The organism is Ruminiclostridium cellobioparum DSM 1351 = ATCC 15832, from assembly GCF_000621505.1.
In the GTDB taxonomy this organism is placed as follows: domain Bacteria; phylum Bacillota; class Clostridia; order Acetivibrionales; family DSM-1351; genus Ruminiclostridium; species Ruminiclostridium cellobioparum.
The window spans coordinates 239,671-284,160 of the sequence record NZ_KK211289.1 but is presented as its reverse complement, the minus strand read 5'-3'; the positions used below and the strand labels follow the sequence as shown (position 1 = coordinate 284,160).

Below are 44,490 nucleotides of genomic sequence, written 5' to 3'. Positions count from 1 at the left end.
ACAAATCGAGTATTCCATAAGAAACTGGAAGTTGCAGGAATGACCCAAAGTATGTCAAGAGTAGCAAAATGCATTGATAATGGTCCTATGGAAGGTTTCTGGGGTATCCTTAAAAGAGAACGATATTATGGGAAGCGATTTACCAGTAGGGAATCGGTAGTAAAAATGATAGAAGAGTATATTGAGTACTACAACAATAAACGATTACAAAGAAATCTTGGTGTATTAACGCCAATGGAGAAACATGATATGTATTTACATGCAGCATAAAAACTGCCAGCAGGTTATACCTACTGGCAGAAAAGATTTTTATTTTTTTAATTGTCTACTTGACGGGGAGCGGTTCATAGCGCGATACTCCCTTGCTTTTTTTAGTGAATGTAAAAGAGAGAGTAAATTATATTGATGGCTTGAATTTTTTAGTTTCTTCTTTGGCAAGATAATATTATTGTTATTTTATTTAGGTATTGCCAGAGATTCTTTCAGTATACATTTTTTAGCAATATTTTACTCTATCCCAATTCTTGTATTGCTGAGTCCATTTCATCATTACATTAAGGTATGCTAAACAGAACATTTTCCCCAAAAGCACTATCTGCCGGAAATACGGTCTTCGGCTTTGTCACCTTGCGGAATTGACGGTGAAGGCCTTCAATAATATTCGTTCTATTCCTTTGAATACGGCTTTTCTAAGTGCTGAGAACAAAATTACATTTTTAAATAATTTCTTGTCTGTATCTGTTATTTTATTCTGTTTTAATGTTGTACTTTACAGGGAATACTTCGAGGAATTTTCCCCCGTAAACCTCCGGCTGTGTCCCAGTTTACCACAGATGAAAAAGCCTGACAAGGAGGGGTTCACCATGAACTGTGGGGCTTTGCAGATAAAGTTCTGTTTAGCTTTTCTTCTTATCCTCAATATACCTTTCAAGTACCTTTTTGGCTAAATTACTCTGATTCGATGAGTCAAGACCAAGAACTTCATATCTCCATATAACTTGTTGTTCAAATGGGTCTACTGTTGAAATATCATTATATCTGTAATTAATTTTAAATTCATCAGTGTCTTTAATTACGAGAGTAAGATTTGTCCATAATTCCTGTTTATTCACTACGAATTCATTTTGCAAGTCTTTAAAATCTTTTTTAATTTCATCTCTTAAATCATCAAACTCATCTTCATTAATCTCATAATTTTTAGGAATATCAAAACTATACACTAATTTCTTTTTATTTTCAGTATAATAAAAGAAGTACATAGTATACATAGAATTAGCTAATTGAGCATATAAATAAATCTCACTCCACTTCTCAGGTATTAGCTTATCGAGTTTTGTTGCTATATCAGAATATATTGTCTCTATTCTTTCTGTTTTCATAACTTACCTCCTCATTAATTTAGAACAATTAAATAAATATTATTATCTTGTTTTTGCTCCTTTAATGTTATCTAGTGAAAAACTTTGAGTTATTCCATCAATAGTTTGTTCAATTTCAAATGAATCTGGTCTAAACGAGTCACCACTAAATTTAGGTTTTATTTTCACATAAACTGCAGCTCCTCCATCAATTGCTTTTGCCCATGAGTTCTCTAATATTTTGTATGCACTTACATTAACATTTCCATTCATTGCTACTATATTATCAATTAAAGCTGAACCTCCAAATCTTGTGGCTATTAAATGACCACCCTGATCTTTTGACTGTCTACTAGTCCCACCCGCTTCTAGTTGATGTATCTTGTTTCTTTCTCTATCCTCTTTCTTTACATTTCTTAAGGTACCTTCAGCACTTTTTATCCTTCCTTTCGAATCGGTTTTATACTTATACCCATTAACTTCATATGAAGAATCAGGTTTCAGTTTATATTCATCATCAAAATGGTTACCTTCACTTACTCCTGTACCGGCTGCTTGCATCCCCTGCGCAAAATCTTGAAGATTTGCATTAGCCTGTGGTTCATTCTTCTTTTTCTTGGTTTCTTCCAGCTTACCTCTTAATTCTCCACTTTCTTCCAAAATCCTGCTTGCTTCTGATTTTTTTTCAACTTCTGTTTCTTTTCCACTCGCCATCATAACAACATTTGTGGTCTGACCTTTTTCCACCCACATTTCATGGCTTTCATCGCCCAGCTTGAATTTGACCTTCGGAGTGAGCATTTTCCGAATGGCTCCTGATATTTTGGCGGCTCCCGCTGCCAGTATCTGTGTTCCAAGCTTCTTCAGGTTCATCCTGCCGAGTGTCATGAGGTTATTATGTATGCCGCTCTTGATGGTTCCGAAGAAGTCTCCTCCGCCTCCATCTTTACTGCCGCCTTTGCTGTCTCCCTTACCGCCTCCCTGGGTCTGTTCGCTTTCCTTGCCGCCTGCATTTCCCCCTATTCCCATGGCTGTCATGAGTTTGGCCCCGTTACCCATGCTGGATAAGGTTGTTTTCTCGGATGTGTCCACCATGTTTGTTGCCTGGTCTGTAACCTGGTCTATCATTCCTCCCACGGTTTTCACAGGACCCTCCAGCGGCTTCATTATGCCCTGCACGGGGCCTGAGCCTGCTATTTTGTCCAGTATTTTGTCGGCATAGGGTATGTATTGTCTGATCAGCTCTACTATGGACTTGCCGGCTATTGCCTCTATTCCTTTGAATACTGCCTTTATTAACGCTGACGGCGGATGTGTGATGATAAAGTTCAGTACCATGTCCACAGCCTTGTTGGCTATGGTTTTTATGAGCTGGGCAGGCTGTCCCAGCAGTGTTACTTTTTCTTTGATGCTTCCCGAGATTTCTTTTACTTTGGTTTTTATGCTGCCGAAGAAGTCTCCTACTGCTTCTTTCAGTCTTTCTGCTCCCTCACTCAGTGCTTCTGCAGGATTCCCAACTTTTTCGATTACTGTCACCACGCCTGCATATATTGCACTGAAGACTTCAAACCAGGGTTTTGCCACTATGTTTATGATCCCCAGTATTTTGTTCAGTCCCCCTGCTATTTTGCCATATATGCCTTTGAGGACATTTAAGACTTTTGTAAGGACATGCAGTACTTTTATGAGTCCCTTTTCTTCACGGCCTGCCGCCGGTTCTTTTTCCTCTTCTTCCTTGGGCTCCTGAGGCAAGCCCCTTAGCTGTCCGAACAGGCCTTTTACCAGGAAGCCTCCGATTCCGGCAGGACTCATTATTTGTTTAACATCTGAAAGCTTTATACTTCTGATTGTGTTGACAAAGCTCAATACCGAGCCTACCTGTTTTAACAGCTGCGGCAGTGTTGTTGTGAGCCAGGTTACTATCTGCACTACTACGCTTCCTCCGCCTGTTGCTATTGCCGCCGCTATTTCGGCTGCTATCTGGGCACCTTCGAGTACTACACTGAACACTTTCTTAAAGTCCATGCTCAGGAATTTCTTGATTCCCGACATTACTGCCTTGTACAGCTTCTGTATCCCGGTGAACATGCCGTCCACTGTTTTTGCCATGAAGTCCAGTGCTGCCGTGACTCCCTTTTTCAGTTTGTCTGCGGCTGCATTTACTATTTTTGTGGCCTTGTTTACGGCGTTGTCTATAAAACCGCATATTTTTTTGGATATCCCGGGGAATTTGGCAAATACTTTTTTCACAAGGCCTTTCAGTACATTTCCAAGTCCTTTGATTGCGCCGACTACCAGTCTTCTACCTGCCTCTATCAATCCCATTGCTGCCTGTTTTGCTTTTTCAAATATGGTTTTTACCGCCTGGCGCAGCTTGTCAAATACAAAGCTTACCGCTTTCTTTACGAAGTCTACCGCTTTTTCCGCCTTGTCCTTGGCCCAATCCCAGGCTTTTTCGAAGATGTTCTTTTTGTGCTCCTTTTCGCCTTCCTTTTTCTTTTCTTCGGCTTCCTTTTTGGCCGTCTTGCATTCCTTGTCCGCATCCTTTTCTGCCTGGGACATTGTCTTTTTGACTTCGCCCTCTTTTTCGTCCTTTATCTGTCCTACTTCTTTTTTCTTTTTCTCTGCCTCGGTACTTGCCTCTTTGTCATATTCGGCACTTGCGGTGTTTACCTCGTTCCTCCACTGATTTCTATAGCCTTCCACCTCGGCTTTTGCATTGGCCTGTTCCTTTAGCTGGGTATCACGTGCCTGTGTCTTTTGGCTTTCTATCTGCTCATTGGCATTTTGCTTTGCATTGGATACTCCCGTATCGAATTGAGCCTTGCCCTGCTGGTATTCGTTTTCTTTTCCCTGCATAAAGGTTTTCAGTTCGGAACTCAGTTGTGGATTTGCTATGGAAGCTACGTCAGGAGGTATGGGTGCTGTCCTGTTGATGTCCAGCCCAAGAGGTATGACTCCGCTTATGGGTTTTGCGGCCTTTATTTTTGTTGGATCTTCCTGGGGTGCTATGCCGTTTTCTCCGAATTCCTGATTTGTCTGGCTCAATTCGGCCTGCTTGGCCGACTGCACATTTTGTCCCGCCTCGGCCTTAAAGCCCTCCATCTGATTTGGGTCGGCTTCTCCCGTCATTCCGATTGACGGTGTATTCTTCGAATATTCCCTTGCCTCGGCCATTACATCATCTGCGTCGGCCTCTGGGTCTGAACCCAATTTAATGTCACCAGGCATTCCTTCCTGCGTTTTTCCTCCTGCCTTTTCGCTCTTGAAGGCCGCAGGTTCGTTATGCTTTATTTCCTTTACCCTTGCAGCGGCAGTTTTTAAGCCCTTGTCCTTTTTTGCAGGAAGTCCTGTAGGCGTGGGTATTTCAGGCATAACAGACTGTGTCTTTGCCCGCTGCTTTTCAAAGGCACCGTCTGATACGGCTGTCGCCTGCGAAAATGCATTTACTGCTTCTGTGGGGGGAATGCTCCCCAGTTGATTTAATATTTTTAAGGGATCCTCACCCGAGATTTTAACTGCCGGTGCCTTTGCTGCCTGTTTCTGAGCTTTTTCAGTATTTGCAGCACCTTCAGACTTGCTTGTTTTTTCTGGTTTTTCAGAGCCTGCGGAAGCTGGGTCAGATTCCGCATTTGATATGGTCTCCTGCTTGGCCTGGGCATCTTTATCAGCGGTTGCCGTATTTTTTTCAGCTGCTGCTTTTTTATTTTCTGCCTGCTTACCGCTCTCAGCTGCTTTATCTTCCTTGAGGGAAGCAGGTTTTGCTTCTATATCTGTCTGGGGATTGGTATCACCCTTGTTTTCAGGTTTTGTCGGAAGGGACTCTTTATTTTGCTGCATAGTTTCCTGTTGGGAGGTTTGCTGCTGCGATTTCTTTCGCAAAGAGCCTTCCTTGGCCGGTTCAAGTTGTTTTGAGCTTGTTTCCTTGCTCGTGCTGCCATCTGCAGCAGATTTATTTAAAACAGTGCTGATATTACTTTCTGCGTCCGATTTATTCAAAACAGTTGTTACCGGAGCCGCCTTTTCCTTTGCTTCCTGCTTTTCAGCCTTTTGCTCAGCCGGCTTTGGTGCCTCCGTCTTATTATCCGGGCTGCCGGAATTGCTTTGTTCCCCGGCTTTTTCCACGGTCTTGCTGCCGGTATCCGGTTGCTGCACTTCAGATTGCTGATTCTCCGATTGTTTTATTTCTGACTGCTGCATTTCAGAATCCGGCTGCTTATTCTGTGTGTCAGGAGTTGTTTCTTTATCCTGGCCGGGTTGGTTATTTTTTTGAGGTATCTTCTTTATATCAGAAAGCAGTTTAATAACCGCCTGGTTTCCGATGGTTTTCTGGAGGATATTATAATCCTCTTGAGACAGGGAATTAGGCAGCCTTCTGAGGCGCAGGATTATTTCCATATAGTTGGGCTGCTTGACAGGCGGACTTGGCCTTGTAGATGTGCCACGGAGGTTTTTTTTCTGTGAATCGGGTGTTTTAAGGGGTACTCTTGTGTACATGTGTTCAACTCCTCAAATTTATTCCTATATTGATTAGTAAATTTTGAAGTTGATTTAACACCCGGATCCGAAAAAAATTCTACAATTAAGATTTTTACGGTAGGTGAGAAAAGATGTATTTCCTTATTTCCGGGCTCTAAAAGCTATGTCCGCAGCGCTTTTTGATATTTCCAGTTATTAATTGAAAAGCAGTACTAAATAAATTTTTTAAATTGACGATAATAGATATAGTAGAATTTATTTTCTGTTATTGTAACTTAGAAGGCAGGTGTAAAAAATGAAAATCACAGGTGATGTTTACAATGTTTCCAAGATTTATGACTCCAAGAAACCGGTTGGAAAAATTGAAAAAACCAGTTCTGTGGCTCCCAAGAAGGATGTAATATCCATATCCAGCAATGCTATGGATTATCAGACCGTAACAAAAGCTCTCAAAGAAGTTCCTGATGTCAGGCAGAACAAGGTTGATGAATTTGCCCAGGCATACAGAACGGGAAGCTATGATGTAAGCGGGAGAGAAATAGTAGAAAAGCTTGGAAAATCTATTATCGATCAGAAAGCGTAATTATACAAAAAGCTTTTGCAGAGTTCTTAAACAAAAAGCTAAAGATAAAATTTTTGACCTAATGAAATGCACGAATGTTCGGAGGTGTAAAATCAGATATGGAATCAGAATTAGTCAGACAGTTGATAAATATACTGAGCCAGGAAAATGACATATACGATACACTTTATAAGATTTCCAACAATAAAAAGGAACTTATTATTGGGGGGAAGGTTATTGAGCTGGAGAACATAGTGAAAATAGAGCAATCTCTGGTTATAAAGATCTCAAAACTGGAAGATCAGAGGGAGAATATCGTTGGTGAATTGTGCAGGTTATTGGGTCAAAAACCGGAAGATATTACAATCTCGTTGCTGACTGCGAGACTTGGGGAAGTGGAAGCGGCCCAATTAAAAGTATGTCAGGAAAAAATGCTTAAAAGTATCAATGCGCTCAAAGACAATAATGAACTGAACTCAAAGCTTATTAAAACCTCGCTTGAGTACATTGATTTTTCAATAAATATGATGACAAGTATTGATGCCGTAACCAATAATTATGGCAGCACCGGTCATTCGGGAGATACAAAAAAGAGAAATCTTTTTGATGTAAAACTTTAATTTTCTTCTAATAGGGGGACCATCAGACATGGCAGTGGGTTTTTCAAGTTATGACATAGCACGTTCAGGATTGTATGTCAGTGAAAGAGGTCTTGCAGTTACAGGACACAATCTTTCCAATGTTGATACAGTCGGATATACGAGGCAGCAGGCCATGATTGAAACAAGTCACTATATCACTGACTACGGCAAGAACGGCAAGATGTTTCAATATGGACTTGGTGCGGATATTCAGGAAACAAGACAGATCAGACATACGTTTCTGGATAATATATACAGACAGGAAAACACCTCACTGGGTTACTGGGAAACCAGAAGCAAAACCTTTCAGGACGTGGAGGCCATATTAAATGATCCTATGGGGGACGGCCTTCAGGAAGTTATGAACCAGTTCTGGGATTCCTGGCAGGAGCTTACCAAGACGCCTGAAAGCTTGACTACGAGGGCATTGGTAAGACAGAGAGGCCAGGCGCTCACCTATTATTTCAATCATATAGGAACACAGCTTGACAAACTGCAGGCAGATCTGAACTCGGAAATAAAGGTGCGGGTTGATGAAGTAAATGATATTACAGGTCAACTGGCAAAGCTTAATTATAAAATAGCAACTGAAGAAATAGGCGGGGATGCCGCAAATGATTACAGGGACCAGAGAAATGTGCTGCTGGACAGACTTTCAAAGCTCTGTGACGCAGATGTTCTGGAAATGCAGGACGGACAGGTGGATGTTACACTTGGAGGCTATTACCTGGTATCCAAGGGAACTTCAACAAACTTGTACGTTGAAGCCAATCCAAAGCATGGAGAATATTTTTATCCCATGCTCCAGGGAACTAATACCGAAGTCAATATAAAGGGCGGAATACTCAAGGGCTTGCTCGAGTCCAGAGGTGAGGTGCCAGGCATAAAAGGAAGTTATGAAAACGGAACTCCCAAAGAGAAGGTAGATATAACCTTTGCCATCGATACATCCTATGGCTCGGGTACGGGTGCCGAAGAATACCTTTCCAAGCTAAGGGCTACAATTGACGAATATGTTGCAGGTTTAAAAAATTCCGGTGTTGATTTCAATATACGGTTTGTGTCCATGGGAGCAGGTTCAACTGTTTTCAACGGTACGGTGTATGACAGGGATAATATAGATGCCTTCATAAATGACACTGCGGGATTGGACGCGTTATGCTCAGAGGCAGGTGACACTGACGCAAGTTTCGGCGCATTGATTTCAACACTTGAAGGTTTGAATGACGGCGGCGATTTCAGAGAGGATGCCGCGAAAGCAACATTTGTACTTACAAATGAAAGTGTGGACGGTAATGACGGAACTCCGGCTGAAGCAGCTGACTACATAAACAGACTGAACGCCATTGGAATGAGGACATCGGTGGTGACCGGCAAGGAATATTTCAGTTCCGGCGTGGGAAACACGACATCAGGAAAACCTGAAATGGGCTGGAATACCATAGCAGCCGGTACAAGCGGAACCGTATTTGATATCGGAACAGAAAATTTTAATAATGTAGTGGAATTTGTCAATGCCGATACCAGGAGAGCTGTTAATGCCAACAGCGGAAATATCCCAATTTCAAAGAACATCGTATCCGATGTGAAAATAAAGCTTAACGCAATGCTCAGCGGACTGTGCAAGGAGATAAATTATCTGCAAAAGTCGGGATTTACGCTTGACGGTCAGCCGGGGGTCAATTTTTTTGAACCTATAGACGATCTCTTCCCCATCCAGATGGGTAACATAAAGCTCAGTGATGCATTGCTGAGTGATGACGGTTTGAACAATATCGTCGCATCAGACGACAAGGAGGCAAAGGGCGGAAACAACATAGCCAGACTGATTGCCAACCTCAGAGACCAGGATATAATGACGGATGTTACGGGGGTTGTCAGTATTGACGAATATTACAGGGCGGTCATACTTGATATAGGCAACGGAGGTTCTGAAGCCTTGAAAACTTCTGAGAACCAGACAACCATAGTGCAGTCGGTAGATCAGCAGCGCAGTTCGATTTCAGGGGTTTCCATGGACGAGGAAATGGCAAATATGATGAAATTCAAGTTTGCATATGACGCTTCTTCAAGAGTTCTTAACATTATAGATTCAATGGTGGAAAACGTCATAATGTCCATGGGCAAGGTCGGAAGATAGGCAGCAGTGCATTAATCATTTGAGGAGTATTAATCATTATATTGTATTGTTCCTTAAAGTATAAATAATAAGTATTTTTAAAGAAAACAGGTGAAAAAATGAGACAGAGCTTTTTCGGTTTAAATATTGCATTAAGCGGTCTTTATACCGCTCAGAAAAATTTGAATACTGTGAGCCATAACATATCCAATGCCACAACTCCCGGATATTCCAGGCAGCAGAACGTACAGACTGCCTCCAGGCCGCTCTCGGTTATGGACGGTACCGGTATGGTTGGTACCGGCTCTGAGGTAACAGGAGTAGACAGAGTCAGGGATACATATCTGGACTTCAAGTATTGGAGTGAAAATACCGCCAGCGGGGAGTGGAGCAAGAAACTGGAAAAGCTTTCGGAGCTTGAAGGCACGTTTAATGAACCGTCGGACAGCGGGTTTGTCAAGATAATGAATGATTTCTTTAATGCATATCAGGAACTTTCAAAGGACCCGTCAAGCTCAGCCGTAAGAGCACTGGTCAGGGAAAAGGGCGTAACCCTTGCCAAATATTTCAACAGTACTGCAACCCATTTTGAAAAAATGCAGGAAGATATAAATGATCAGATAAAAATAACGGTTGATCAGGTAAATTCACTGGCTTTTCAGATTCAGCAGCTAAATAAGCAGATATACAGTTTTGAGGTTCAGGGGCAGTCGGCAAATGATTTGAGGGACTCCCGGACGCTTTTGGTAGATCAGCTGTCCAAGCTGGTAAATATACAGGCTACCGAAGTTTCCTACGGTAAACTTCCTAACGGACAGGATGACATTCACTTTCTCATAACAGTGAGCGGAAAACCGCTGGTGGATCATTACAATGTAAGCAAGATGAAGGTTGAACAGAGAACGGACAAGTTGAACGCAGAAGACGTAGGAAACTTGTATGAGATAAAATGGGAAGACGGCAATACACTGAAGGTTACCGGAGGAGAGCTCAGGGGACTGCTGGATGTAAGGGACGGCAAGGACGGAGCACCGTCTGAGGACGGTTCGTCTACCACTCCTATTTATAAAGGTATACCCTATTACCAGAATAAATTAAACGAGTTTGTACGCGTCTTTGCTCTGGCCTTCAATGAGGGGTTGACCAGGGATGAATCAGGAAGCTGGGTCAACGGCGTAGGACATGTTGACGGTTATGGTCTTGATACCGAATTGAAGGATAGTATCCCACCATCCCAGAATGTTAGATTCTTCACCATGTTTGGTGATGGTGACAGACCCATATCCAGTGACAAGTTTGTGGATGGCTTGACATTGCCAACACCGCCGGCAGTACCAACAGCGGCAGAGAATGCCCTGATAGTGGAAAGGTATAACAGGATAACAGCCAAAAACTTTACAGTAGGCAGCGATGTAATGGACAATACCGATAAGATCGCAACTTCCGACACACCTGGCGAAAACGGTAATATTAATGTGTTGAACAAAATAATGGACATAAGATCAAATCAAAGTCTGTTTAAGGAAGGTGCTCCTGAGGACTTTATGAAATCCCTGGTAGCGGGGCTCGGTATTGACACCCAGCAGGCCGAGAGACTTTCTAAAGGACAGCTTGCCATTGTACAGCAGGTGGATAACAGAAGGATGTCGGTTTCCGGAGTTGAACTGAATGAGGAAATGACGAATATGGTAAGGTTCCAGCAGGCATATAATGCTGCTGCAAAGATGATAACAACGATGTCTGAAGTATACGATACGCTTATAAATAGATTGGGAGTAGGCTAAACACTAAAGATTGACCAAGTCAAAGATATATGGAGGCTGCAATGAGAATTACAAATAATATGATGATTGCCAATATGACAAGGAACCTCGGCAATAATCTTACCAGATTGAATAATTACCAGAACCAGCTTGATACAGGTAAGAAGATACAGGTGCCATCGGATGATCCTGTGGTTGCTGCAAGGGCCTTGAAGCTTAGAACAGATGTATCAAAGGTTGAACAGTACCAGAAAAATCTTGGGGATGCAGGCTCCTGGCTTGATGCCACAGATGTGACGCTGGGCAAAATAGGAGATGTTCTCCAAAAGGCCAGGGAACTTTCGGAGCAGGCGGCAAACGGGACGAATACTCCTGAAGAAACACAGAAGATAGGTTTGGAGTTAAAACAGCTGAGAGCCCAGCTGATACATTTGTCCAACTCCACCTATGCAGGAAGATATATCTTCTCAGGTTACAAAACAGATCAAAAATTAATTAATGACAATGAAAGCGATCCTAATTTCGGGAAGTTTATGATAAATGTTGATTCCACCAGGGAAAAAATATTTTATGAAATTGGTGTGGGGGACAGCATAAATATCAATATTGCTGGAGGAGATCTTTTCAACAGCGGTGGAAATGCTTCTAATCCGGGAAGCGGTGTTGCTACATCGGATATAGAAGATATTAATTATCCTCTGGACATTACTGCGGCCAATAATTCCATTACCGTTACTATTAACAATTTCGGAACACCGCAGACTGTAACGGCTGCTATTCCGGTATCCAATCCGCCTGTAGTTGAGTACAATACCCCTGTGCAGCTTGCGCAGGCAATAAAAACAGCTATAAATGCAGCAATAGTTCCGGACCCGGATCCGACCCTTCCGGCCAATCAGGGTATTGAAGTCACCATAGGAAACAATATGATAGAAATAAAAACTCAAATCAAGTCCGATACAGCGGCAGTTACATTTGATCAAACCGGCAGCTTGCTGTCAAGTATAGGGACCAAAGCGCCTGTGACTACAACAGGAGACATCGGCGATACGCCTGATATGATAAAGATGTTTGACAATATAATTGCAGATATGGATGAGGGAAACTTTAAGCAGATAAGTGATTTCCTTGATGTTTTTGACCAGCAGATATCAAATGTTTTAAGATGCAGGGCTGATGTGGGGGCAAGACAGAACAGAGTGGACCTGTCAACTGACAGAATGAGTATTGATTTGGTCAATTTCACGGATTTAATGAGTAAGAATGAAGATGTGGATGTTGCAGAAACTATAATGAACCTTAAAAACGAAGAAAATGTTTATCAGGCTTCATTGGCAGGTGGGGCAAGAATAATCCAACAGACCCTGGTAGACTTTTTAAGGTAGTTGTTTTCAAGTGAAATGCTGAAAATGTATTGTGGTAAAATGCAGGGAAAAGGAAGTCGGTTAATATAAGGAAATATCAACATAAGACAGGCTAAACACCCAGCCTGTCTTGTATTATAAAAGGTAGAGGTTGGCTTAAAAGATTTCATGTGCGTTTGTATTTAAAGCCAATCTGTGAATTTATGGCCGCTGTGCGGCTCAAGGCCATAATGTGGCTTGGGAGGTCAATATGGGGCTTACAATCAACACAACTCCGGCCAGGTATGAAATAAAAGTAACTCCTGCAAAGCTGGAATGGAAAACAAGGAATGCCGATCTGAGAATAACGCAAAAACCCCCGCTGATACAAATCGATACCGAACAGCCATTGCTTAAGATTGACCAGTACCAGTGTTTTGCGGAAGAGGGCCTCAAGAACAATTTAGATCAGGCAAGGGATAGTGCCAGAAAAGGGTATGCAAATCTTATGAAATATATAGCCAAGGAGGCACAGGACGGTGATGCCATGGCTAAAATAGGTCATAAGGCAAACATAATGCTCGATATTATCAGAAAAGAATCCGTGACCATGCATGAGTTCGGTCTGGGCTCAATGCCCACGTCCAGACCCAAAGTGGAGCTTATACGCGGAAGCTTGAAGCTGGAGGCGGCGGAGCGGAACAACCCCGGTGAAATTAACGGGGTATCGGGTACTTATGTTGCAGGAGATATTGATTTCAGGTATACTCCCTGGAATGTTGATATGCGGATGCTATCATACGGTTCAATAGATGTTAAATATACCGGCAGTAATGTAGATGCGTATATTTAGATGTAAATATGTGTATAAAAATAAGGTTTTCTGATGTACTTAAACAGTAAGAGCGTTATAATATTGATGTAAAGAGTACATTTTGTTGACGGAGGATTTATTATGTTTATTGAAACAACCCATTTTGGAAAAATAGAGATAGACCAGGCTGATATTTTGAACTTTGAAGAGGGAATAATAGGTTTTGAGGATGTTAAGCAGTTTGGAATAATAGACAGCGAGGACCCGGAGTCACCTTTCAAGTGGATACAGGCAATTGACAAACCTGAGCTGGCTTTTGCATTGGTAGATCCCTTTAAGATAAAAAAGGACTACGATTTTGATTTGAAGGATGAGGCTGTTGAGTATCTTGGAGTCAAGGATGCTTCAGAGTTAATGGTGTTTTCCATTGTTGTGGTTCCGGAGGATATAAAAAAAATCAGTATGAACCTTAAGGCACCTTTAATCATAAACAGGACAAATAATAAAGCTGCTCAGATAATTCTTGATACGGATAAGTACACTGTAAGACATTTCATACTGGATGAACTCCAGAAACAGGAGGTATAACAATGCTGGTACTTTCTCGGAAAAAGGATCAAGGGATAATCATTGGTGAAAATATTGAGCTGACAATTATTGAAATACAGGGCGACCAGGTGAGGATTGGAATCAAAGCGCCAAAAAATGTTCCCATCTACCGCGAGGAAATCTTCCTGGAAATTCAGAATGAGAACAAAAAGGCTGCGAACACCGGTGTTGTGAAGCTTGAAGATATTATTAAGAAAAAGGACTGAATATTTACAAAATAAAATTAAATTTTTCAAAAAAAGCTATAAAGTCTAAGGAAATTCTTCCGATATTATAATAGAGAAAAGAACTTATTTCTGGTTTTCAGGTATTTTTTAGATATTTTAAGTGTTGCAGTTCCCGGGATCTGTAAGCTTATTATATAAATTATCAATTATAGTGTGAAAAAGGAAGTTCACACTAAAACCTTAAAATTCAAGGAGGATTTTTATTATGAGAATTAATCACAATCTTATGAGCATGAACACCAACAGACAGTTGGGTGTAAACAGAGGCGCTACTCAGAAGTCACTGGAAAAGTTATCATCAGGCCTCAGAATCAACAGAGCTGGAGATGACGCCGCTGGTTTGGCTATATCTGAAAAAATGAGAGGTCAGATCAGAGGTTTGGACCAGGCTTCAAGAAACTCATCAGACAGTATATCACTCATCCAGACTGCTGAAGGTGCTTTGAATGAAACTCACTCAATTCTGCAAAGAATGAGAGAACTTTCCGTTCAGGCAGCTAATGACACAAACACCGATGACGACAGAAAGGAACTTCAGGCTGAGGTAGATCAGTTAATAGCTGAAATTGACAGAATAGGAAACACTACTGAATTCAACACCAAGAAATTACTTGATGGAAGTGCGGAAGGCGTATATGGAGCTGTTGACGGAACTGCAAAATTAAATAACAATTCAGCTGCGCTAGTATCCCTGACCGGTGCTGATTCCATGGCTTCAGTTTCCGCTGCCGCTAAAACCGGAAGTGATTACAATGGTTCTATTACAATTGTTGCGGTTGGTGAAAGCACCGGCTTTGTTGCATCCAACTATCTGGTAATAGGAGCTGATGGAACTTCCAAGACTATTGATGCATCTTCCCTGGTTTCAGGTTCAGGATCACAGATAACTATTTCAGCATCAGTTCTTGGAGCAGATACGGCGTTAAACGTAAATCTTTTGTCTATGCAGGCCGGTGAAAGTATGACGTTGGTATTTAATGAAGCAAAAGGCGCAAGTGACAGCATAAACGAATCTATTATGGCTCAGATTGGAGCAAATGCAGGTCAGAGCATGTTTATTTCAATATCGGATATGAAATCACAGGCACTGGGTGTTAACAGTATTAAGGTTGATGATAAGTGGAAAGCATCCAATTCAATTGAAACTGTTAATAATGCTATTTCCAAGGTGTCGCATCAGAGATCAGCGCTTGGTGCTATACAGAACAGACTTGAGCATACTATAAATAACCTGGATACCGCTTCCGAAAACCTGCAGGCTTCAGAATCACGTATCCGTGATGTAGATATGGCCAAGGAAATGACTGAGTACACTAAGAATAACATTCTTACTCAGGCAGCTCAGGCTATGCTTGCTCAGGCAAATCAGCAGCCGCAGAGTGTTCTCCAGTTATTGCAATAATTATTTTTTTAAAAGGAGGCATGGTAATATACTATGCCTCCTTTTAATATTAAATTAAAAATAAATGAAGTATTATTTTTGATTTCGCTTTGTCCAGCATGTTTGTGACAATTATAATTTCCGGGGTGTATAAAAGTGAAAATAACAGCTTGTTCTATTGTGAAAAATGAAGAAAAAAATATCGGAAGGTCTATTGAAAGCTATAAAAGTACTGTTGATGAGATTATTATCGTTGACACAGGCTCAACTGACAATACGGTTGAGATATGTGAAAAATATGGAGCAAAGGTTTTACATTTCAAATGGAACGATAATTTTTCGGATGCAAAAAATTTAGCTATTGAACATGCAACAGGGGACTGGATAATTTTTTTGGACGCTGACGAATGGTTTGTTCCTGCCTTAAAGAGAAGCAACGTTATGAATATTGTAAGGCAGGCCGGACATGTTGCCGAAGGCTTCATTTTTACCATGAAACAGATTGACCATAGTAAGAAGGAAGAATGCTTTGTAACAGACGGAGTTACAAGAATCTTTAGAAACTTGCCCGACATAAGGTATAAGGGAAGTATCCATGAAAGAATAAAAAGAGGTGACAGGGAGCTGATACTGGCAAGATGCCCCGACTTGTTTATTTATCATTCTGGATATTCAAGCGAGCTTCTGGAGCAAAAGGCAAAAAGAAATCTGGACTTGCTGAATAATGTATATAAAAATGGGGAAAAAGATACAATTTTATATTACTTCTTATTAAGAGAGAATTATTCTTCTCATAATTACAAAGATGCTTTAAAATTTGTGGAATTATTCCAGCAACAGGATGATGTCGAGCATATAATTAAAAATTACAGTTCCGCCATTTGTTTCTATGAATATGCATATGGCGTTATGAAGAATGTACCTGATGAGGTTACACGCGAAGAAATAATGAATTTGCTGAATAAAGCATATGAAAAATATCCTGAGGTCCCCACGCACAGTTATCTGTTAGGCCGTGAGGCTATGGACAATAATCTGGATGAGGAAGCAAAAACGTGGTTGGGAAAAGCGCTTGAATTAAATAAGAATTACACAGGTACATTTTCAAATTCATTTCCTTCATATATATCCGATACCTACTTTAGACTCGGCTTGATTAATCAGCTTAAAGGAAAGCAGGAAGCTGCTTTGGAATACTACGTTTACTCATTAAAATACGCAGTAGTTAAAAAGTATGCTCCAATAATACAAAATACTTTGAGCATTATCGGAAAAGAGAATGAAAAGGAAATAATAGTTTTCCTTAACAGCATATTGGATATAGGGAAAAAAGAAGTACTTGAAGAGATATTATCAGTACTTCGGAACACGAGACTGTATAAGGCTTTTTTATACTATGCAGTAAAATATAACAGGGAATTCGACGGGCAGAATGAAAATACATACATTGCCATGATATTGACAGGACAAGCGGAATTGGCTGTCGATACAGCAATTAAGGGAAGCTTGAATTATAAACCTGATTATAATAAAGGAGATCAGATTTATAATGGGTGCAGTGATAGTCCCGAAAAATACAATTGGCATTTGGACTATGCACTTATGGGAATACTTTATTGTAGAGATATGGAATTGTTTGAAAAATACCAGTTGTTTTTTGATGATACAACCAAAGAAATTATTGTGGCCTATATATCTGGAAATAAAATAACAAACCTGACCAATGAAATTTTAGAGCTGCACAATAAAATATTTTTACTGATATTTAATATTATACCGGAAAAAGAATTGGCAGCCTTCAGAGGTATTATTTAGATCATTCACAGGTATGACTCAGTATGGATTAGGTTTGTTATAGTGGGGGTTAAGGTTTAAAACTGTTAAGTGAAATGTGTATATTTAAATAGTGCTAAATATATATATGCGATATCCCGATAATTTTATTAGAAAGTTATTAGTGGAGGTTATGAGATATGAAAGTAAATAACAATGATATTTCCAGTTCCAACATCACAATAAACAGTATCAAAGCTGCACAACTGGCAGAATCGGTCAAAAAAGTAAGGAACGATGAAGCTAATGGCAGCATTCATTCAAATAAGGAATGGTCTCAAGCCAACATTAAAAATATATCTCAATTAAATGAATACGACAAAGATAATATGCCCGTATCGGAAAGAGTTGTTATTGAAGCAATACAAAAGGCTAACAAGGCAATTCTGGGAGGCAACCGGAGATTTGAATTCTCAATTCATGAACAGACAAATGAAATTGTTGTTAAAGTATATAACTCCGAAACTGACGAGCTGATAAGAGAAATTCCGAATGAGAAAATATTAGATATGGTTGCAAAAATCTGTGAGATGGCGGGTTTATTTGTGGATGAAAGAAGGTAGGTAGATAATATGGCGACAAACGGAATAACTAATGCACTTAATACCAGACTGAGATTGACGGGTATTGCATCAGGACTGGACACCGATACATTAATAAAGCAGATGATGGCCAGAGAACAAGCTAAGTTGGATAAAATATTGGCTAAGAGAGAAATTGACTTATGGAAAACAGATGCATATAGAGAGGTTACTTCAACACTGCAAAGCTTTTACAAAGAATATTTTGACACTCTTTCATCCAAGAATCTGAAGTCATCAAATAATTTCTCGAGTTTTTCAGCAACATACAGTGCTGCAAGTTCATCGGATTTTGTAGCAGTTACGCCTGGCGCCAATGCTAAGATAGGGAATTACACTATTACCGAAATGACTATGGCAAAGGCTGCTTCCCTTACCTCAGGCGGCAATTCCGGAGTTACCGGCAGTGCAATAGGTCTTGGAATAAATAAGAATTTTTTAAAAGATCCAAACGGTCCTGATGATTCATCAAATTGGACTACGATTTGCAGTGCCAATAACAATAATGTATTATCGATTACTTTCAACAATATAACAAAAAAGATAACATTGCCCGATTCTCCGGCCACGCTTAATTCGTTGGAAATAGATGATACAAATCCCCAGGGGGGGTATCTGGAACAAGTTCAATCGGCTGTCGACAGTGCTTTCGGCGCGGGTAAAATATCAGTAGGCAACAGTACGGAGGGGATAAAGTTCACTACGGTAAGAACTACCGATTCCTTTCAGATTAACAGTGTATACAATAATGGCGCCGGTGAATTGTTTAGTGCTAAACCCACAGAAAAAGCCCCATTTGCTGTAGGCGCAGATAATAACAAGTTTAAAATTAAGATTGGCGCTGAGGAGAAAACTGTAGCAGTTGCTTATGGTACATACAAGAGTGCCGGAGATCTGGCCGCAGCAATCCAAATGTCTGTAAATGCGGTATTTGGTTCTCCGCCCGGAGCAGCTCCCGACATAACATTTTCCGGAGATACGGGTATTGTATCATATACAACAGGGACAACAGTAGCCGTAAGTAAACTTAAAATAGATGCAAATTCCGCACTGGGGCTGGATCCGACAAAGACAGCTATGGGCAATAAAGTTGATTTGAAGGCAAATTTATTTAATACTGTAGGATCATTTAGATATGATACGGATGGTGATCAAAGTACAGATGAGGACAAACTTCCGCTTAGTTTTGCAGGTACGGCTGATGACATTGTGTTTACAATTAACGGCAAATACTTTAGGTTTAACTCCAAGAATACATCCTTAAATGATATAATGAGAACTGTTAACGCTGATACATCAGCCAATGTTTCAATGACATATGACGCAACTTCGGACAGGTTTACGATTGCTTCAAAAAGTACCGGTGCAACCAGCCGGGTTATTGTCAGTGACAAAACAGGCCATTTAATGAGTGCACTTGGGATTAGCCTGGATTCTGCAGTCAGCGGAAATGATGCAAGTATAAAGATTAAAGGTCTTGGCGGAAGCACTGATGAAATTGAAATCGTCAGAGACACTAACTCATTTTCATATGACGGAATAAATTTTAACATCAAGCAGAATTTTAAGGAGGGGGTCACCCAAACTGATCCCATCAAGTTTGCCGTCGTCGTAGATACCACTAAAACATTCGACTATGTAAAAACCTTCGTTGAAAAGTATAATGAGGTGATTGGAAAACTTAACGACAAAATTGGTGAAGAAGTATATCGTAGTTATACTCCGTTAACTGATGAGCAGAAAGAGGCAATGAGTGAGGATCAGATTGAAAAGTGGGAGGAGAAGGCCAAGTCGGGGCTCTTGAGGAATGACAGCATAATATCAGGTACATTATCTCAGCTCAGATCCGCATTGTACGCTGCGGTTGAAGGAACAGGAATAACGCTGTCTTCCATAGGAATAACTACCTCTTCAAATTATGAAGATAAGGGTAAACTTATTATAGATGAGGACAAATTAAAGGATGCACTGGCTAACAAGCCTCAGGAAGTTGCCAATCTGTTTACAAGTACTTCAGATGTAACCTACTATGATAGTATGAATAATTCTATATTGAGAAGCCAGAGATATAAAGAGTCGGGTATAGCCCAGCGCTTCTCGGATATTATACAGGATGCCATCAGAACAAATACTGATAATAATGGCTATAAAGGAGCTTTATTAGAAAAAGCGGGTATAATCGGAGACCGCTCGGAATATTTGAATACCTTATATAAGGAAATAAAAGAATTTGACAGCCAAATAACCGAGATGAATAAAAAGCTCATTGAAAAAGAAAATGCATTGTATGAAAAATTTGCCAAGATGGAATCGGCAATGGAGAAAATGAACTCACAGCAGAGCTGGTTAATGCAACAGTTTGGCAGCGGGTCATAAGTAAATGTATTCTTATAAATATAAACTAATTAGGAGGTTGCCGGCTAATGTTAACAAATAATGGTTATGACCAGTATAAATCAAATTCCATAAATACAGCAACTCCGGAAGAACTGACAATGATGCTGTATAATGGGTTGGTTAAGTTTTTGATGCAGGCACAGTCTGCGATTGATGCAAAAAATATTGAGAGAGCAAATAACAGCATTATTAAAGCACAAGCCATAATAATCGAGTTTATGACAACTCTGGATATGAATTATGAGGTTTCACAAAATCTGGAGTTACTATATGATTATATGTACAGGCAGCTTACTCAAGCCAATCTGAAAAAGGATAATGTTATAGTCGGAGATGTACTGGGGATGGCAAAGGAACTCAGGGATGCCTGGTCCCAGGCCATGAAGCTTGCCAAACACCCTGCACCTGTACAGGAAGTTATAGCTAAGTAATGAGTTTGTAAGTTATTCAAGGTAAATTGAACACCTCGTATACCTATTTCTGTATGCGGGGTTGTTTTGGCTTAATGAATGGAGGTAACCATGAACGCTGACCAATATATACAGAAGCTTTTAGAATTGTCGGAGAAAAAGCTTAACGGGTTAAGACAAATACTGAAGCTCACGGAGGAGCAGAGCGAAGTAATAACAGAAGATCAAGTTGATGAATTGCAGAAGATAATAGATTTGAAGCAGCAGCAGATGGATAGCATTGATGAACTTGATCAGGCGTTTGAGGTTTACTACTCCAGAGTTAAAACCGTACTCGGGGTTCAAAGCCTTGAGGAGGTCAGGATGTCGGAGCTTAATGGAGCTGCTGAGCTTAAACAAATAATTACAACCATATATGATATTATAAAGCAGATACAGAGACTGGAAGGTATGAACAACACAAAAGTCAGAGACATTCTTGACAAGCTTAGCAGTGAGATACGTCAGATAAAGCAGGGTCAGGCGGTTAATAACGGATATAACATTGGAAGCAAGTTACCGCAACAATCATATTACTTTGATAAGAAGAAATAGTTACTAATTAATTTATACCTAAGGGCGTGAAAAAAAGTGAAGGTTGTTATTCTGGCAGGCGGATATGGGACAAGAATCAGTGAAGAATCACACTTACGGCCAAAACCGATGATTGAAATCGGCGAAAAACCTATTCTGTGGCACATAATGAAGATATACTCGTACTATGGCTATAATGATTTTATTATTTGCCTTGGTTATAAAGGCTATATGATAAAGGAGTTTTTCGCTGACTATTATCTTCACACTTCTGATATAACTTTTGATTTTACTGAAAGCAATAAAATGGTTATTCATAATAATGTTGCAGAGCCATGGAAAGTAACATTGGTGGATACAGGTCTTAACACCCAAACAGGTGGTAGAATTAAAAGGATAGAGAAATACGTAAAAAATGAACCCTTTCTCTTTACATATGGTGACGGGGTTTCAGATATCAATATAAACAAGCTGATTGAATACCACAGAGAAAAAAAGGTTTTGGCTACAATGACTGCGATTCAACCCGGAGGAAGATTTGGTGTCCTTAATATTAACGACGATACAAATAAAATAGAATGTTTCACAGAAAAAGCGAAGGAAGACGGCGGGTGGATAAATGGAGGGTTTATGGTGTTGGAACCTGAAATATTCAGGTACATTGCCGGTGACAGTACTGTTTTTGAACGTGGTCCTATGGAAAATCTTGCCTTGGAGAGACGAATCGCAGCGTATAAACATTATGCTTTCTGGCAGTGTATGGATACACAGAGGGATAAATATGCACTTGAAAGACTTTGGGAATCCGGACAAGCACCTTGGAAGGTGTGGTAAAATATAAATAATTCACCAGTCAATTTAATCTAAATATTAAATATTAACAGATTATATTTTCTATTTGATATAAATTTTTAGCGAAATATGTCGATATAGTTATATAAGAGTATAGTATCAATGCCACATGGAAAGGTGGAAGCAGTTCTATGCGTTATGTTACTATTAGTATAATTATGCTCACATATAATCGGGAGAAATTCATTGAACGTGCCATAAAGTCCATTTTAGCTCAGGATTTTTCTGATTATGAATTTATAATTGTTGACAATGGTTCGACAGATCGCAGTGGAGCAATCGCAGATGAATATGCTTGCAAAGACCCTAGAATCAAGGTTGTCCACCGGGAACGGGGCAATATCGGCAGTGGCCGGAATGCCGGATTGGAAGCAGCACAAGGTGCATATATTACTTTTGCCGATGATGACGACGAATGTGCTCCCGATTACTTAAGCTTTTTATATAAATTGGCGGTGAATCATAAAGCAGATATCTCTATATGCGGTGTAGCAAAAGAAGAGAGCGGAGCTGTGATTTCGGACAGAGACCGTGATAATATAGCGGTAATGAGCGCAGAAGAGGCTATTATTGCTCTAATGTGGCGAAGGCGCTATAGCACGGGATTTCCTGCAAAGCTTATTTCAGCCGAGATGTTTAAGGATATCCGTTTTTCGGAAACGGGGCAATATGACGATATCCCTTTGCTTTATAAGATCCTGGCAAAAGCAGAGACTGTTGCATATCACGGATTACCCAAATATAAAGTTTACCGGCATGGGAGCAACAATTCATCAGCGACTACAAAAGATACGCATATAACGATAGACTACCTTAATGCATACAGGCAAGCATACCGTGAGAGAACTGAGTGGTTGTGCGAGCGATTCCCATACCGTGCTGATTATTGGTGGTATTTCGATTTTTCCTTTCAGATTTCGATGGTCAATAAAATCATATCAAATGGCCTGAAAGACTGCGAAGAACATCTGAAAGCTATGCGCTGCGAATTGGCCGAACACTATGCTGAATTCATGAACAGTACCTACATACTTGACTTTGAAAAGATTTGGATGGAGAATTATATCTTATGAAAAGGGTAGCAGATATTATTTATCAAAAGGCAAATAAGCGTGAAATTGTCCTGTACAGCTGCAGTGATATGTGTGAAGCATTACGCCGGATGCTTGAGAGCTATGGTTGTAAAGTTTCTTTTTTTGTAGACAGGAATCATACATTTTTCATGGATTTAAACGGTTCAGATAAGGGAGTGACAATTTATGGCTGAGAATATTATTGGAATTGTAGGTGGAATGGGAAGCTATGCCACATCACATTTTTTTAGAAAATAATTGATTCAGAGAAGTAATGGGACCTCCGCGCATTGTTGTGGATAATAATTGTGTTATGCCAAGTCGTGTCAGAGAAATTTGTTATTTGAATTTATGGCTTATTGATAATACTGAAATTATTAATTCTATATGGAGAAGGTATAATGTACAAAAATATAAAATACTCGTTTTTCTTTGATTTAGATGGTACAGTAACAGCACAGGAAATATTACCTGAAATAGCTAAAACCGTAGGTTTATATGAACAAATAAACGAATTGACTCAGCTCACTATTTCAGGAAAAATCCCTTTTGTTGAAAGTTTTTTATCAAGAGTAGAGATATTTAGAAACATTAAAATAAGTGATGTTAAAAATGTTGTAGAAAATATAAAATTGAACGAGAACATAGTTAGTTTTATACAAGAAAATAAGGAAAGTTGCTTTATAATCACAGGTAATCTTGATGTTTGGGTTAGTAGTCTGTGTGATAGAATTGGTTGCAGATACTTTACATCAAAAGCATTGTTATCTGAAGATGGTGATTATGTTAAAGGAGTGAATTATGTTCTCAATAAGGCGCATATTGCTAATAGTTTTGCCTCCCCATATGTTGCAATAGGAGATGGGAATAATGATGCTGAAATGGTGCGTTTCGCCAATATCGGTATTGCTTATGGGGGTGTTCACATGCCGGCTGTATCTGTAATGGATTGTGCTTCGCATGCGATTTTTCAGGAGGATAAATTATGCCAGTTTCTAAAACAGTTATTATAAGTTGTGCCGGTATGGGCTCCAGGCTTGGAATGAATATGACAAAGGCACTAATTAAGTTGCACGGAAAAACGCTAATAGAGTGGCAGCTTGATTTATTAAAAGATGTGGAAGATGTTAGAATTGTTGTAGGATACCAATACACACAAGTAATAGAAACGGTATTAAATAAAAGAAAAGATGTAATTTTTGTATTTAACCATGATTTTAGAAATACAGGAACTGCAGCTAGTTTTGTAAAAGGCGTCAAGAACACAAAGGAAGATAATTTAATTATTTCTTTAGATGGAGATTTATTAATACACCCTGAAGATCTAAAAAATGTATTAGAAAGTGATTATGAATTTGTGGGGGTATGTGATAAAAATTCTGAAGAACCAGTGTATGTTAATACTTATCTTGAAAATGGAATAGAAAAAGTAGGTTCTTTTTCAAAATTGAATGGGCAATACGAATGGACGGGATTGGCACAGATCTCTAACAAAAGGACGTTTAATGGGACAAGGCACGTGTATCAAATGATAGAGCCGTTTTTGCCAATTAGAATTTTAAAACTTCGCTCTCAAGAAATAGATACATACGCTGACTACGAAAATGCATTGAGATGGATTCAAAAATACTATCAGAGCAGTGAATATAACCTAAATACAAAATTATGAGAAAAATGAAATATGTTTCCGATTTTAGTTTAATTTTTAAATTATAAGATTACAATGATATACTAAAGTAATAAATTCATAGAAGAAGTCTATTTACAGCCTATACGGAATAGAGAAAGGTATACTATTATGAAACATATTATTTTTGGTGGATTTGATTATGCTGTCCGCTATGAAATGGATCAGGATGCAATATATAATGGTGTTGATTATTTTGTAGATAATGATACTGACCTAATTGGGACAACATATCTTGGAAAAGAAATTAAACATCCTAACGCACTTTTAAGTGAAAACAAAGAAGATATTCTTATTTTAATCGGATCAATAGTTTATCGCACAGAAATTGCATTTCAACTTAAAGATATGGGGTTTGAAGAGGGAAAACATTTTATATGGGGAATAGCCTTTGTGGGAGATAATGAGTGCAGGCGTTTGTGGAAACATATTGAATGGAACGATAATCCTGTAGGGAGAAATGCATGTGAGAATAATGAATATGCTCTATCACGGCTAGGTATTGCCGCTAAGTTAATTGATTGGACAGGAATTGAAACTTTGATTGATATGGGAGCGTCAAATGAAAGGGTTAGAGTTTTTATTCCAAAGGATATACAATACGTTCCGGTTGACTATATTACTTTTACCGATGAAACTGTTTTATGTGATTTTAATAAATATGAATTTCCGTTAAAAGTCTATGACCCTGATACTACATGTATTCTTTCAATGGGCAACCTAGGCTATTGCAAGGATTGGCAGTGGTATTTACGTACTGTAAGTGAGAATTGTACTTGCTTTATTTTAGGGCATGATGATTTTCCACGAGTATCTCGTGAATATAGAAGAACCAATTGGACCCGATATAACGCATTGTTTGATCATGAGATTATTCAATATATGTTAGGCTTAGGATTTGATTTAAAAGATGCAGTGGATTTCCGCTTACATACAACAGTTTATAAATTTGAGAAAAGGATTTGACCGTGCAAGAAAAAAATTAAAATATTTGGCTATGTTATAAAGGAGGCTTTTATGATTTACAATTACCCACACCCGGAATATTTTAGCGATTGGGAAAAACCTGATTTTCCTGGATATAAAGGTAATCTTGTCCTTTGGGGCGCAGGAAAAGTCGGTGGCGTGGCAGCTCATTGTCTTAAAAAGCAAGGAATAGAATTTATGGCTTTTTGCGACATAGCTAGAGATAAATGGGGAACAACCTTTTGTGACCATAAGATAATTTCTCCCGAAGAACTTAAACGGAACCATCAGGATGCAGTTATTATAATTACCTCTTCTTTTCATAACAGTATAGAGGAGGAATTAAGAAAGTATGGATTTACAAAAGTGTTTGACTGTACATCTTTATTTATGATGATTGACTTTAGTTCCTATAACTTCTGGATGGAAATTGATTATGCTGTGAGGGTTATTGAGCAATATCTTGCGGCAGTATTAGAACAAAAGGCAAATAATCAAGTTATAGATCAGATATTCTTAAATATCACAACCAAATGCTCCTTGCGCTGTAAGCATTGTTCAACGATTATTCCATACATTTCATCACCATGCCATTATAATTCACAGAAAATACTAGGGGATGTTACACGTATTTTGGATGCACTGGGACATATCAGAGTCGTTGATTTTTATGGGGGTGAGCCATTACTTCATCCTGACCTGCCATATATGATAAAAAGCCTTTCTGAAGAAAAACGCATTGATCGCATTTATGCTATTACCAATGGAACTATTATTCCAAACGATGATCTTATTGAAGCAATGAAAGCTGAAAAAAGGTTTTCGATGCGCATTTCACATTATGGCGCACTTTCAACAAAAGTTGATACCATAAAAAATATATTGGATAAGAACTGTATCAAATACGAAGTTACAAACTATACTTATTGGGATGAGGGCCCTAAATTCGGATATCTTGATTCAACAGAAGAAGAGTTAGTCTCAAAGTTTAAACATTGTACAGCATGTAATGTATTGATGATCCAAAATGGGAAAATATCACTTTGTTCTCCGGGAAGTGTTATGAATAATATGAACGTAGTATCAGATACGCCAAGTGATTATGTGGATTTGTCGGACAATGAATCTGCTGAGGAATTAAGAGATAGGATTTTGAATTTTAGAGCTCGTTCAAAAACCGGTGAGTATTTTAAGTTTTGCAAGTATTGTTTTGGTAATCATTGTTCCCAGTTTGAGAATAAGGTTCCCGTAGCTGAGCAGACTAAAGAGCTTTTATTAATTGATAAATTTTATTAAGGAGGAGTTAATGGAACAGTTAAATTTACCAATGGTTAATTTAACTCCAACTATGCGCTGTAACTTGAGGTGCCGGTTATGCGGTGTACTCGTACCGCAATATGAATACCGTCCACACATGACAGTGGAGGAGTTTTCAAGGACATTAAAGGCTATATTTGAAGTGGTTGACCATGTTGAAAAGCTGCAGATTACCGGAGGTGAGCCATTATTGCATACCGAATTACCCAAAATGCTGGAACTTTGCTTTGAGTATGTTTCGCAATTTGATACGCTTTGGATTTTTACAAATTGTGCTGTACCTATAAAGCCGCAATTAATGGAGGTTCTGGAAGAATACAAGGACCGTGTGTTTGTACATGCAAGTGATTACGGTGTAAAACCGAATATAAGTATTGAGTTGCAAAGGACTCTTGAAGAAAATAAGATTCCCTTCAAATATTTGAAATATTTCGGAGATGAGCAATATTATAACGGTTGGGTAGACCAAGGTGATTTTATTCAGCAAGGACGTACCGAAACGGAATTGAAGCAGGTATTTTCTAAATGCTCACATGTTAACCGCGGAGGGTCATGGTATGTACGCGGTGGACAAATGCACTGGTGCGGCCGTTCTATACGCGGGGCTGAAGTTGGTAAAATTCCGGTTCGTGATGAAGATTACCTGGATATATTTGTCGGCGATATTGAAGAACGAAAAGACAAGTTGCGTCAATTAATGAAAGCCGAGCAAATTATTGCTTGCGATTATTGTAACGGATACTACGGCACAGAAGATATGTCAAAGCGTGTGCCTGCAGGGAGGCAGATATGATATGCTGAAAGCACTTATTGTGGCGGCTGATTCGGTTGAACCAAATATAATTTTAAAAAACAAAGAATTATTTCCTACATTCAACCGGTTAATAGAACAAGGTGTATCATCAGCTTATTCTGCTTATGTGCAAAAGGGATACTACGGTTCATATTCGTCTGAACAAAATTGGGCTTCAATTTATACCGGATTTGAACCTGGAGAGCACCAAATAAATACTTCAAACGTACGTGGAGAGATCCGTCAACCCGTTATGAATGATTTTGATGAACTGCAGCCATTTTGGGAAGTTTTAAATGAATATGGGCTGAGTGTCGGGTTGTGGGCGGCAGTTGCCTGTGATTCGCCTGTGCCGATCAATGGTTATACAGTGGCTGTTGGATATGAGACTATTAATACACCTATTCATAATCGCGAAGCACCTCGGCATATTCAGTTTTGTACTAAAGATATTTCTGTGGCTTACTGCCTTAATGGAGAGCCGCCCCCACGTTTGTACCCTAAAACTCTTGCACAGCAAGGGTATAGCTTTGAAGAGTTAAAAAGGAATCCAAGTTTAGCCGAAGAAGCAGTTTCAAAATATTGTTTTCAGGATGCGCTGCCCAATTTTAAAGCGGAATTAGACTACTGGAGCACTGCTATTATGCGTACTCAAGCTGAACATCCGGTTGACGTGTTATATTTATTTACTCCTACTACCGACCTTATTGCACACTGCAGCATGTGTTGTGACAATAATCCTGTGCTGCTGTCAGCTTATCAAATGCTGGATGAGACTATGGGGGAATTGATTGATGCTCTGAAGCCTGAAATTTCCATCTTCTTATCAGACCATGGGCAGCAGAATTTCAAGGATTTAATTCCATGCTCTGATAAAGCAGTTCAAAAGGAGGCATTTGCAGCCCGTGATGATGTTTTGTGGCTTCAAAACGGGTATATTGCTTTTGAGGCACATAATGGAGCCTTGCTGTTTACCGCTCACGCTCTGAAAGGTACTTTCATCGCTGCCGGAAAAGGCATCCGCCCTGCTTCAATATCAGGAATGAGAACAGTAGATATCTATCCGACTCTTCTGGAAATGTTTGATATTCAAATTCCTGAGTGCAGATTCGGCTTCGTGATGGATGTATTTGATAAAGAGGTTATCAACGAAGAGAAATTATATAAACCAAATGCTATCAAGCGAAAATCAATAGGGCTTTTGCAGACTCACTCTGTAAGTATAACGGATATTGTGATAAACGAGTTGTATATTGCCAACCGTTTCGCCGATATTACAGTGATTGGCATAGCCAAATATGAGGAGATTTTTCTGGGGAATCCACGGGTTGCCGGTTTTGTGCCGTTTGATAATTTTAAAATGAGCGATTATGATGAGGTATACTGCGGATATTATGATGATGTCAATAAACAAATGTACCATACACGGATTTTTTGAGGAGGTAACCTAGCTTTGAATCGGCACTATTTGATATACGGACATGGCGGTTCGTTTAACCATGGTGCGGAAGCGCTGGTTTGTACGACAATCGCATTGCTCCGGCAGTACTCACCTGGCTGCAGAATCACTCTTTCAACTCATTTTCCCGATCAGGACAGGAAATTTTCCATTGACGCCGACGAATTTGTTGAACGCAATATGGAAGGCGATACGAATGAGCAGATTTATGCCGGAACGCTCAAATGTATTGCTCCTGATACCGTATGTATTCATATAGGGGGAGATAACTACTGCTATAGGAACTGGCAAAGGTATTCCATGATACATTATAAGGCATTGGAGCAAGGCGCGGCCAGTATCTTGTGGAGCTGTTCCATTGATCCTGAAGCAATTGATGAAGAAATGCTGAAGGCTTTAAACACCCATCATCTTATTACAGCACGGGAATGTATTACATATGATGCATTGGTCAGGTGTGGTTTATCTAATGTTATAAAGGTTTCAGATATTGCGTTTACACTGAAACCCCAGCCGGTAGAATTTGATTTATCAAATTATGTGGCGCTTAATATTAGTCCGTTGATTTTGCGTAAAAATGCGGCAGTAAAATTTGCAATTGAGGAGCTTATCTGTTTTTTATTGGATGAAACGAACCTGAATATAGCACTTGTACCTCACGTTCTGGCACAAACAGATAATGATTTCGGGATTTTGAAGGAGCTTTTCATAAAGGCTGCAAATACAAAAAGGATAATCTTGGTTTCGGATAAGTTTTCGGCGGGACAATATAAATCCATCATTTCCGGAGCTCGGTTTGGCATATTTGCACGGACTCATGCAACCATTGCAGCGTACTCATCCTCAGTGCCGACTCTGGCGCTCGGATATTCCTCTAAGGCGTTCGGGATTGCCTCGGATTTAGGTATGTCCGACTATGTAATAAATACCGAAGCTGTTTTGGATGGGCAAGTCTTGAAGCAAACATTTCAAAAGCTCATGTCAAATGAACAGCAAATTAAAAAAATGCTTACCGGTAAGATGCCGCAATATATTGGAAATACAGTGAATGATCGTGTATTAACATTTTTGAGTTAATATCAAATTAGGTCTCAGTAAAATAAAATGGCATTTATATGCCACAGCTTAAAAAGAGACTTCTGTTGCAGAGCAGACAACCGATGGTGTAAGGCCTTCTGATTTTACTAAGAACCATTCAACACTTGAAAATAATAAGGGGAGCTAATAAATGGGTAAAATATATATCAGAACATACGCATATAACGCTGAAAAAACCCTTAGGAGGGCAATTAAAAGCGTATTGGAGCAAACACATGGTGATTTTATTTATTATCTATGCGATAATGGTTCAACAGATGGAACCCGTGCTATAGTGGAGGATTATGCCAGGCTGGATTCCCGGATAAGGCCATTTTATAACTCTGTAAACCGCGCTTACATGGAGACGGAAGAGTGTCTGCTTTTACCATATAATATTGAAGATAGTGATTATTACTGTACACTTGACGCGGATGATGAATATCAGCCTACCTTTTTTGCTGATATGCTGCAATTTATGCAGGAAAATAATCTTGATATAGCTGCTTGTGGAAGCGACTTTTTAGATGTAGCTGAAAATAATAAATTGGTAGGACAAAGAATATTGCCGCTGGATATGGTTCTGTATGATCGCACTTTCTCAGATTATTTTGCTTATTATCATGTTTTTATGAGAACATTTTGGGGTAAATTATATAAGGGATTTACATTACGTAGCACAGTACAGGATTCGTCACAAGTTTCTAATTTCCCGACAGCTTACGGAGGAGACACATATAATACTTTGTTGGCTTTTAAATGTGCAAAACGCATCGGTATTCTTGCAAAATCCCTTCACAAATATTATATTTCAAACAAGTCAGTATCCTATCAGTTTCACCCGGGACGTGTAAAATCTGATAGGATATTGCATGAAGCTACACTGGATTATTTGAGGTATCATAATGCAGTAACGCCAAAAAATGAGGATTTTTTACTAATAGTATATCTCAATGCATTGCAAGATACTGTAAATGTCTTACTGCAGGCTAAGATTGGCGATTCAGAAAAACTAAGTCATTTATATGAAATGCTTACATGTTCGTACACAGCTCAGCTTGCGGCCAGAGAAAATTTTGGAGCATTGGTAAACGAAGCTGAAAAGAGGCAGCGTATGCGTCATGCATTGTTTATGGGTGTTGCACAATGGCTGCTGAAAATAGATGATGTTTCAGATGACCGCCTTGCTGAATATTGTTTTATGGGAGAATTTTGCTGTGCGGCAGCCGATTTTGCTGAAGGCTGGGTTTCATTTAAAAAGTTGCATATCAGATATTTGATTAATGAAAAGAATATAATCGAAGCAAAAAAACAGTTTGACAATATTGAAGAGTTTTTGCAGGAGGATCCCGAGATAAATTCTATCAGGTGTATGTTAAACTGACTGCAGCAAAACTGTGACATAAAATACGATGCCAATACTGCAATAAGAATTATATCCCGGTATTTAGGAGGCCCGGGAAGGGTTATAATTCCTAAGCCTCCACGCACTCCTTTATAAACTCAACCACAGTTTCCATATACCTGTCAGGTGCCGTTATAAAGCTTTGCCCATATTCCCTGGCCCCTGAGTTCCAGTAGTGAACCGGCACAGGGCTTTTTCTGAAATACAGCTCATAAAGCAGCTTTGAATTATAGGAAGTGTTTAATTCCTTTTGGGCACCGTCAATCAGAAGCAGGGGTGTGGGAATGATATCCGGGATCTGCGGGATTATGTCCATATCATCGCTAACCTTGGACAGCTTCTTAACAATAAAATCAATGGAATATTTGAATGGGTATTTAGGCAGCCAGCTGCCCTCTGTTGTTGCTAAATCTATGTAGTCATCAATCTTTGCGTAGGGACTGTCTGCTACAATGCCAAGAATACTGTCCCTGTACGGGGTTTTGGTAATGGCGGACAGACAGGAGGAGGCGCCGGTTGAAAAACCCATAAGGATTATCTTTTCGGTATCCTGCTGCTTCAGATATTTAATTGCAGTCAAAACATCGGTAGTTTCATTTTTCCCAAAAGTGGAAATTGAACCGGATGAGTTGCCTGACCCTCTTAAATCTATGGTGAGCACGTTTAAGCCCTCATTGTTAAATCTTGTAATCAATTTAAAGGTTTCCTCATCAAACTGAAGTCTGTTACGGCCATAGTCATGAATCATAAGCACTGTGGTTTTCGAGCCGATGGAGGGGAAAAACCAGCCGTTGATTTTTTCCTTGGTTTCACTGCAGTAAAAACTTACATTCTTATAATCAGGTGCGATATTAGAAGAAATCTGCGGCGTATTCAGTTTTGCCGGGTGGGTTATTTTCCAGGCCGACAAAAAGGAAATAACACCTATTGCCAGACATACAAGTACAAATATATATAAAATAGCGAGAAAAATATTCTTGGGTAATACGCTCTTTCTTTCTGCGAAAGCAACGGGCTTAAGTTGCATTGGTCAAATCCTCCGGAAATTACTATTGACTAATCTTTATTCAAGTTTTATTATATTTTTATTTATTAGGAATGTAAATACAGTATATTTTACGTAATTTTATTGATAATGTCTAAAGACCATGTGTTGCGCCAATATCAATAAAACTGGCAATATATGCTTAATGGAGAAGATCATATGAATCAATTATGCAGTCAATGCCCGAGAAATTGCAATATGGAAAGAAAAACTGCTGCCGGCTATTGCGGAGTGCCTGAACAGCCAAAAGTTGCAAGGGCATTTTTGCATATGTGGGAAGAGCCATGTATCAGCGGAATAAGAGGCTCAGGGACTATTTTTTTCTCGGGCTGCAACCTCAAATGCGTATACTGTCAGAATTACCGGATAAGCCAGGACAACTATGGAAAAGTGGTAACTGTTGAGCGGCTCCAGGAAATAATTAAAGAACTCATAAATACAGGTGCACATAATATCAATTTGGTAAATCCGTCTCATTATACCAGCCCTATAAAGCAGGCCCTGACTTCATTAAAAGAAGCCAACGACCTTACGGTTCCCGTAGTATATAATTCCAATGGCTATGAAACCGTTGAGACACTGCAAACCATGGAAGGTTTGGTTGATGTTTATCTTCCGGATATGAAATATTCCACTGACGCTTCCTCTTTCAAGTATTCCAGAGCTAAGGATTACCCTGAGGTCTGTAAAAAAGCTATTCTCGAAATGTTCAGGCAGGTGGAAAGCCCAATTCTGAACACTAACGGAATAATCCGCAAGGGTTTGATCATCAGACATCTCATTCTTCCCGGGCATACAAAAGAAAGTATTAGCATACTGGATTGGATCAAGGAGAACCTTCCCAAAAGTGTGTATGTATCTTTAATGAGCCAGTATACACCGTTTTATGCTGCCGAAAAATTTCCTGAAATCAACAGACCCATTACCAGAAGAGAATATGAAAGGGTTGTTGATCACTTATATAAACTGGGGCTGGAGGAAGGCTACGTCCAGGAAAGGCAATCCTCTGACACGCAGTACATTCCTGATTTTAATCTTGAAGGAGTATAATATTTATACCTTTTTTTGAAAAATATTTGAAAAATTACAAAATAAATGTTGCATTATGGAATAAATTGGTTTATAATTTACATTACTGACAGTCATTTACATGAAATCATTTTCCTGTAAATTCAAATCAAGAGTCTTTGAAAATTAATTTCAAAATTTTTTAGAATATGGGGAATTATAATTTTAAAAATTTAGTGTAATTACTAATTAAACTGAGCGGATTTTCTTGTTTTTCATATCTGTAATATTGCTAATAAGCTTAGTCAATATTTGTTCAAAGATTTCATTTCAGCTATTTTCTATGAGGAGCTATCATGCAGGACAATTTATTCTTTCAAAAATATAAATACATAAAATCCCTGGGTAAGGGCGGCTGTGGTGAGGTATTCCTGGCAGAAAACAAAAACCTGAGAAATTACTGGGCCGTCAAGGAGATACCAAAGGACCGGAAAACCTCGGTTAGCGGCTACATTGAGCCCGAGATACTAAAGCGTTTAAACCACCCGGCTCTGCCCAGAATATGTGATGTTTATGAAGACGAAGCTAAAATATACATAATCGAAGATTACATTGAAGGTGTATGTTTGCTTCAGGAACTTGAACGTAAAGGAAAGTTCGAAGAAAATAAAATAATAGAATTAGGGATTCAATTGTGCAGTGTCCTGGTTTACCTGCACGGACAGAAGCCCGATCCAATAATATATGGAGATATGAAACCCCATAATATTATTCTTACGAAGGATGGTTTTGTGAAGCTGATAGACTTTGGGGTATCATCCTTTTTAAAAAATGATGATACCGATGCGGAGGCTGACAAAACACTGCCTGCCGAGACAATCTTTATCGGTACGAAGGGATATGCTGCTCCCGAACAGTATCTTGGGGCTTATGTCAGCCCAGGTACAGATATATATTCACTTGGAATAACACTTATACAGCTGATCTCAGATATAAATCCTCTGAACTCCATCCAATCCTATTACAATGATGAATATAAAGAATATATGTCACCCGGGCTGTTCAGGGTTTTGCATAAATGTATTCAGTCCAGTCCGGAGCTCAGATATCAAAGAGCAGAACAGTTGATGAAAGAATTACAGGATTTGAGACTGAATAATATCAATAAACCGCCTGGTATTGTATATGATAAACGAAGTACTTATTATCTTACCAGAATCTTTGCCTTTGCCGGCACAGGAGGTACGGGAGTATCCACCATAACAGCAGCTGTGGCAGCGTTTATGGCAAAGGGCTCACAACCTGTATGTATTGTTGATTTAAGTGAGAACCATACACTGGAGAAAAGTCTGGCTGTGAGGGGCACCACTGATTCTGCCGAACCTGTAAAGATTACGGCAGACCTGTATTATCTCAATCTTGGAAATCTGAAATCCAAGTTAAAAACGTATCCTGATGATCATACTGATCCTTTAATCCTTTATAAACACTTCTCGAAGCTTCAGACTCAATTTTCCTCCATTTTTGTTGATGCTGAGCTTTCAATTCTCAAGTTGATTGAGCATTTCGTAAATCACATTTTTCTGGTATGCGATATGAATCCGTATAACATATCAGGGCTCGGAGCGCGGCTTGATGTCGAAGTAATGGCTTCAGACCTCATTTCAGGAGCATCTTTTATAATCAACAAATTCTATAAGGGAGAATTAAGTTCATACGATCTTCTTCAAAGCATTTTTCAAAGCAAGGGTAATGAAGACCATTTACAAAAACTTATTTCTCTTTCAAGAAAATTTGAGGTTCCGTATGATCAGAGGATATACCTCGAATGGATGTACAGCGGCTTTGGAGAACCCTTGAAATTCGGGAGGTTGCTTTCGGACAGGCTGGAAAAAGCTATTTCCTGCATTGTCACAGAAATCATTCAACCTCCCGGAGCAAGGCCGCATATGAAATTAAAGCAATTAATAAAAGGCAGAGGGTAACCAGGTTAGCTTGAAAGACTTCACTTGCGTTCGTCTTCCAAAACTAACCTGTGATTTATGGCCGTGCGAAATATTCAAAGTATTTTAGCAATACTTTGAAAGCGCACATGGCCAATTAACCTCCTTTATTCGCCACATTGCGATAAAGGATATAAGTTTTCATTACATTTTGTGGCCACAAATGTGGCTCATGGAGGTTAATATGGGAAAAAGAATTATTATTAAAACAACGCTGATTTGTATCGGGGTATTTCTGATACTGAGTTCAGTAGCTTTGGCCTATATTTTTAAGAAATATCCCCTGGATACCGAGCAGTACGTGCCCGCTGTTATCGCAGCAGCGGACATAGAGCCGGGGACGGTCATTGAGAGTAAACATGTACGAACAAAGCAGATTCAGAAATCCGCTCTTAGTGAGGCAATGGAAACTGATATTGGGAATGTTATCGGTAAAAAGACTGTAGGGAGAATAGCAAAAAGTGACTACTTCAGAGGATATGACCTGCTCGATAAAAACAATTGGTATGAGCAGGATGAGAGAATAATTATTCTTCCTGCCAGTGTTGAGGAAAGACTTGCAAATTTAATCCGAAAGGGTTCATACATTGATATCCGGTTAAAAAAGGATACAGGTCAGGTAATAGAAACAATTTTGAAAAAAGTTATGGTTACCGACATGCTTGATGAAAATGGGAACTCAATTGATTCTATAACAGGTATCAATTCAAGGACCGCTTACATGGAGCTTGTGCTTGGAGAGGATGAACGCCGTAAGGTGTACGCTGCAATAACAGAAGGTAAGCTGATATATGAATTGTACTGTGATGAGTCACAGCAATAAAAGATTCATGATAGTAGTGAAGAGATTTCATTACATTTTGTGGCCGCTAAGCGGCTCAAAGCCATAATAATATGGCTTGGGAGGTTAATATGGGGAAAATACTTGCAGTTTGGTCGGACTCCAAACAATCAGGCAAATCGGTAGTTACATATATGCTTGCAAATCAAATGTCCGGTAATAGAAAATTAAAGGTATTGGTCTGCTGTTTAAATTTAAAGCACAGTTCGCTGTATAGATTGTTTGGAATTGATTCATCGGACACCGGACTTGAAGACCTGATAAACTATAAATTTTTTGAAAATATGAAGGAAGAAATAATTCAAGGAATTATACCAAGGTACGGAGATATTTGCTTTCTTGGAAGCTATAAAATGACCAACAGCTATGCTGTTAAAAATGCTGAGAAATTTGCAGATTTGTTTGAGATGCTGAAAAGTTCATTTGATTTAATAATCGTCGACACTGTTTCGGAAAGTGAGAATATCCTTTCCAAACTTGTGCTTCACCAGGCAGATATGATTTTAAAGCTGTATTGTCAGGATATTGAATGCATAAATGGATTGAAACCGTCAGAAAAGAAAGTTTCTGCAAATAAGGAAACAGTTCATTTGATATCCAAATACCGTAATATTTATCCAAAGGTATCTGATTTGAAGCGTAGATTTGGTTTAAATAAAGTTTTTACACATGAGTACTGTGAAACACTTCAGGAAATGAAAAACCGCAATAGCCTCCACCTGTACCTACAGAGAGAAACTGCCTGTAATAAATCCGTTGAAAAAATATCAGGCTATATGCTTCAGGAACTGGGGATTGCAGCAGAAAACGGTGTAACTGGCGACGGTAAAGCCGGTAGCATTACGTCCGGTGACGGGATGACCAATGGCAGCGGTATATTTGGGCGGTTTCTCAGACGGTTTGGCATAGCAGGAGCAAAATACCTTTATACAAAACAGAAATGGAGTTAAAAATGAGAATACTACAAAGATTATGTTTGGCGGAGCTTATGAATTATATTGAGGAAGAACTCCGGATCAATGGTTTTGCAGGTATGAACGAGATACACGAGGGAGGTGCCGGTTATCTTGAAGCGATCAGGCAGACTCAGAAGCTCCTGGCTATAGATGGTAGTGTACAGGCGCGGGAATTTATCCAAAACAGCATTTACTTTATTTTAATCGAGAAGTCCGATCTTATAAACTCCGATAACATTGATCAACTATTGCAAGAGTATCATATAAACTATTATGAAAATATTTATACCGGAGCCAAAGAGGCTGTAAAACCCATAGACAATGAAATAAGCAGCTATCTGAGCAAATATTCCATAAGTGAGCTTGACGAATTTGATACCAAACTTCAAAAGCTGACGCAGATTATTTACCAAGAGATATATGGTTATGGAATACTGGACGAGCTTGTATTTGATCCCATGCTAAATGAAATTGCCTGTACCAGAAGAGATTACATATGGCTTCAGTACAATGGAATAAAAAGGCATATCCCCAATTCAAACTTCATTTTCAAGAATGAGGAGAGCTACCGTAAAGTCATAGAGAACAGGCTTACATCCACAGCAAAGGAAGAGATAAATGCAGGATATCCGCTGGTAAGTGCCATATTGAAAAATGGCTCCAGAGTCACTGCCTTAAGACCGCCACTGTCCAAGTATTATGTCGTAAATGTGAGACTTTTTGCCTCAAAAGCCCAGTTGATGAAATACCGGAGTAAATTTGTAGAGGACAGGATAGCAAGAATCATTGAGCTGCTGGCGGGAAAAGGCAGACGAAATGTTGCAATCATAGGAGAACAGGGCTCAGGCAAGACTACTGCCGCAGATGAACTTATTATCAAACAGCTGGATCCCGATATAAGCATCGGACTGGCAGAGAATATACATGAGCTGAATATTTCAACCAACTATCCCGAGAAAAACATTGTGGAACTGCAGTATACAAAAGATTTTAAACCTTCCGACATTACAGAAATCTTCTTCAGGTTAAACAGAGATATAGTTATCTATGGAGAGGTAAGGAACTCCTATGAAGCTTTTGAAATGATAAAAGCCATGTTAAGGCAGGCCAGGGGAAGCCTTTTTACCTTCCATTCTTCAAGTACAAGACGAATGATACATGATCTCAGACAGCTTTTAATGCAGACGGGGTATTATACCGACTACAGGGAAGCCCAGTTCGATGTGGCTGACGCAGTCGATCTTGTGGTACATATCAAGCTTGACAGGGAAACCGGACAAAGGTATGTATATAAGGTCTCAGAGGTTATTGCAAATGAAGAAGGCATGTCCTTTCAGATAAATGACCTGTTTGTATTTGACAGGGAGAAAGGACAGTATTGGGTCAATCAGAAGGGCTTGTCCAGGGAACAGATATTGTCATGCATGGAGTATGAAATGTCAAATTCGGATATAGAGGAACTTAAAGGTTTGTTCGGTCCTGAGCCGGAAAGAATATCCGGAGGGAAATAATATGCTGGATTCAGTAAAAGGTGTGCTGTATCATTTCAATCCTTTTCTTTCATTTCTTCTGGCGGGGCTGCTGCTGGTTTTAGCCGGAATATACGTATCGGTATACAAAGTTGCTCCATTAAATTATAAAAATATTAAAAACATAAAGAAAGCCAAATATCTTTATTTCATTGAATTTTTCACAAACAGGTTTCCCTTGAAAATATTATCCCGTAAACTTTCAAATTCCATATCATACTTTTTATTGGACGCTTTGGCCGAGAGAAGAATAGCGGCAGTTTTTACCCTTGGCTTACCTCTTGTTGGGAGTCTTATGTACCTGGCCTTGAATGGGGTCTTAAATCTCTGGTATACCAAACTTGTAACTTTCCTTCTGTGCATGATGGTTCCGTATTATGTATTTACGTTAATCGTTGATTATATGAAGTATAGCCTTAGAATGAAAATACCCGTCTTAATTGATGGTTTCAGGAGTTCATTTATGCTGCACTGCAGGATAAAGCCGGCACTTCTGGAGTGCGGCAGGAATATGGACCGGTCGCTGGGCAGGATTATATCAAGGGCTTCCGATTGCAGTGATTTGAACAACAGTCTTTGTGAAGTGAGGGACAGGATTAATGATACCTGGTTCAATATTTTTGTTTTGCTGCTGGTAAATTACCGTGAGAACGGAGGTGAACTTATAGGCCAGCTTTATAAGCTAAACCGGACTATTACCAGGTACAACAATATTGAAAAAAAGAAAAATAAGAGACTCATATGGTATGAGGTTTTTACAGTGGGCGCGAGTATTTTGAGTCTTCCGGTCATATTGCTTCTAAATAAGACCATATTAGGTACAAATACAGGGCTTTATTATAATGTGACTGCTTCATTTGCTAAAATTGCCGTATTCTCACTGGGTGCACTATTGATGGTAAGAATACTGAGAAGAATATAAGGAGGACAACATGATTAAAGGGCTGATGATTTTTGCCGCTTTGCTGGGAATCCTGCTGATTGCATCCGGGGTTTTATATAAAGCAGTAAGACCTTCGGTATATATTGAGAGAGAAAAGGAGGGCAAGACACCCTTATTATTTTTATTGGAAAGGGTCACAAAACATAAAATCATATCTGCCCCGCTAAACTTTATCTCAAAGAACAAAAAAACGCTGGTGAACAGATATCTGACTAAAATACTTGAACTTAGTGAAGCAGGAATAAGCCTTTCGCAGTTTTATTTTTTGAAATTCCTTTGTTTGCTATTCTTTACGGGTTTATTTCTGGCGATTTTGTACAGCAACACAGCCTATCAAGCCAAAATAATAGTTGAGACGTCGGGCTCTGATCAAATCCTCTTTGGCCGTTCAGAAACTGTAGATCATACTAAATACCAGCTTTACAAGCAAATATTGGAGAATATTGATTCCAGGAAGCTGTCGGGCAGCATTTATTCAGAGAAATACAATATGGTTGAAGATGTAATTGCAGAACAATTAAATACGTCGGATAGACATCTTTTGGACGAAAAAACAAAATGGTTTCTGGACACCTGGCAAAAAGTAAAGTTAATCGAAACCTTTCACCTTAAACACCTCATAGCAATGATTCCTTCTTCATTTATACCCGATATGTTTTTTATTATAAGCTGGCTTATAAAAGGTTCTGTATACAAAAGAGAAATAATCAAACTTGAATATGTTTTTGAACTTCTTTCAAAAGTTGAGGGTATTAAAACCCTTGATATTATCAATCAACTGGAGAGGTCTTCAAAAATATATTCAAAATTCTTCAGGGAATTCTCCCATCTTTTTAAATACGATAAGGTCAAGGCCTTTAACTTTTTGAAGAACAGAAACATAAAAAGTCTTACAAAAATAGCCAACATTTTAGAGATATACAGTCGGACAGATAAGGAAATTGCTCTTCAGATCCTTGAGCGGGAAATTATTGAGAGAGATGAGGCTATTATCATGACAGCTGATGAAACTGTGGATTTTATTGATCTGGCAGCATTTCTGAGTATAGTGCCGCTGGTTTATGAATTGGCCAGACTAATGCTGGATCCTATGCTTGACATAGTTTATAAGGCCTTTGATTATATCTAGCAGGAGGTGGTTGGAGATTAAGCAGATAATTGTATCTATTGTATTATTGGCCATTGCATTGGCTCTTATTATAGGAGTCATAATACCGTTGTTCGAACACGGGACGGCTGCAGGCCAAAAAGCAGTTTTGCAGGGAGAAATAGTTAAATCCAGGCTAACTGAAGTGATCAGGTAGCTAATGTAAAAACCCGGTTGAATAAAACAAACTTTAAGCGATCAATTACAGGGAATAAAAAATCATTTAAAAAATAAAAGGAGCCAGGAAATATGAAAAAAATTATATTATCAATAGCTATGTTTGCCATAGCAATGGCACTGCTGATAGCTGTAATATTGCCACTTGCCGAGCATGGCAGAGAAAATGGACAAAAGGTTGAGGTACAGATGGATTCCGTGGATACCAAAGTCAGTTCACTATCTACGGCCATCACGAGGTAGCCAATGAAAAATATATTAATTGCAATAATTATGTTTGCACTGTGCATTGCACTGGTTATAGGTACTGTGCTTCCGGTTACGGAACTTATCTCTGATACCGGCGGAGAAGTATATAAAACAGTACAGGATCTAAGTGAAAATATTAAGTAAAAACTTTTCTCTATAAAACGGAGGTTTGGGATTTTGAATAAAATATATGCTTTCCTGATAATTATACCTGTTATTGCACTGCTCTTTTTTAAGGCCCTGGCCTTCTATGAATTTGACACAAAGCAAAGGTATATAAAGAATACCATAGATACTGCGGCACACAAGGTAATGATAACAGGTGTTTTGACTAAAGGAGACAAAGAAGAAATGATTACAAACCTGAATAAATTAGGTGACTTCGCGGAAGAAAATGTCATACTTGAATCCGGTTCAATAAACTCAAACGGGTCGGTATCGGGGCTGCTTCCCTATACGACAGGAGGGATTCTTGACAGGGGAGAGGTCTTCAGCATTAAGGTGCAGTCAAAAAATGAGAGCTTAACTTCAAGGATAGAAGGAAATTCTGCGGTTGAAAACGGAAAGTTGTATTACAGGGCAAAAGCAATCTGCAGAGTTGAAAAAAAGCAAACCGATGAGTAAAAAAATAAGCCGTATAACAAGTAATCTGCCAATAAATGAGGAAGGCGGCGGACTGGGTACGTTATTTATAGGATTATCAGCGATAGTACTATTACTGATGATTTTTATAAACATTGCCGACTATTCTCTTTATACCTACAAGCGCAATGAAGTTTCAAAGGCAATGGATTATGCTGTTACAGCTGCTTCACAACAAATTAAGGCAGAGCATCTTGAAGAAATGTCAAAGGGTTTTTCAGATACCTCCGGAAAAAAGCTGCTGGAAGGTGTTGAAATTAATATGAGTACGGCAAGTGCTGCCTTCAATGAAATATTTTATAGGAATGTAAGCTTATCAAGTATCAATATAAATAATAACCTGCTATTATGTTCCACAACATTGACAAATGGCAGCCTAAAATACACCATTCATGCCAATGGCAGCACCTTTGAACAGGGAGAAATTAAAGAACCGTCAGAACTGGAAAATATCATAAACACGGCCCTTTCCCGTTTGTGGCCGGATAGTGACAAGACAGGCATTTATATCAACGGAAATCCCAGAACAAATATGGTTGAAAAGGGAACATATTTGTTTGCACTAATAAGAGATATGGAAATAAAAGGATTGATTTCGAAAAGAAAAATTAGCCTTTCAAGCTTTGCAGGAGCAAAACTTGAAAGAGGCCACTAGATTTGTTTTAAAATTTTGTGCAGAGTTTGGTGTAAAAAAAGCACTTCTTCATTTGACAAAGAAAAGCATCTGCCTATCTGCTCGGGGACAGCTGCGGCTTTATCCTTCAGGAGATTGCCGTCTTCAGTTAATTTGATATAAACATTTCTTTCATCCTCCGAACTTCTTATGCGCTTAATTAATTTTTGACCCTCCATTTTCTTCAACAGAGGAGTAAGGGTTCCGGAATCCAGATAAAGCCTTTCACCCAGAGCTTTTACAGTTAAATTATCTTCTTCCCATAATGCCATCAGAGCTATATATTGAGTATATGTCAATCCCAGAGGATCCAGAAACGGTTTGTATTTCCGGATAATTTCCTTTGAACAGGCATATAACGGAAAGCATAATTGATTTCCCAATTTTAATGAGTCGTAATTCATATAACCTCCATAGCACAATGAAATCTCACAATAAAGCGTTACATTCTACACATCTTCTTCATATGCTGCCCTGACGGCTCTGGCAAGCTGATCGGTACAGGAACTTGTTTTGTGTCCGCATTGTATTCCTTTGAAAAATTCTTCTATTTTATCTACCGACATCCCTTCTACAACTCTGCTAATGGCTTTAAGATTTCCGTCACAGCCACCTTTGAAAACTACGTTTTTTACAATATCTCCTTCAAGATCAAAAGTTATTTGCATGGGACATACTCCCTCAGGGTAAAACTCATGTGACATTTTGATATCCTCCCTCAAGTAAGGCAATAATTTGTGATTCAATATCCTCAGGTTTGTGCATGGGTGAATACCTTGCAACAACCTTGCCGTTCCGGTCTACCAGGAACTTTGTGAAATTCCATTTAATATTGGTTCCCAGCAGATTTTGCCCTATGGTAGCAAGACCCTTTCCGATAGCAGATTTTTTACTGTTTTGCTGTTCATCAGGGGTTATGGACTTTAAATAATTATACAGGGGTTCGGCATTTTTCCCGTTCACATCTATTTTTGAAAAAGTTTTAAAGGTAACTCCGAATTTTGTCTGGCAGAAGCTGACTATTTCGGAATCTGAACCCGGTGCCTGGTTAAGAAATTGATTACATGGGAAATCCAGAATTTCAAAGCCTTTATCCTTGTATTTATCATATAGCATTTGCAGGCCCTCGTACTGAGGTGTAAAACCGCATCCGGTAGCAGTGTTTACTATCAGAAGGATTTTGCCCTTATACGTATCCATTTGTATCTCATTATGCTGTGCGTCCAGGACTTTAAAATCGTAAATGTTCATTAATGCATCCTCCTAACCCGTATATTTTATATAATTAAATTGGATACAATTGAATTATATAAAATAATAAATTGTATGTCAACCAGGAAAATAAATAAAATTTTAGTATCATGCTTTCTTGCGAAATCATGATATAATATTTGAAAGGAGTGTGATGAAAAGTGGCTGATGACACATTTGAATTATTGACCAGAATGTATGCTGATTTTACATCGCAGTTTAAAGAGGTTAAAGCTGATATAAAAGAGTTAAAATCCGATGTAACCACATTGAAAGCAAATGGTGTTGCAATGAGAGAAGAAATCGG

At 39.1% G+C, this 44,490-nt stretch carries 44 protein-coding genes and 1 pseudogene; 38 read left to right on the top strand and 7 right to left on the bottom strand.

What is annotated here, in order from left to right:
• On the top strand, nucleotides 1–270 hold a 270-nt coding region (locus T344_RS0120650; protein ID WP_027630263.1), incomplete at its 5' end, for an IS3 family transposase.
• A 226-nt stretch (nucleotides 271–496) separates the two neighbouring features.
• Here T344_RS0120650 and T344_RS30555 read toward each other — a convergent pair.
• The 3 genes and pseudogenes from T344_RS30555 to T344_RS31420 all read right to left on the bottom strand — a co-directional run.
• Nucleotides 497–665: pseudogene (locus T344_RS30555) on the bottom strand (IS256 family transposase); the annotation flags it as partial.
• Between the two features lie 231 nt (nucleotides 666–896).
• A complete protein-coding gene (locus tag T344_RS0120645) occupies nucleotides 897–1,379 on the bottom strand; it encodes an immunity protein YezG family protein (protein WP_027630262.1) in 483 nt (160 codons plus the stop codon).
• Nucleotides 1,380–1,421: 42 nt separating this feature from the next.
• Entirely contained in the window at nucleotides 1,422–5,855 is a 4,434-nt protein-coding gene (locus T344_RS31420) for a DNA/RNA non-specific endonuclease (protein WP_084331296.1), read from the bottom strand.
• 277 nt (nucleotides 5,856–6,132) lie between these two features.
• Between T344_RS31420 and T344_RS0120630 the strand changes: the two genes are divergently transcribed.
• From T344_RS0120630 to T344_RS0120510, 25 genes are all read left to right on the top strand, one after another.
• On the top strand, nucleotides 6,133–6,420 hold the full coding sequence (locus tag T344_RS0120630) for a flagellar biosynthesis anti-sigma factor FlgM (RefSeq protein WP_027630261.1): 288 nt from the start codon (nucleotides 6,133–6,135) through the stop codon (nucleotides 6,418–6,420).
• A 98-nt stretch (nucleotides 6,421–6,518) separates the two neighbouring features.
• Nucleotides 6,519–7,019 (top strand): flagellar protein FlgN, encoded by a 501-nt coding sequence (locus T344_RS0120625; RefSeq protein ID WP_027630260.1) that lies wholly within the window; start codon nucleotides 6,519–6,521, stop codon nucleotides 7,017–7,019.
• 28 nt (nucleotides 7,020–7,047) lie between these two features.
• Nucleotides 7,048–9,180, top strand: a complete 2,133-nt coding sequence (flgK, locus tag T344_RS0120620; protein WP_027630259.1) for a flagellar hook-associated protein FlgK — start codon at nucleotides 7,048–7,050, stop codon at nucleotides 9,178–9,180.
• A 98-nt stretch (nucleotides 9,181–9,278) separates the two neighbouring features.
• Nucleotides 9,279–10,943, top strand: a complete 1,665-nt coding sequence (gene flgK, locus T344_RS0120615; protein ID WP_027630258.1) for a flagellar hook-associated protein FlgK — start codon at nucleotides 9,279–9,281, stop codon at nucleotides 10,941–10,943.
• A gap of 41 nt (nucleotides 10,944–10,984) precedes the next feature.
• Entirely contained in the window at nucleotides 10,985–12,307 is a 1,323-nt protein-coding gene (gene flgL / locus T344_RS30550; RefSeq protein WP_117407531.1) for a flagellar hook-associated protein FlgL, read from the top strand.
• Nucleotides 12,308–12,536: 229 nt separating this feature from the next.
• Nucleotides 12,537–13,118 carry a DUF6470 family protein gene (locus T344_RS0120605; protein ID WP_027630257.1) on the top strand — a complete coding sequence of 194 codons (582 nt, stop codon included), beginning with the start codon at nucleotides 12,537–12,539 and terminating at the stop codon, nucleotides 13,116–13,118.
• Nucleotides 13,119–13,220: 102 nt separating this feature from the next.
• A complete protein-coding gene (gene fliW / locus T344_RS0120600) occupies nucleotides 13,221–13,667 on the top strand; it encodes a flagellar assembly protein FliW (protein WP_027630256.1) in 447 nt (148 codons plus the stop codon).
• A 2-nt stretch (nucleotides 13,668–13,669) separates the two neighbouring features.
• A complete protein-coding gene (csrA, locus tag T344_RS0120595; RefSeq protein WP_027630255.1) occupies nucleotides 13,670–13,894 on the top strand; it encodes a carbon storage regulator CsrA in 225 nt (74 codons plus the stop codon).
• 226 nt (nucleotides 13,895–14,120) lie between these two features.
• Nucleotides 14,121–15,317, top strand: a complete 1,197-nt coding sequence (locus T344_RS0120590; protein WP_027630254.1) for a flagellin N-terminal helical domain-containing protein — start codon at nucleotides 14,121–14,123, stop codon at nucleotides 15,315–15,317.
• A 135-nt stretch (nucleotides 15,318–15,452) separates the two neighbouring features.
• On the top strand, nucleotides 15,453–17,111 hold the full coding sequence (locus T344_RS30020) for a tetratricopeptide repeat-containing glycosyltransferase family 2 protein (protein ID WP_051572100.1): 1,659 nt from the start codon (nucleotides 15,453–15,455) through the stop codon (nucleotides 17,109–17,111).
• 158 nt (nucleotides 17,112–17,269) lie between these two features.
• Nucleotides 17,270–17,692 carry a flagellar protein FlaG gene (locus tag T344_RS0120580; protein ID WP_027630253.1) on the top strand — a complete coding sequence of 141 codons (423 nt, stop codon included), beginning with the start codon at nucleotides 17,270–17,272 and terminating at the stop codon, nucleotides 17,690–17,692.
• Between the two features lie 9 nt (nucleotides 17,693–17,701).
• Nucleotides 17,702–20,086 (top strand): flagellar filament capping protein FliD, encoded by a 2,385-nt coding sequence (fliD, locus tag T344_RS0120575; protein ID WP_027630252.1) that lies wholly within the window; start codon nucleotides 17,702–17,704, stop codon nucleotides 20,084–20,086.
• Between the two features lie 47 nt (nucleotides 20,087–20,133).
• Nucleotides 20,134–20,538 carry a flagellar export chaperone FliS gene (fliS, locus tag T344_RS0120570; RefSeq protein WP_027630251.1) on the top strand — a complete coding sequence of 135 codons (405 nt, stop codon included), beginning with the start codon at nucleotides 20,134–20,136 and terminating at the stop codon, nucleotides 20,536–20,538.
• A gap of 90 nt (nucleotides 20,539–20,628) precedes the next feature.
• The gene (locus tag T344_RS0120565) at nucleotides 20,629–21,111 is read left to right on the top strand and encodes a flagellar protein FlgN (RefSeq protein ID WP_027630250.1); all 483 of its coding nucleotides are present in this window, start codon (nucleotides 20,629–20,631) and stop codon (nucleotides 21,109–21,111) included.
• 36 nt (nucleotides 21,112–21,147) lie between these two features.
• On the top strand, nucleotides 21,148–21,924 hold the full coding sequence (gene rfbF / locus T344_RS0120560) for a glucose-1-phosphate cytidylyltransferase (RefSeq protein ID WP_027630249.1): 777 nt from the start codon (nucleotides 21,148–21,150) through the stop codon (nucleotides 21,922–21,924).
• A gap of 149 nt (nucleotides 21,925–22,073) precedes the next feature.
• A complete protein-coding gene (locus tag T344_RS0120555; protein ID WP_027630248.1) occupies nucleotides 22,074–23,015 on the top strand; it encodes a glycosyltransferase family 2 protein in 942 nt (313 codons plus the stop codon).
• Complete coding sequence (locus T344_RS0120550) at nucleotides 23,012–23,209, top strand: hypothetical protein (protein ID WP_027630247.1); 198 nt, start codon at nucleotides 23,012–23,014, stop codon at nucleotides 23,207–23,209. Before T344_RS0120555 ends, T344_RS0120550 begins: the two co-directional genes overlap by 4 nt.
• A gap of 207 nt (nucleotides 23,210–23,416) precedes the next feature.
• Nucleotides 23,417–24,028 (top strand): HAD-IB family phosphatase, encoded by a 612-nt coding sequence (locus T344_RS0120545; protein WP_034862503.1) that lies wholly within the window; start codon nucleotides 23,417–23,419, stop codon nucleotides 24,026–24,028.
• A complete protein-coding gene (locus tag T344_RS0120540; protein WP_027630245.1) occupies nucleotides 24,001–24,684 on the top strand; it encodes a phosphocholine cytidylyltransferase family protein in 684 nt (227 codons plus the stop codon). Before T344_RS0120545 ends, T344_RS0120540 begins: the two co-directional genes overlap by 28 nt.
• A 129-nt stretch (nucleotides 24,685–24,813) precedes the next feature.
• On the top strand, nucleotides 24,814–25,668 hold the full coding sequence (locus T344_RS0120535; protein WP_027630244.1) for a hypothetical protein: 855 nt from the start codon (nucleotides 24,814–24,816) through the stop codon (nucleotides 25,666–25,668).
• A gap of 51 nt (nucleotides 25,669–25,719) precedes the next feature.
• A complete protein-coding gene (locus tag T344_RS0120530) occupies nucleotides 25,720–26,964 on the top strand; it encodes a radical SAM protein (RefSeq protein ID WP_027630243.1) in 1,245 nt (414 codons plus the stop codon).
• A gap of 10 nt (nucleotides 26,965–26,974) precedes the next feature.
• Nucleotides 26,975–27,778 carry a radical SAM protein gene (locus T344_RS0120525; RefSeq protein ID WP_027630242.1) on the top strand — a complete coding sequence of 268 codons (804 nt, stop codon included), beginning with the start codon at nucleotides 26,975–26,977 and terminating at the stop codon, nucleotides 27,776–27,778.
• A 1-nt stretch (nucleotide 27,779) separates the two neighbouring features.
• A complete protein-coding gene (locus T344_RS0120520; protein ID WP_027630241.1) occupies nucleotides 27,780–29,216 on the top strand; it encodes an alkaline phosphatase family protein in 1,437 nt (478 codons plus the stop codon).
• 15 nt (nucleotides 29,217–29,231) lie between these two features.
• Nucleotides 29,232–30,314: a polysaccharide pyruvyl transferase family protein gene (locus tag T344_RS0120515; protein ID WP_027630240.1), complete on the top strand. Its 1,083-nt coding sequence runs from the start codon at nucleotides 29,232–29,234 to the stop codon at nucleotides 30,312–30,314.
• 151 nt (nucleotides 30,315–30,465) lie between these two features.
• Nucleotides 30,466–31,698: a glycosyltransferase family 2 protein gene (locus T344_RS0120510; RefSeq protein WP_027630239.1), complete on the top strand. Its 1,233-nt coding sequence runs from the start codon at nucleotides 30,466–30,468 to the stop codon at nucleotides 31,696–31,698.
• Between the two features lie 91 nt (nucleotides 31,699–31,789).
• On the opposite strand, the gene T344_RS0120505 is transcribed toward T344_RS0120510, so the two are convergent.
• Nucleotides 31,790–32,746 (bottom strand): alpha/beta fold hydrolase, encoded by a 957-nt coding sequence (locus tag T344_RS0120505; RefSeq protein ID WP_027630238.1) that lies wholly within the window; start codon nucleotides 32,744–32,746, stop codon nucleotides 31,790–31,792.
• A gap of 177 nt (nucleotides 32,747–32,923) precedes the next feature.
• Between T344_RS0120505 and T344_RS0120500 the strand changes: the two genes are divergently transcribed.
• The 12 genes from T344_RS0120500 to T344_RS0120445 all read left to right on the top strand — a co-directional run bounded on the left by T344_RS0120500 (nucleotide 32,924) and on the right by T344_RS0120445 (nucleotide 42,914).
• Nucleotides 32,924–33,814, top strand: coding sequence for a radical SAM protein (locus tag T344_RS0120500; RefSeq protein ID WP_027630237.1), 891 nt, complete (start codon nucleotides 32,924–32,926; stop codon nucleotides 33,812–33,814).
• Between the two features lie 314 nt (nucleotides 33,815–34,128).
• The gene (locus T344_RS30015) at nucleotides 34,129–35,757 is read left to right on the top strand and encodes a serine/threonine-protein kinase (protein WP_084331293.1); all 1,629 of its coding nucleotides are present in this window, start codon (nucleotides 34,129–34,131) and stop codon (nucleotides 35,755–35,757) included.
• Between the two features lie 202 nt (nucleotides 35,758–35,959).
• Complete coding sequence (locus tag T344_RS0120490) at nucleotides 35,960–36,598, top strand: SAF domain-containing protein (protein WP_027630236.1); 639 nt, start codon at nucleotides 35,960–35,962, stop codon at nucleotides 36,596–36,598.
• An 89-nt stretch (nucleotides 36,599–36,687) separates the two neighbouring features.
• Nucleotides 36,688–37,566 carry a P-loop NTPase family protein gene (locus T344_RS28905; protein ID WP_207641862.1) on the top strand — a complete coding sequence of 293 codons (879 nt, stop codon included), beginning with the start codon at nucleotides 36,688–36,690 and terminating at the stop codon, nucleotides 37,564–37,566.
• Nucleotides 37,567–37,568: 2 nt separating this feature from the next.
• Complete coding sequence (locus tag T344_RS0120480) at nucleotides 37,569–39,083, top strand: ATPase, T2SS/T4P/T4SS family (protein ID WP_027630235.1); 1,515 nt, start codon at nucleotides 37,569–37,571, stop codon at nucleotides 39,081–39,083.
• Between the two features lies 1 nt (nucleotide 39,084).
• Nucleotides 39,085–40,023: a hypothetical protein gene (locus tag T344_RS0120475; RefSeq protein WP_027630234.1), complete on the top strand. Its 939-nt coding sequence runs from the start codon at nucleotides 39,085–39,087 to the stop codon at nucleotides 40,021–40,023.
• A gap of 10 nt (nucleotides 40,024–40,033) precedes the next feature.
• On the top strand, nucleotides 40,034–41,173 hold the full coding sequence (locus tag T344_RS0120470; RefSeq protein WP_051572098.1) for a hypothetical protein: 1,140 nt from the start codon (nucleotides 40,034–40,036) through the stop codon (nucleotides 41,171–41,173).
• Between the two features lie 10 nt (nucleotides 41,174–41,183).
• Nucleotides 41,184–41,348 carry a hypothetical protein gene (locus T344_RS31065; protein WP_154669464.1) on the top strand — a complete coding sequence of 55 codons (165 nt, stop codon included), beginning with the start codon at nucleotides 41,184–41,186 and terminating at the stop codon, nucleotides 41,346–41,348.
• 92 nt (nucleotides 41,349–41,440) lie between these two features.
• Nucleotides 41,441–41,611, top strand: coding sequence for a hypothetical protein (locus tag T344_RS31285; protein ID WP_169738709.1), 171 nt, complete (start codon nucleotides 41,441–41,443; stop codon nucleotides 41,609–41,611).
• A 3-nt stretch (nucleotides 41,612–41,614) separates the two neighbouring features.
• Nucleotides 41,615–41,761, top strand: a complete 147-nt coding sequence (locus tag T344_RS31280) for a hypothetical protein (protein ID WP_169738708.1) — start codon at nucleotides 41,615–41,617, stop codon at nucleotides 41,759–41,761.
• A gap of 33 nt (nucleotides 41,762–41,794) precedes the next feature.
• Complete coding sequence (locus T344_RS0120450; RefSeq protein WP_027630232.1) at nucleotides 41,795–42,241, top strand: hypothetical protein; 447 nt, start codon at nucleotides 41,795–41,797, stop codon at nucleotides 42,239–42,241.
• Complete coding sequence (locus T344_RS0120445) at nucleotides 42,234–42,914, top strand: hypothetical protein (protein ID WP_084331292.1); 681 nt, start codon at nucleotides 42,234–42,236, stop codon at nucleotides 42,912–42,914. Before T344_RS0120450 ends, T344_RS0120445 begins: the two co-directional genes overlap by 8 nt.
• On the opposite strand, the gene T344_RS0120440 is transcribed toward T344_RS0120445, so the two are convergent.
• The 3 genes from T344_RS0120440 to T344_RS0120430 are packed head-to-tail and all read right to left on the bottom strand — an operon-like array spanning nucleotide 42,911 to nucleotide 44,183.
• On the bottom strand, nucleotides 42,911–43,336 hold the full coding sequence (locus T344_RS0120440) for a MarR family winged helix-turn-helix transcriptional regulator (RefSeq protein WP_004623757.1): 426 nt from the start codon (nucleotides 43,334–43,336) through the stop codon (nucleotides 42,911–42,913). The two genes, T344_RS0120445 and T344_RS0120440, sit on opposite strands and share 4 nt — an antisense overlap.
• 45 nt (nucleotides 43,337–43,381) lie before the next feature.
• The gene (locus tag T344_RS0120435) at nucleotides 43,382–43,636 is read right to left on the bottom strand and encodes a TIGR03905 family TSCPD domain-containing protein (RefSeq protein WP_027630230.1); all 255 of its coding nucleotides are present in this window, start codon (nucleotides 43,634–43,636) and stop codon (nucleotides 43,382–43,384) included.
• Entirely contained in the window at nucleotides 43,626–44,183 is a 558-nt protein-coding gene (locus T344_RS0120430; RefSeq protein ID WP_027630229.1) for a glutathione peroxidase, read from the bottom strand. Before T344_RS0120430 ends, T344_RS0120435 begins: the two co-directional genes overlap by 11 nt.
• Between the last annotated feature and the right edge of the window lie 307 nt (nucleotides 44,184–44,490).

Bases quoted from the DNA above. Each gene is read 5' to 3' on its own strand.
- T344_RS0120645 (WP_027630262.1), bottom strand. From the start codon at position 1,379: ATGAAAACAGAAAGAATAGAGACAATATATTCTGATATAGCAACAAAA.
- T344_RS31420 (WP_084331296.1), bottom strand. From the start codon at position 5,855: ATGTACACAAGAGTACCCCTTAAAACACCCGATTCACAGAAAAAAAAC.
- T344_RS0120630 (WP_027630261.1), top strand. From the start codon at position 6,133: ATGAAAATCACAGGTGATGTTTACAATGTTTCCAAGATTTATGACTCC.
- T344_RS0120625 (WP_027630260.1), top strand. From the start codon at position 6,519: ATGGAATCAGAATTAGTCAGACAGTTGATAAATATACTGAGCCAGGAA.
- flgK (WP_027630259.1), top strand. From the start codon at position 7,048: ATGGCAGTGGGTTTTTCAAGTTATGACATAGCACGTTCAGGATTGTAT.
- flgK (WP_027630258.1), top strand. From the start codon at position 9,279: ATGAGACAGAGCTTTTTCGGTTTAAATATTGCATTAAGCGGTCTTTAT.
- flgL (WP_117407531.1), top strand. From the start codon at position 10,985: ATGAGAATTACAAATAATATGATGATTGCCAATATGACAAGGAACCTC.
- T344_RS0120605 (WP_027630257.1), top strand. From the start codon at position 12,537: ATGGGGCTTACAATCAACACAACTCCGGCCAGGTATGAAATAAAAGTA.
- fliW (WP_027630256.1), top strand. From the start codon at position 13,221: ATGTTTATTGAAACAACCCATTTTGGAAAAATAGAGATAGACCAGGCT.
- csrA (WP_027630255.1), top strand. From the start codon at position 13,670: ATGCTGGTACTTTCTCGGAAAAAGGATCAAGGGATAATCATTGGTGAA.
- T344_RS0120590 (WP_027630254.1), top strand. From the start codon at position 14,121: ATGAGAATTAATCACAATCTTATGAGCATGAACACCAACAGACAGTTG.
- T344_RS0120580 (WP_027630253.1), top strand. From the start codon at position 17,270: ATGAAAGTAAATAACAATGATATTTCCAGTTCCAACATCACAATAAAC.
- fliD (WP_027630252.1), top strand. From the start codon at position 17,702: ATGGCGACAAACGGAATAACTAATGCACTTAATACCAGACTGAGATTG.
- fliS (WP_027630251.1), top strand. From the start codon at position 20,134: ATGTTAACAAATAATGGTTATGACCAGTATAAATCAAATTCCATAAAT.
- T344_RS0120565 (WP_027630250.1), top strand. From the start codon at position 20,629: ATGAACGCTGACCAATATATACAGAAGCTTTTAGAATTGTCGGAGAAA.
- T344_RS0120555 (WP_027630248.1), top strand. From the start codon at position 22,074: ATGCGTTATGTTACTATTAGTATAATTATGCTCACATATAATCGGGAG.
- T344_RS0120550 (WP_027630247.1), top strand. From the start codon at position 23,012: ATGAAAAGGGTAGCAGATATTATTTATCAAAAGGCAAATAAGCGTGAA.
- T344_RS0120545 (WP_034862503.1), top strand. From the start codon at position 23,417: ATGTACAAAAATATAAAATACTCGTTTTTCTTTGATTTAGATGGTACA.
- T344_RS0120540 (WP_027630245.1), top strand. From the start codon at position 24,001: ATGCCAGTTTCTAAAACAGTTATTATAAGTTGTGCCGGTATGGGCTCC.
- T344_RS0120535 (WP_027630244.1), top strand. From the start codon at position 24,814: ATGAAACATATTATTTTTGGTGGATTTGATTATGCTGTCCGCTATGAA.
- T344_RS0120530 (WP_027630243.1), top strand. From the start codon at position 25,720: ATGATTTACAATTACCCACACCCGGAATATTTTAGCGATTGGGAAAAA.
- T344_RS0120525 (WP_027630242.1), top strand. From the start codon at position 26,975: ATGGAACAGTTAAATTTACCAATGGTTAATTTAACTCCAACTATGCGC.
- T344_RS0120520 (WP_027630241.1), top strand. From the start codon at position 27,780: ATGCTGAAAGCACTTATTGTGGCGGCTGATTCGGTTGAACCAAATATA.
- T344_RS0120510 (WP_027630239.1), top strand. From the start codon at position 30,466: ATGGGTAAAATATATATCAGAACATACGCATATAACGCTGAAAAAACC.
- T344_RS0120505 (WP_027630238.1), bottom strand. From the start codon at position 32,746: ATGCAACTTAAGCCCGTTGCTTTCGCAGAAAGAAAGAGCGTATTACCC.
- T344_RS0120500 (WP_027630237.1), top strand. From the start codon at position 32,924: ATGAATCAATTATGCAGTCAATGCCCGAGAAATTGCAATATGGAAAGA.
- T344_RS30015 (WP_084331293.1), top strand. From the start codon at position 34,129: ATGCAGGACAATTTATTCTTTCAAAAATATAAATACATAAAATCCCTG.
- T344_RS0120490 (WP_027630236.1), top strand. From the start codon at position 35,960: ATGGGAAAAAGAATTATTATTAAAACAACGCTGATTTGTATCGGGGTA.
- T344_RS28905 (WP_207641862.1), top strand. From the start codon at position 36,688: ATGGGGAAAATACTTGCAGTTTGGTCGGACTCCAAACAATCAGGCAAA.
- T344_RS0120480 (WP_027630235.1), top strand. From the start codon at position 37,569: ATGAGAATACTACAAAGATTATGTTTGGCGGAGCTTATGAATTATATT.
- T344_RS0120475 (WP_027630234.1), top strand. From the start codon at position 39,085: ATGCTGGATTCAGTAAAAGGTGTGCTGTATCATTTCAATCCTTTTCTT.
- T344_RS0120470 (WP_051572098.1), top strand. From the start codon at position 40,034: ATGATTAAAGGGCTGATGATTTTTGCCGCTTTGCTGGGAATCCTGCTG.
- T344_RS31285 (WP_169738709.1), top strand. From the start codon at position 41,441: ATGAAAAAAATTATATTATCAATAGCTATGTTTGCCATAGCAATGGCA.
- T344_RS31280 (WP_169738708.1), top strand. From the start codon at position 41,615: ATGAAAAATATATTAATTGCAATAATTATGTTTGCACTGTGCATTGCA.
- T344_RS0120445 (WP_084331292.1), top strand. From the start codon at position 42,234: ATGAGTAAAAAAATAAGCCGTATAACAAGTAATCTGCCAATAAATGAG.
- T344_RS0120440 (WP_004623757.1), bottom strand. From the start codon at position 43,336: ATGAATTACGACTCATTAAAATTGGGAAATCAATTATGCTTTCCGTTA.
- T344_RS0120435 (WP_027630230.1), bottom strand. From the start codon at position 43,636: ATGTCACATGAGTTTTACCCTGAGGGAGTATGTCCCATGCAAATAACT.
- T344_RS0120430 (WP_027630229.1), bottom strand. From the start codon at position 44,183: ATGAACATTTACGATTTTAAAGTCCTGGACGCACAGCATAATGAGATA.